Raw genomic sequence first — 57,671 nt, 5'->3', positions numbered from 1 at the left:
ACAATTGTACATTTGGCCTGCATTTGGTGACAAATCGCTTTAGCGATATCAATATCAAAGCCACTTAAAGAACCATCCGCTTCTGTTTTACTAAAAGGAGGATAGGCGCCCTCGATACCAAATCGTATCGTTTTCCACTCTTTAGCTTGAGCAATATTCGCAAATGTTGTCGTCAAAATCGTGATCAACAATAACCACTTCTTCATTTTTATTTTCCTTGAAATTAATGATTAGCCTAACACCGTTCAATGCCATGTAGACCTGATACAACTTTGAGAGTAAACGCAAATAAAACATAAGTAAATTTAAATAAATTGGCATAACTTTAATAATTCTAAAGATTAAATACCATCAATATAGACACATCGACACAGAAGACGCCAAAGCATTGAAATGCATAGTTATGCATTTCTGTATTTTAAAGAATAGACGACTGGGTATATCACCTGCCATTTCGAAAAACGAGCTTTATCACGACTTTCGTAGGGTGAAATTACAAGCAATAACGCTAAGCGGAGCTTTTTCATCATCGTTCATTAAAGTCATAATCAACATAGTGTACTAATCGATGACTCCCCCTTTCGGAGGAGACTTAAATCTTGCAAAACCCACCCTAACAACCCTGCCCTTCCACCCTTCATTGAATAAATCCGGTCTGAGCATTAGAGGTCCAATACGTCCGTCGCATTGACAGGTAAGAGTTCTAATCCTCTACAGGGGATCTTTTTCTAGACTCTATACTCGGTGGGCAACGCAATTATTCGTAATCTGTCGCGTAGGTTTCTTCATATGTGTGCGAGTAAAGTTCAAATAAGTTACCGAACGGGTCTTCTAAATAAACCATTTTGGCTGGTTTGCTGTCATCTTCAGGGTGGTAGCGCATAACGTCCATACGTACTTTGCCACCGAATTTTTCTACTTTTTCCATCACTCCTGTAAAATCGTCGGTCTGTAGACAAAAATGAAAAATGCCTAGACGAGAAAAATCAACTTGGTGACGTTGTTGGCGCTCTTTCATTTCGAACATTTCAACACCGATACCGTCCGAAGTCACTAAGTGTGCAATGTTGAAACCTTTGAAACCTTCACCAAAAACAGCGATACACATACGACCGATGGCAGATTCACGCTCTTCGATGACTTTAGTGTTGTTCATTACGATTTTTAGACCTAGAGCTTGAGTGTAAAACTCCACCGCTTTGTCCATATCGCCAACCATGATGCCTACGTGATTCATTTTCATAACTTGCTCCAAATTCGTTTTATCTGTATTTGTTTCGATGAAAGAAGTATATGAAGAGAACATAATTAAATGAAATTATCATGATTTATATTAATGATAATTTTTTGTTATTAATATAAGAAAGGAATAACTAGTGAGCAATAGCATATAGTGGCAAGGTTTATATAGGTAATGCCAAACGGTCCGCAACACAGATCTCAATGTCATTCTATTTTCCCCTTTAGCTAGGCCTATATGTTGCCATTAAAACAGCATAGAACATTTGAAATTCCAAGCTAAACAAATGTACATGTGTAGTGGCATCCTTGTGGCGCAGATGTGGCTAAGGTAATGACACGCTCAAATCCATAAGTACTGAAAAACTAACGAATTAGACCATTAGGCATTTATATCATTTATATGGACACCCACATTACCATTTATATGGACACCCATAATAAATGAATACATTCGGCATCAACCCATTACAAACCAAACCCATCAACGACTAACAGATAAAGACCCCCCTACTCTATTCAATCTTATTATTTACAATGGGTGGCCACATTTTTTCTCCACATTTTCCCTTTGTTTTTTTGACGAGAAGAGGGTGCCACTTTTGATAGTTAGCACCCTCTTCTACACCTAGAGCGAACACATGAATGAACACTTATCGATCATGTACATCATCTCCACAAAACGCTGTGAAATCATTCCTCGATGGCTTCATGTGGCATCCATGCTATAAATCTATGCAACAAAGACGGGGGCCTATGATGCACATGATTTTGTTCAGATAACGTTCGTGAACTCACACAGCTTCTACACCTCTTTTTGAGAATGTCGCTGATATTTTCTAAATATCTCGGTCTAATGGGCTTTGTGTTTTAATGCCTAGCTAAAGAAAAGCTAAAGCGTTAAAGAAAGATTCACGCCAACCGCTGCTTGAGTTTCATTAGCATACGATCCTGCGATATCAAGATGGACAACACCAAACGGGCTCAATCCAATACCGGCGGTAACACTATCTTCCAGATTGCCTTCAAGATCATGCTCATAGCCTAAGCGAAGTTGCGCCCAATCAAATAAGTTACCTTCAACCCCTGCTCGAACAAACTGTGTATCATCGCTTGATACGCTCGCAAATCGTGTTTGCTTGTTGAGATCTGCATCGGCTGCGAAGGTGAAGTATTTTAATTGATAGGCAAAGCCTACCCCTATATGTGGTTCTACTTTATAAGTATGTGTTTGCCCTAGTACTTCTACAGTTTCAATATCTTGGCTAATTAAATTGAGCGCACTGAGACCGACAGAAAGGTCACGCCATTGATATAAAAGCCCGAGATCAATATTAAATGTGTTTTCTGTTGTCGAAACATCATCATAATCACTAATTTTGTAGTCGTTTAGTGCACTTTTTGAGTAAAAGCTGTGTAATTGCTGAAACTTAGGTGAAACGCCTACAGAAACACTCTGCTCATCAAAAGTAAACTTCTTAGCAAATGTTACACCGACATCCATCACACCTATACCAACAATAGATGCAGTGGAATCATTATAGGCTTGTTCAATTGAAGCCCAATCATTTGAGTCAACATGTGCCACATCTGCCATCGAGATCAAGTTGAGATAACTTTGACTAAATAACGCTACTGAGACTGCATCAAAAGGAAGTGCGATGGCAAGCCCTGCACTTCCTTCAACCGATACAGGCTTAGCATCAGACAATGCATTGAGATTTTTCGCAAATTCATCTATATCGTCTTGGGTACTTTGGCCATGTAACCCATCATAACTGTCTTGCAGGTCATTAATGTGTGAAAGCGTCTCGTCTGAATCGACCGCTCTAATTCCAATAGAAGGAAGCAATAGACCAAAACCATCATCAGGTTGGCTATTTGCAAGAAGCGCTGGATTGATAAAGCTTGCGGCTAAATAATTACCAGAGGCGACACCAGTCCCTCCCATTCCAGTTGTTCGGCCATCGGCATAAAAATTATTGGCATAAGTAACATTAGAGCCAAGTAGTGCAACACCTAGACATAGGGCAACCTTAGTCGGTAGCTTGTTCATTTAAATCCCTTTTTAAAATACAAAGTAAGTGAAATTGTTTAGAAATAAAACTAGCTGTAAGATTTTATTATCATGCTATATAAAAATCTGTATGTATACGAGGTAAATCATATTCTTAGCTGTAGGTGTGTCAGACAAAAACATTCATTTCCAACGAATTACAACACCAGGTTCACTTACGACTAATAGAGAAAGCGCCCCTTTTACTCAATCTTAATATTTACGCCGTATAGCCTCATTTTGCTGCTGTCAGATAGTGCCTGGTTTTATACTGGGAAAATATTACCCCCTCAACTAGACCGTTAGCATTAAAGATTCAAAGCATAAGCCCCTTGTATTTAACGAGATGTATTTAACGAGATGTATTTAACGAGATGTATTTAACGAGACGTGCATCACAAAACACCAAACTATCTAGACAAAAATGGCATTTTAAAAAGTCAATTAATACAATGACTTATATTTAAAAAGTAGAAGAGGTCGAACAAGATTACAAATAAAGTGAAATACGAATGATAGTAATTATCAATTAGATCCCATATTATCTTTCACCGATACGATAATACTATGGAATTAAGGTAACTATCAGATGTATAAGCAATCCCTACTCTCTGCTTCAATCGTTTTGGCGCTTTCATCAACATCAGTCTTTGCTGAAGATTATGCCCTACTTGACGAGGTTGTTGTAACGGCAACTCGTACCAACCAAACACTAACCAATACGGCCGCCTCTGTTACTGTCATCTCTGATAAGCAAATTGAAGAGAACATGACCAAAGATGTGAATGAAATTTTCGAATACACACCTGGCGTAACAATGAACTCAACCTCTCGCCAAGGTGCACAGACAATCAATATTCGTGGCATGGAAGGTAAGCGAGTTAAGATTTTAGTGGATGGCTCCTCTCAGCCAGGATCCTTTGATGGTGGGCCTTACGGCTTTATCAACTCCAGTGGTATTACAATCGATCCTGACATGTTGAAAAGTGTTGAAATCATCAAAGGTGCTGCATCTAGTCTTCACGGTAGTGATGCTATTGGTGGTGTGGTGGCCTTTGAAACCAAAGACCCTTCTGATTTCTTAAAAGATGGTAACAATGTGGGTGGCCAAGCGAAGCTCTCTTATTCTTCAGAAGATAAATCTTTCAGTGAGCACGTTGCATTGGCAAATCGATGGGGTGATCTAGAAACCTTAGTGGCCTATACGCGACGTGACGGGCAAGAGGTTCAAAATTTCCGCGATTATAATAACTTAGAAAACTATGCTGTCGAAGACCAAGACACATCCGTAGACAACCTTTTAGTTAAATTACAATATCAACTAAATGAAAATCATCGAATCGAATTTCTCGCTGAACTGATAAAAGATACGTCAGATTCTGATATCTACCATTCAAGCTATGATAGCTACACTGGCGCAGATGACACTAAGCAAAATCGATTTGCTATTAAACACATCTGGTTCGCTGATGCTACCATTGCTGACACAGTAACCAGTAAAGTGTCGTACATTTCTAAAGAAGAAAATGGTGTGACGGAGCGCTTTAGACCTGCAGGTCCTGGCTTCCCCCCTTTCCTTCCACCTAACAACGATAATTTACAAACAAAAGATTACCAATACACAGAAGATAAGATTGAAGTAGAAACTCAGCTCGACAAAGAGATAAACAATCATTATTTAGTTTATGGCGCAACCTATACACACAGCGACATCAGTAACACCAATATGGAGTACAACTCAGATCCTGATACTGGTGATCAGCTTTATGTCTATACACCTGATGCAAAAGAACAAAAATTTGGCCTGTTTATACAAGACGAAATTAGCCTACTAAATAATAGGCTTGTTGTTACTCCGGGAGTGCGTTTTGACTACTTTTCAACAGATCCTGGGGAAAATACAGGGGAGAATTTGACAGATTTTTCCGATTCAGCAGTCACAGGCCGTTTGGGTACATCATACAAACTGACAGATACCAGCACCATTTTTGGCCAAGTAAGCCAAGGCTTTAGAGCCCCCTCTTTTGATGAATTGTACTATACATATGACAACCCAGGCCACGGCTACGTAAACGACCCAAACCCAGATTTAAAGTCAGAAACCAGTATTTCTTACGAGTTAGGTTACCGTCATAATACACATGCATCATCATATGAAATTGCAGCTTACTATAGTGATTACGATGACTTCATTGAAACAGTAATTACAAAACAAGAAGGCGGTACAACCCATTACTCTAACGTAAACTTAGACTCGGCTACAATTAAAGGGATTGAGTTCTCTAATATCTTGCTTTGGGATGCGTTAGTTGGTGCACCTGAAGGCATTTCCACTCATTTTGTCGCCTCATATACAGAGGGTGAAGATGGTAATGGGAATGCACTAAACAGTGTGAACCCTTGGAATGCCGTATTTGGGGTTAACTACGATGCTCCAAATAACCATTGGGGTGCCAGTTTTAAGCTGAATTACACAGCTAAAAAGTCCAGTTCAGACATCAACTTTGATGATAATAATGGGGGTAATTCTGGTCAAGTTGAACTTCCTAGTGCCACCGTAATGGACTTGACCGCTTACTACAAACCAATCACAGATCTGACTATTCGTGGTGGTGTATTTAACCTAACAAACGAAGAGTACTACCGTTGGAATGATGTCCGTGGCGATGACCAATTATACAAAGAAAACACGCAAGCCGAGCGAAACTACGGAATTTCAGCAACCTACGCCTTCTAATTATCTCTAACACTAAAACATAAAATTGAAATGGGAAAGTCAGCTTAAAGCTGGCTTTTCCCAATAGTTATGGTTTTCCAACATCGCTCGTTATTCTCCGACCCCCACATAATTTATGTGATTAATTTATATGGACACCCACATTAAAAGACATTCATTTAGCACCCGTCAATTGCAGGCCAAACCCACCTATGTCTCATGGATAAACGCTTTCACCTAGTGTGTTCAATCTGGTTATTTACATTGGGTGCCCACATTTATCTGAAGTATAAATTATCTGGACACCCATACTAAAACCTATGTATCAGCATCCATTGATTTATATGGACACCCACATTAAAGGTATTCATATAGCACCCATCAATTGCAGACCAAATCCACCTATGTCTCATGGACAAACGCTTCCACCTATTGTGTTCAATCTGATTATTTACAATGGGTGGCCACATTTTTTTGGCATATTTATTCTTAGGAAGAGTGGCAAAATAGCTAAAGGAAAACGCTAAGAAGCGATACAATGACTGTGTTGCTAGAGCCCAATATGGGTGACTTATTCACATACAACCTTGAAAAACGCCGGTAGCCTTATGCCTAAAGATTTTTGTTTCACCACAGAGTACACCTTAGACAAAGCTTTTTTTGCTGAGTGTTATGATCAAACTAGTCGCCCTACTCGGTTCCCAAAATCCTATTTAAAAGGGGCGTTTTTCCTTATTTTTGGTGTGGTTTTATTAAAATTTTCGCTACTTCCCAACAGCTATGTGGGTTGGTTCTTTATTGTGTTGAGTATTGTTGAAGCATGCAGTGTTTATTTTAAGAGGAGCTGGTGGTTATGGCGACAAACATTCAGTATGAGCAATGGCAACAAAGTGGTGTTTCAAGCGGACTGTAACGGTGTGAGCTATAAAAGCGGTAGCAACACCCGTAGCATCTCTTGGCATGACATAGACCAACTTGAGCAAAGCGATTTAGGCTTTATCCTGCATATAGGAAAACAGCGCCAATATATCAGTAAATCCTGCTTAAACGATGAAGCCATTACATTCATTGTAGAGCAACAGGCGGTAGCAAAAACTCACATTAATTGAGCACGGCTTAAAGTATCGCCGCACCCTAAAAAACCTCGTTCACATTAAAGTAGAATAAAGTTTCATCTTCACCAAACCCAAGATCGGCGCGCAGGTTAATCCGCCCTTTTAAACGATAGCGTAGCCCTAAACCATAACTGGTGAGCACATCATCACTCAGTTGGTTAAAATCTTGGCCGGTTGATCCCACGCCCCCCCAGAAAACACTGCCCCAGCGTCTATAAATGGGCAGACGGTACTCAATTTGCGCCATGGCCATTTGCTCATCACGGTGGCGTCCTAAGATATAACCTCGCATCGCATACGCTCCGCCTAAATCGGGTAATTGGTTCCATGGCACATCACCTGAAGTAAAATTACCCTGCCCTTGTAAAGCCAGCACGCCGGGGATGGGGGCTAAGTCAATAAAATGCGCTAATTCAATGTCATAAAGGGCAAAAGAATTTGAATTTAAATTACTATAATACGCGCCAAAATCGGCCTGAAATAATGTGCCGCTTTCCGTATTTTCAATATAGTTGCGGCTATCGTATAGCGCCAAAAGCAACATCCCTGCAGATGTATTGGATTGCAGATCGTTAAATAACAATGGATTACCGCCGCCACTGACCTCATCACCCACTTCGGGATCTTTGGTCTTCACGTAGGTCACATTAGCACCTAGACCCACAAACCAGTTTTGCGCCACTTGCTGGTACCATTTTGGGGTTAAGGTGAGTAACGTTTCAGTGTATACCACTTTGTTATTATTATTGCTGGTGGATTGATAACCAGTGCCATAATAGACCACTGGCTCATCATGAATCTCAGACTCCAAGACAAAGCGGTTTTTGCCAGAGTTTAGAAACGTTGTATTGTCAAACACCACCCCCATAGAGAGGTTGGTTGAGATATAGCCATTAATAACAAATGATGACGGTTGCTCAACATCCAATGCAGAGTCCATTTTATACAAGCCAAGAATTAATGCTCCACCACCAAACTCTTGCTCTGGATTATAAAACACCGAAGGGATATAACTCATATCGACCCCTTTTGCAGGGTCAAAACCTCCATCAGCCCCTACTAAATCAAACGCCTTATCGACAAAGGTTGGCTGGGCATCCGCAGGGGTATCAAATAACGGTTCTACCGCCCATACCGAGGCGCTACAGCACAGCATACTCATCGCTAAATAACACAATTGTTGCGGCTTGTTTATCATATAAAGTCCTTTTCTTATGAAAGCCATCACTGGGCACATGCCTTTTGCTGGACATTTTATCGCCACCCCATATATTCTACTAGATGAATATCCGGTGTGAATAACTATTTACGTACTTAACTTATTTGTCGAGGTGTACATGAAGTCACTTTTTTCGTTAGCGCTTGTTCTATTTTTATCAGCTTGCACTACAAGTCCGCAGCCAAGTAATAATTTTGCCATTGGCATCGTCAGCAGTGGTGACTACCAATTCATTTCAAGTAACGCCAAAACCTATGCTTGGCACCCTCGTTCTGGACAAACGTTCGTTGATGATCAAAATGATGGCGTCACCATTAAACACGTCTTTAATGACGCCATTAGCCAAAGTTTGGCCGAAAAAGGCTACATTCGCGTTCCACTTCAGCAACAACCAGATTTTTTAGTGGGTTATGGCGTGGCATTAGAATCCGCCCTCAATGATCGAGAACTTTTCGATAAAATTAAACTGAGCACAGGGATCCCTGCGGCCGACTTTGCTAATAGTGAGCAAAAAGGAAGCATCGTCATTGCCATGTATTCTTACCCACTCATGGAGCTTAAGTGGCACGCTTTAGCTCAAGGGGGCGCCAACGCTACCCCTCAGCCGGCATCCGAAGAGAGTAAGTTGAAAATAAAATCCTATGTGGACTCCATGTTAAGAGACTTACCCAAAACACAGTGACAAAAATAGCCGGTGATACACCGGCTATTTTATGCCTTTACCCTACTTGCAGATTGCCATATAACGTTTGATATAAGCCATCTGCCTCAATGAGATCGACGTGCGTACCCGATTGAATCACTTTTCCATCTTCTAACACATAGATAAGATCAGCCTGTTTTACTGCAGATAATCGATGCGCCACAATCAAGGTGGTTCTATTCTTTAAAAAGCGATTCAATGCATCGTGTAATTTGGCTTCAGTCGCCGTATCCAATGCTGAAGTAGCCTCATCTAAAATCACCAATTCAGGGTTACTTAATACCATCCGCGCAATGGCTAACCTCTGGCGTTGCCCTCCCGATAAACGAACCCCTTGACGACCTATATGAGAGTCTAAGCCATTGGGTAAAGTCTTGTTTAAATCGCTTAATTGCGCTACCTCAAGAGCATCCCACAGTTGACTTTCTTCATAATGCTGCCCTAGCGTCAGATTTTGACGCAATGTATCGTTAAATATCATCGGTTGTTGTAACACGACGGCTAACTCTTTGCGTAACGCTTCGTAGCTGACCGACTCAATGCTGTGCCCATTCACCAAGATATCACCGCTGTCCTTTTGATAAATCCCCAACAACAATTGAATCAAAGTGGATTTTCCGCCACCAGAGGCCCCCACCAGCGCAACCCGTTTTCCTTTAGGAATGGTCAATGAAAAGTTATCGAGAACCTTACGCTCATTATCATAGGAGAAACTAACCTTGTTAAACTCGATGTCAATGGCATGACCTTTAATGAAAGGATTCACCGTCGCCAACGGACGATGCTCTTCGGGCATTTCTAAAATGCCATTTAATCGTTTCATCGCCGCCGATGCGCTATACCAAGAGAATTGAATACTTAGCAATTCTTGTACTGGCGACAACATAAACCACAAATAGCCAAAAACAGCAAAGATCTGCCCAATGGTGAGATCACTAAACAGCACCATTAACATGGCCGCCGCACGGAAAATTTCAAAACCAATAAGAAACATTAAAAATGACAAGCGATTCGCCGCATCCGATTGCCACGCGTATTTATCCGCGTCGATACGAATGGATTCTGCATCTTGCTTTAAGCGCCCCAAATATTCATGCTCACGATTCGCGGCACGAAGCTGATAAATTCCATCTAAGGTTTCCACTAACCGTTGCTGAAATTTTTCAAACGCTTGATTCTCTTTTTTCTTTAAATGTTTGACTCTTTGTCCCAATTTCCGCGACAAATAAATCACCACTGGATTCATTAAAATAATGAACAAACCCAACTGCCAATTAAGCCACAGCAGAATGCTCCCCGTGCCAATGACGGTCAGTATGCTAATAACAAATCGGCTCAATGTAGAGCCAATAAATTTATCAATGGTTTCAATATCCGTCACTAAATGCGAAGTCAGGCCACCGCTACCTTTTTCTTCATATTGTTGCATGGATACTCTACCGAGTTTATCGAGGATCCACTGACGTAATTGGCAAGTCAGCTGCTTTGACACTAAGGTAAACTGCCGAGTTTGCAGGATATTTAATGCTTGGCTACCTATGCGCATAGCAATAATCAACAGCAACACAGAGACAATATAGCCCACCGCCGTCTGCGCTGATTGTGGTAAGACGGTATTCAAAAATGCCAATCCCTGCGCGGGTTTATCTAACAGAACCTCATCCACCATTAAAGGCAATAATAGCGGAATAGGCACGCTGATCAGCGTCGCTATAAAGGCGATAAAGTTAGCATATAAGAGTTTTCTCTTATGCTTCATCGCTTATTGGTATAACCATTGTTTATTGAGGGTGGGCATAACGTTAGCTTGTGGGTCGGTCACACAAAATCCTTGTTGGTTATCTCTTGTGTTAATAATATGCATTGCAATGAGAAGATGTTAAATAAATGAAGACGAATAAAAAGAAAGTAGAGAAGCTCCGGTAGGCAAAGGGGAGTTGTGACTGAACTAAACAATGGCCGTCACTAAGTGATAACGTGACGACCAATAGTTGCAGCAAAATTATCTGTATTTACGCTTTATTTAACCAGCGCTTGCGCATCGTTGTCTGTTTACCGCTCAATATTTAAAAAAGGCCGAACTTTTTAAGCAAAGTATGAAAGTTAGCCTCATCCATTCAATGGTTAAAAACAAATTACTGTGATGTGAGCTCTGAATGGCGCGACTTCTCGTCTTGTACATGACCTTCAGACAAGTGCAAGAAGTCCACTAAATCATTACCTGATACATTAAACGCTTGGCCAAAGCCTTTCACATAACGTCCATTGCTCGGGGTCAGTTTATAGAGATGAAAATCGCCCAACTGCGCCAAGTTTTTAACCATATCACCAAAGCGTGCAAATAACGCGGCGACACCCGCCGCCCCTTGGTCCGATTCTTTTGCAATGTGTTCGGCTGTGGTATCAAAGGTCAAACGTTTGCGCGCGTGAATACTCTTCGCATCCCCTTCATCTTCCACCATCATGATGGAGACATTCTTGTTCAGTTTCAGGTTCTGTCCATGCACGGCAAGATCACTGACCAAGATGTAATAACCCGCCTGGTCAAAAGCAAAAGGGGTATAACTTACATGAGGTAGTCCCTCTTTGGTTATAGTAGCCAGTTGCAAGCTTTGGCACGCATCACGAAACGCTTGAACCTCTGGCCCTAAGCGCCCCTGTAGACGCTGTTGCTTTACTTCTGCGCGGTTGTCATTGTCCATATTTTCAGCACTCATTATGCAAATTCCTTTTTAAGTTGTGCTAGTTTTTCAAGTTGTTCAGGGAAAAGCTGACGTTTTTTATCACGGCCTAAGTAAACTTTAAACACACACTCACCAGAGGCATCAAAAAAACCAACATAGTGGCTTTCCATTTTATGAAACGGTTTAGACACCACGGCAATGTGTTCAATTAGATCCAAACGTAAATGTCCATGAAGCTCACCTTCACGCCCCATTAAGTTGTAATAACCATGGGCGACTTTGCCCTTAGGAAACGGCGCTTTATATTCAAAGATTGAACCAAAAGAGTGAACTATTGTGGTCACTTTTCCCCATGTAGGTAAAGCTTCAAGTATCGATTGAGCTTGCTCTCCAGCAATAACCGTCACCATTGTAGATGGCAACACAAAAGTAATTTCACCTTCGGTTACATTCAGATCCACTGCCATTTGTGATACAGGAACAGAGCTATCACTTTCCATAATGTTTGCTACCGCTTCCAATACCTGCTGTTTCGTTAACTTTGTATACATGCTTTTCCTTAAATTATGCCGCTGTGTGGGTTTTATTATTGTGTATTACTACTTGTTCATCAGGTACATGATGCTCAGATACAAGGTTATTAGACATCAACCAAATGAGGTTTTGCGCTAACGTGACTGACCAAAACTGACCTGCGAGCGTTAAAGATAAATAGCCTTGTTGGACATCAACCAAGCCATTTCTTTGCCAAATATCAAACAGTGGACGCAATTGTTCAAACACCCCTTGAGGCAAGGCGGTAGCACTCAATACGCCACGATCAAAAGCGGCTTTAATTCCATTGATAAGAGCAGCATTCGGTGCACTGAAAAAGGCCATTGCTGCGGCAAATTGATTGTTGCTACCCGCTTCGATGTACTTATCCATATCACGATATTGCATAGTGCTAATGCCGTTCACCGTCCCCCCCGCTCCTGCCCCAAGAGGCAGTACTTGTGCGCAAGTTTTTGCCAAGCTGTTATAAATAGAGCGCTCACGGTTATCCGAACTCCAGTGGTTAACACTGAGGCGTCGTTGATGGTGCTGTGCCATAAATTCAACGCCCATTTTGTACATTTGAGCTTTAACTTGAGTATTGGCAGGAAAGGGTAATTTCCCTTGCTTGACTAAACGTTCCATTGGTAAGTTTTGCATCTCTATAAGCTGATAAAGATCCACGCCATGAGCGCCACTTTCCAGATACAAATTCAAATCTTCAGCCCAAACATCTAATGTTTGATGAGGTAATCCGTACAGTAGATCGATGACAATGGGGGCACTGTCATAACTCACAAAGTGCTGTAATCTTTGTAATACTTCGTCACCGTCATTCAAGCGTTTTGCGCTACGGCGCACTTTGCTATCAAAGCTTTGAACACCAAACGAAAAGCGATTAATTCCCCCGGCTAAGGCTGACTCAAATTTTTGGTCATCAAAACGATTGATACGCCCCTCTAAAGTAATTTCACAATCAGGAGTTAACGGGAAATGATCATGAATCATCTTACCTAGTTGCTGTATTTGCTTAGCGGTTAAATCTGTGGGTGTCCCACCACCGATATACACCGCTTGAAAAGGATATGCTTGTGTCCAAGGCAGAGAGGCTTTCCATAACAACTCTTTTTTCAGCGCATCAAAATAGCGGTCAATGAGTTGCGAACTAGAAGCGTACTGGAAAAAGTTACAATAAGTACAACGCACGCGGCAAAAGGGTATGTGTATATAAAGACAACGAGGACCTTTTTCCCCTTTCGCTGAGTATGCTGTGCTAAGGGTAGATTGAGTGTGTTCATGTGGCACTGGCTTTGCCATACCCCCTGCATGAGGCCCTTTTTTCTTGTTAAAAGCGAAGCGCAGTGGGTCTGGAGTATGCTTGCCCGTTATCTCTGTATTGTTTAATTCAAGGTTCATTTTCTTTTTGCTTGCAACATGTTCGATGAAGATGGGGCTATTTTTGCCATAAGATCAAATGCGAATAAATATCATTAACTCAATTTTGTGACTACTATATTGATCTTAAAATATAATGCAAATGATAATTGATATTATTCGCATTATCTGCATAATGACTTTCAGTAGACTTGATTGAGCATGGATTTAACCACAGTGAAACAGTATCGATATTTAGTCGCCGGTGGTATTTCTCTTCTGATCCACGGGGTCGCACTCTCTTTTACACCAGCAAAGCAATCCATTTCTATGGCGAGCAGTGAACAAGGACAAGCGGTAAGTATTACCTTTGTCTCACGACCTCAACCCGTCAAAACTGTGAGCGAGACGCCACCAACAAAGCAACCTAAAGCACTAACTGCGCCTGTGGTGCAAAAAGTCACACCTTTAAAGCAAACCAAGCCAGTTGTCACTAAGCCTGCTGTGTCACCCGTGGCCAAAGTAAAGAGTACCGTCACACCCAAAAAAGTGACTCCCATTAAAAAACCCGTTGCAAAACCTGTTGCAAAACCTGAACCAGTAACACCTACAGCAAAAAAAATAGAGACACCCAAGTTAACTCCGCACAAGGCTAAACAAAAATCCCAGCCACCGACAACTAAACCGGTGGAAACTAAACGGGTAGAAACAAAGCCAATGCAAACAACGCAGACAAAAGCGCCTTTAACGGCAGATAAACCCCAGCGTCACACAAGTGCCAATGCCGCCAGCGCCAGCAAACCTAAACTCGTCACCACGCCGACTTTTTCGGCCAAACCTACAGCAGTGGGCTACCCAAGGCTCGCGCAACGACGTGGCTTGCAGGGCAGTACATTAATTGAGATTTGGATAAATACAGAGGGCAAGCAAATCAAACAAAGCATTGTTTCATCGTCTGGACATAAGATTTTAGATGATGCCGCAATGAAATCCGTATCCGAATGGCAATTTCAACGCCACAACGAACAAGGACAACGCATCGCCTATCGGGTGCAAGTTCCCATTAACTTTAAACTTCAATAAACCTAAACGAGCCGATTATGCACACCTTGATTACGCTTCATAGCCAACTCGGAATGATGACCTTACCGCTAACTGTTCTTTCAGCGCTCACCGTTATGCTCATTATTGAACGCACCTTATATATGTTGATTAATGGACGCACACACACCAAGCAAATATTGTCGAAAGTGCACTACATCAATTTTTCTGATTCGGCTCAAGTTGAGCTCTTTATTGAACGCGATCTGCAAGGAAAAACCATCATCTATCAAGCGATGCGCATGCTGTTAGGCCATCGTAGTTTTACAAAAGAATTACGTGAAGAAGCGGTGAGTATTTGGTTGTTTAAAAAACGCCAACAATATAAATCCGGCATTCGAGTACTTGCCATTATCGGTGTTATCAGCCCGTTAATCGGCTTATTAGGCACGGTATTAGGCCTGATTGATATGTTTAAAGGTCTTGCCCACACCTCCGGTTCTATTTCTCCTGCGGTATTGGCCGATGGCCTTGGTTTAGCGATGTCCACTACCGCGGTCGGGTTGCTTATTGCCCTGCCAGCGATTACCGGAGCACAGTTGTTAAGTATGTGGGTAGAAAAGACATTAGCAAAAATTGAATACACGCTTAACCACAGCAACCTACACATAGAAGGGATCTCTATTGAGTGCCCAGAGGACTCCAAATCATGTAAAGACACCACTTTATTACCTGAGGAAGTCGCATGATCAAGTCCCAATCCAGTCTATTTGAAGAGGAGTTTACTCCTGATCTCACCCCTTTATTAGACATCATTTTTATCGTGATGGTATTCCTGTTATTGACCGCTAACATCACGATAAAAACGATGGATGTGGCGATTCCGCAAACAGAGGATACACAAGTATTAAACGAGCAAGACAGCGCTGTCATTACCATAAATATTCTTGCTGCAGAGCCTAAATGGGCCATAGATGGCAAGAGTTTTGAGCACTGGCAAGCCTTTACCGATGCCTTACTCACTCAAGTAAACACAGTACCTAAGCAAGAGATTATTATCGCAGCCGATAAATCCGCCGATGTAGAGTCCATGCTTAAAGTTCTAGCATGGCTACAACAACACAAAATAGAAGCGACGAATATCGTCATGGAAGAGAGCCAATCATGAAAAAACTACTCCTACTTATCAACTGTACCCTATTCGCCTTTTCAGCATTCGCGCAGCAAAACACTGAGCCCAATCGCATTATCAGTGTCGGTTCCAGTATCACTGAGTTGGTATACGCTCTTGGAGCAGAAGATCAACTTGTGGCCATTGATGTCACCAGTAAACACTTTGATCCTGCTAACGCCTTACCTCAAGTGGGTTATCACCGTCAATTGTCAGCGGAAGGCTTAATGGCGCAAAACCCGACTCATGTAATTGGTTCTCACGAAATGGGCCCTGACTCCACTTTGCAATTGCTAAAATCGGCGGGCATCCAAGTGGTCACCGTTTCATCAGGTGATAGTGAACAAGATTTAGCAGCAAGAATTGACACTATCGCCCAAATCACCGCAACACAGGCCAAGGCAACACAGCTAAAACAGCAGCTCCACCAGCAAATTGAGCACCTTACTCAACTCACAAATACCACGCATCCCAAAGCTATTTTTGCGATGCTAAGTAAAGGCCGCCCCGCAACAATTGCTGGCTCTAACACCACTATTGATAAAATCATTCAACTGGCAGGGGCACAAAACCCCGCCAATAAAGACTTTAGCTCCTATAAATCCATGTCGTTTGAAGCGATTGTAGATATTCAACCTCACTATATTTTAGTGGCCCAACGTACTTGGGATGCCCTTGGTGGTCAGCAAGGTATTATTAAGGCGTTCCCGTTATTAGCGGCCACGCCTGCGGCGGCACAAAATAACATCATCCCAATCCCTGGAAGTGCCATTATTGGTGGGTTTGGTATTGAAAGCGTGCAATTAAGCCAGTCACTTCATCAAACCTTTGAGAACCCGTAATTATGAATTTTGCGTCTTCTTTTAAGTTGCCCATACCGTTATTACTAGGCAGCTCGCTCGTGGTGGTCTATCTGGCCAGTATCTTGTCCATAAGTGTTGGACCTATGGATATCAGCTTTGGCCAAAGCATGAAAGCCCTGTTACCTAATTGGAACCTGTTTGGCTTAGATAACCACTCTCTGCCTGCACACGTACATATGATTGTGCAGCAAGTGCGTTTACCTCGAACTCTATTAGCCATTGCTATTGGTGGCATCTTAGCCATTTGCGGTGCTGTAATGCAGGGGCTGTTTCGTAATCCATTAGCGGATCCGGGCATCATTGGCGTCTCTGCCGGTGCCGCATTAGGCGCGGCATTAGCCATTGTGGTATTTGGTTCCCTTGCCAACAGTTATCCGCAGTTGCTCATGTTTGGCACTGTTCCTCTGTTCTCTTTTTTAGGGGGCGCCATAACCACATTGGTGGTGTATCAGTTAGGCACCTCTCCCACTGGCACCTCGGTCACTATGATGCTGTTGGCGGGCGTGGCCATTGGCGCGTTGTCCGGCGCTATGTTAGGGCTACTCAATTATTACGCCGATGACCAAGCACTAAGAGATCTCTCCCTTTGGACTATGGGTTCTCTAGCGGGAGCCAATTTTTCCGGTGTCACTTTCGCATGCGCAGTTTTACTGATTCTAGGGGTGTTATTTTATCGCGATGCCGCCAATTTAAACGCGCTGTTATTAGGGGAAGCGGAAGCCAGCCATTTGGGCATTGAGGTACAAAAACTAAAGCGTCGCTTAATTTTATTAACCGCAGCTGGCGTTGGTGTCACCGTATCCCTAGCTGGCATGATAGGTTTTATCGGTCTCATCGTGCCACACCTAGGGCGAATGATAGCAGGCCCTAATCACAAAGTGTTGCTCCCCCTTTCTACTGTGTTAGGGGCATTACTGCTGCTTATCTCTGACATGCTTTCTCGAGTGTTAGTGGCTCCACTAGAAATACCCGTAGGTATTATCACCGCCGTACTTGGAGCACCTTTCTTCCTTTGGCTACTTATTTCTCAAAAAGGTCGTATCTAATGGTCAACCCTGTAGTTAAATGCCGTAATATTTGCGTCAAGATTGGGCATAAGTCCATTTTAGATCAGGTCAACATTGAATTTAATGCGGGTGAATTTACCGTATTACTCGGCCCTAATGGCACCGGAAAAAGCACTTTACTTAAAACACTAAGTAACGAAATCCCTCACACTGGCCAGCACTTTTTGTTTGGAAAACCTATCCAAGAGTGGGATAAAAAAACACTGGCTAAGCAATTTGGCGTATTGCCCCAATCCAGTACGCTCACCTTTAACTTTACCGCTCAAGAAGTAGTAGAGTTAGGAGGGATCACCCTCTCTGGTGGGCAAAAACACATAGCAGAGGTCGCGCAACAAAATATGGTCAAAACTGGGGTGTGGCATCTGGCTGATCGGCTCTACCCCACTTTATCTGGTGGTGAAAAGCAACGAGTGCATTTTGCAAGAGTGTTAACCCAGCTTAGTGCCAGCCAACACCATAACGTCCTTTTTCTGGATGAACCCACTTCCGCTCTGGATTTAAGCCACCAGCACAACACATTAAAGTTAGCCAAACAGCAAGCAGAGCAAGGGGCTTGTGTGGTCGCAGTACTGCACGATTTAAACCTCGCTTCACAATATGCCGATAGAGTGCTGGTATTAAATAAAGGCAATATCGTAGCCGATGGTACTCCTTGGCAAGTGCTTACTGCGCAAACCATTGAAGACATTTATCATTGGAAAACTCAAATATTGCCACACCCAACACAACAACACCCTATTGTGTTGTCCGCAAGCTAATCCCCCGCTTTGTTGCGCACTAGGGGCTCAATCTTTGTGCCCCTAGTGCGCTTGCTGTGTATCGCTTCGCGCATTTATTTTTCATAAACTCTGCCACCATTGTTACGCTAACCTTATATCTCTTTTGGTTATAAGTATTATCTTTTTATACTTATAACCAACTAAAGGCTACCTATGGCCTGCACTACAATAAGATATTTAAATAACATATTGATATATAAGGATTTATTGCGATTGACAAGAAAGGCTTATTCCTGCTTAGTCTTTCCATGCCTAACTTAGACTGTTTGATTATGAGCCAAAGACATCGATTGTTGTTAGCTTCGTGACATACCGAAACAACAGGGATAGACATCGATTATGGACACGGCTCGACTTACCCACTTAAAAACTCTAGAAGCTGAATCAATTCAGATCATCCGAGAAGTTACTGCTGAGTTTGAAAACCCAGTCATGCTTTACTCTATTGGCAAGGATTCGTCCGTTTTGCTTCATCTTGCGCGCAAAGCCTTTTACCCTGCGCGCGTGCCATTTCCACTTTTGCATGTTGATACCAACTGGAAATTTAAGCAGATGATAGAGTTCCGTGACCAACTAGCGGAAAAATATGATCTTGACCTTATTGTGCATAAAAACCAGCGCGGATTAGACATGGACATCAGTCCGTTTACCCATGGCAGTGCCAAACATACTGACATAATGAAAACGGAAGGGTTGAAACAAGCATTAAACCAACACGGCTTTGATGCTGCATTTGGTGGAGCACGTCGCGATGAAGAAAAATCACGCGCCAAAGAACGTGTGTACTCTTTTAGAGATCAAAACCATCGCTGGGACCCAAAAAATCAACGCCCAGAATTGTGGCAAGTGTATAACGCGCGTGTCGATAAAGGAGAAAGCATTCGCGTATTCCCTCTTTCTAATTGGACTGAACTGGATATCTGGCAATACATCTACTTAGAAAATATCGATATGGTGCCACTGTATTTTGCCAAAGAGCGCCCTGTAGTGGAACGTGATGGCACTTTGATCATGGTCGATGATGAACGTATGCCATTACAACCTGGTGAAACACCGCAAATGAAAAAAGTACGTTTCCGTACCCTTGGTTGCTACCCATTAACAGGCGCCATTGAATCTAAAGCCGAAACCCTCCCAGAAATTATCCAAGAAATGCTGTTAACGGCCACCTCGGAACGGCAAGGCCGCGTCATAGACAACGACTCTTCCGGCTCGATGGAGAAAAAGAAAATGGAAGGTTACTTCTAATCATTCATCACAACGCCAAAGAATAACGGATAAATTTGACAAGGAATCACCATGAACACTATTTCAAATCTACTTTCATACGATGTCGAAGCGTATTTAAAACAGCATGAAAACAAAGATCTATTACGCTTTATTACCTGTGGTAGCGTCGATGATGGCAAATCCACTTTAATCGGTCGTCTGTTATACGATAATCAAATGATTTTTGAAGACCAGTTATCGGCCATCCAAAAAGACTCTAAAAAGTACAACACCACCGATCAAGAATTCGATTTGGCTTTGCTGGTTGATGGACTTCAATCTGAGCGCGAACAAGGCATCACCATTGATGTAGCCTATCGCTACTTCACCACAGATCAACGTAAATTCATCATTGCCGATACTCCTGGACACGAGCAGTACACGCGTAACATGGCCACCGGCGCATCGACTTCCGATCTTGCGATTATCTTGATTGATGCTCGCCACGGGGTACAAACTCAAACCCGTCGTCACTCTTATATTTGTTCCTTGCTCGGTATTAAACACGCCATTATTGCGGTCAATAAAATGGATACGGTGCAATACAGCCAGCAACGCTACCAATCCATCAAAAAAGAGTACCGCGAGTTTGCCCAAGATCTCGGTTTTGACAGCATTCAGTTTGTGCCTGTGTCTGCCTTACATGGGGACAATGTGGTATACCCAAGTAAAAATATGGGCTGGTACCCAGGCTCCACACTGATGCGCTTACTCAACTCAGCGCAAACAAGCAAAAGCAAAGTGGCGGCGGAATTTCGTTTCCCTGTGCAATACGTCAATCGACCAAACCTCGATTTTAGAGGCTTTTGTGGCACCATAGTATCTGGGCAAATTAGAGTGGGCGATCGCATTCAAGTGCTGCCTTCTGGTAAAGAGAGCAAGGTAAAATCCATAGTCACTTTTGATGGCGACCTTACCTCAGCCTTTGCAGGGCAAGCCATCACTCTGACATTAGATGATGAAGTGGATATCAGCCGTGGCGATGTACTGGTGCGCCCAGATCAGCAGCCTCTGCACTCCAACGCTCTGGCGTGTAATGTGGTTTGGATGAATGAGGATGCGCTGCAATTAGATAGAGAGTACCTGATCAAAATAGGCACAAAAACCGTCACCGGACAAGTATCGAAAATTGCCCATCGCGTTGACGTAAACACCATGCAAAAGCTGGATGCCCATCAGCTCAATCTCAATGAAATTGGCCTGTGTCATCTAAAACTCAATGAAAAAGTGGTGTTTGATTCATACAAAAACAACCGCATAACTGGCGCGTTCATCATTATTGATAGACTGAGCAATGCCACTGTGGGTGCAGGTATGATTGAAGATGCACTACAACATCACCAGCAAGCTAAAGCGGCCAGCCATTCTCAATTTGAACTAGAGCTTAACCAATTGGTTCGTAAGCATTTCCCTCATTGGGAAGCGAAAGACCTGCTTGGTAAGGAGTGATCAATGAACATGAGCATACAAAGTGGCATTGTTTTACTCGTATTTATCACCACCATTGCCGCTTTGATTCGCTTTCAAAAACACCCTGCACGGGTGTTTGGCCTTGCCTTACTCACTTTGTTCTCTCTTAATCTTGTCTCTAGTGAACAGGTAATTAATGCAGGGTCGAATCAGGGCTTACTTACTCTGATATTGCTCATGCTCTGCTCTATAGCTCTGGAGAAAACTCGCGTATTGCGCATTATGGCGCAGTTTGTGATTCGCCCCAGTTACGGCGAAACTTTTGCCCGTTTGTTTGGTTTTACCGTGGTATTTTCAGCATTTTTGAATAATACCGCGGTGGTATCAAGCTTGCTGTCGCCCATTCGAAACAATCCTCACCATAGTGCGACTAAGTTATTACTGCCACTCTCTTACGCGGCTATTTTGGGGGGAACACTCACCTTAATTGGAACTTCCACCAACTTAATTGTCAATAGTCTGCTCATTGACACGCATTTGCCCCCCCTCTCCTTCTTCGATTTTACGGCAGTCGGTTTATGTGTGGTGATCGCCTGTGGTTTAATGCTCACCCTTTTGGTTCGTTTTCTTCCAGCTAATGAGACCGATACACCTCAAGGTGATAGCTACTTTATTGAAGCGAGTGTCATCGCAGGTTCTAGTCTTATTGGCAAAAACATCAATCAAAACGGTTTACGTCACATGGAATCGTTATTCCTCATTGAAATGGAACGCAATGGCACCATTATTAGTCCAGTCTCTCCAACGGAGATTTTACAGGCGAACGACCGTTTGTTTTTTAATGGTGATGTGTCAAAAGTCTCTCAATTAACCCACTACAATGGATTAGAAATCTTTGCGGAAAAAGAGGGCCTTGCATCGCAAAGCTTTGTAGAAGCCATATTACTGCCCCAAAGTAACATGGTGGGTCGCTCACTCAAGCAGTGCAATTTCCGCCAAACATTTAATGCTGGGGTCGTGGCGATTAAGCGCAATGGGGTTCGCTTATCAGGAAAACTCGGTGAAGTGACCTTAAAAGCGGGAGACTATTTAGTGCTTACCGCGGGAGAGCCTCCGGCGCTGAGTGCAAGCTTCAAAAAACACTTTATCTTGCTCAGTGATATTGAAGTGGATAATAAGCTAAAAGGCATTAGAGAAAAGGCCACACTATTAAGCTTTGTGCTGGCCTTACTGTGTGCTTCTATTGGCCTAGTCTCTCTTTTTAAAGCCATGCTATTGTTGTTTGGGGCACTGTTGTGTTTTGGTATGTTGACGCTCAACGACGTCACGCAACGCTTCCCGTATCACATTTGGTTGATTATTACCTCGGCCATTGTTATGTCGTTTGCTATACAAAACAGTGGCTTATTTCAAAGTCTTGACCACTTATTAACCCAAAACAACCTAACATTGAGTCCCCACTTGGCCTTGATTATTGTGTTTCTTTCCACATTAACTTTAACCGAGTTGGTCACCAATAATGCAGCAGCGGCGGTGACGTTCCCCATCGCCTATTCACTGGCTTTAAGCCTAGACGCGAATCCCATTGCGTTTGTCATGGCGGTGGCGTTTGGTGCCAGTGCTAGCTTTATCAGCCCTTATGGTTATCAAACAAATCTGATGGTGTTCAATGCAGGGCAATACAAATTATCTGACTTTGTTAAAATTGGCGCCCCTATCAGTATCATTTATAGCTTTACCGCCATTATTGCTATTGAACACTTTTTTGGCTTATAGCCGCACCAATTAAAGCCAACACGACAAGCTCTATCAACGACAACGGATAGTATTTTACAAGGAATGACTGTTACCGATGACCACTAAAAATTTGACCACACCCAAACCGGCCCAGCAAAATATTGTCTGGCACCAAGCCTTAGTGACCCCCGCTCAAAGGCAGCACCTTAAAGGGCATAAACCCGCTGTGCTTTGGTTTACCGGGCTCAGCGGTTCAGGAAAATCCACTATCGCCAACGCGGTAGAGGTGAAGTTGAATCAGTTATCTGTTCACAGTTATCTGCTCGATGGCGATAATGTTCGTCACGGCTTAAATGGCGATCTTGGTTTTTCTGATACCGATCGAGTTGAGAATATTCGCCGCATTGGTGAGGTGGCGAAATTGTTTGTCGATTCAGGCAGTGTGGTGTTAACCGCTTTCATTTCTCCATTTATCGCGGACCGACAGCAAGTGCGATCCCTATTACCTGATGGGGATTTTATTGAAGTGTTTGTGGATACTCCTTTTGCTGTGTGTGAATCACGAGATCCAAAAGGCTTATATAAAAAAGCACGCAATGGTGAAATTGCCCATTTCACTGGATTAACCTCTGACTATGAAGCCCCATTGAGCCCTGAAATACATTTAAAAACCGCTCAATATACCATTGAACAAAGCGCGCAACATGTGGTGCAATATCTAAGAGACAACGGTTATGTCTAATACCCACTTTGATGTTTTCAATGGTGATGCCGATGGCATTTGCGCTTTACTTCAACTTAGGCTCACAACACCGCAACCGAGTACACTGATCACAGGCGTAAAACGAGATATTGAATTATTACAACAAGTGACTCAACAAAGCACAGCGCAATGGGTCACTGTACTGGATATTTCTATGCAGAAAAATCAGCAGCCATTAACAGCGTTGTTACAAAGTGAAGTACATGTCTTTTATTGTGACCATCACCGCACGGGCGATATTCCATACAGTGACTATTTACACGCCCATATTGATACGGCAGCCGAGACCTGTACCAGCCTACTGATCAATCAGCACTTGCAAGGGGCACAGTACCTATGGGCATGCACAGGGGCATTTGGGGATAACTTAATAGAACAAGGCCAAGCCCTAGCCCAGAGCTATCACACGGCCAATGATGATATTGATTTTCTAAAAGAGTTGGGGACATTAATTAATTACAATAGTTATGGTTACACCATTGATGATCTCCATATCGCCCCTGACACCTTATACCGCATACTCTCAAGCTACGCCTCCCCTCTCGAATTGAAAGACGATGTCACCAGTGTCTTTTATCAGTTGCAAAATGGCTTTAGCCAAGATTGGCAGCAAGCCGAACAAAGCAAGGCGTACTTTAGCAATGCCCATTTAGACGTATATTTACTGGCTGACGCCCCTTGGGCAAGACGTATCAGTGGTACTTTAGGCAATTGGCTGGCAAACCAAAATCCAAGTAAAGCCATTGCGGTATTAACCCCCAACCCAAACCAGTCGTCATACACTGTGAGTGTTCGCAGTCCACTGCAACGACGAGAAGGTGCCGATGAGGTGTGCAGTCAATTTCCAAGTGGCGGCGGACGCAAAGGAGCGGCGGGAATAAATGCACTGCCCAAACAGCAGTTGTCTCTATTTATTCAAACCATGACAGAGCAGTTTTCCCACTAAGTTCATTAAGCACTTCACTCCTCTATCACCTAAAGCCTATCGAGCCTTTACGCACCAGCGGTGAAGGCTCATCTCGTGATTTGTCAAAAACGGATCATTACTTCTCGACAACTCTCCTATAAATAACACACAGACGTTGTTAAATTCGCTGCCATCAATTGCACTCAATCATCATTGCCCGCCGCGGCAAGGCAGTATGTTGTGCAAAGCATAATGTTTGGGGCATCAGAAACGTTGTATTAAGAAGGTTCATCGCTAGATAGCTCTTTTTGGTTTCTTGTTGCTCACTAAGCATGACTTAAAGTAATGAGGTATCTATACAATGACGACTCCCAATCCTGCTATGCCGAGTAGAAACATTAACCTTATGTATTCTTCCTCAGATAAAAGTGCGAAACGCATTTGGTTGAAGGCTCGATTCTTTGTATTAAGCAAAATATATGCAGATACATTTTCACGCACCGAAGCATTACTTAATAATGATGTGTTTCATTACGCCATTAACCAAAAGCCTCGCTTACTAGAAAAAGCATTAAAGCCGTATTTATTCGTTGATCTGCCTGTTGCAGAGCGTATGTCACTTATTGAGCAGCACTTTAACTTGCTCAATAGCACCTTTAACGCCTCCATTAAGCAAGTATTTGTTCACGGTGGATTGCCATTATTGGATTTAGATGATTCGAAAGGGAATACCTTTACGGTCATTTTGTTTGATGGTGAAATGCGTGAAGGTTCACTGGGGTTACGTCTGATTAACCATTTAGGTCAGACGATTTATTCCATTACCTTCAACCTGTCTAACCCTTCACACCTCACCATGCACATTGGCGCTCTAAAAGGGCCAAGTGATAGTGTGGAAGATCGCAACCAAGTGATAAAAACGCTGACCCGCTCTTTCCATGGCCTACGACCTAAAGCTTTGATGGTTGAATTGGCTTTGATCTTCGGGAACGCTTTAGGCGTTGCAGAATTTATAGGTGTCTCTAATAAAGGGCATATCTATCAAGCTCTACGCTATAAAGGCTCTAAGAATAAATCGGTGACCTTTAATTATGATGAGTTATGGCAAGAATATTCGGCGCAACGTTCAGACAAATACCGTTATTCCATTCCTGCGGTGCCCGAACGTAAAGACCCATCAACACTGAAAAAGAATAAGCGACGTTTGTACACCAAACGTTATGCATGGTTAGATGAATTACAAAGCAACTTAACCGCGAGCATAGATACCATTCGCAATACAAACTAAGCGCTTATGTTACGATTTAGCTAAGTGATACAAAGGAGGTACGTTTATAAACGGCCTCCTTTTTTGCTTTCGCTCGCTTGCATAAAGTCCGTGCTGTACCACCATCCACTAACTATTAAATTTGTTGCTCATCATGCTTGAACCGAAGAATTTTAGTGCACTTCTAAAAGTTCTAGGCGTACAATGCCAAACGGCGTAAACTATAGTGTTTGTTACCCATGGTAAATGCTATGAGGGCCGTAATAAATCAACTTATTTAGTGACTTATATGCTAGAAATTCACTCCACTTCATAGTCCCTATATCTGTAATCTAAATGACCATAAAAACAATTGGTTATGGAAAATTATAAAATCAACCGTTACATTTATAAATGTACTCTTATTTAGGTTTGTTGAAGCTACCTACGCAGGAATGAAATCTCAATGAAGAATATGTTACATAGCCAAACATCCAAGAAGATAACAATGTTGCGAGTGTTGCCCTCGTCTTTACTCATCAATCTTTTGTCATTGGTCATACCACTAGTGATGCTGCAGATTTACGATCGCATTCTACCCAACCAAAGTTACGGCACCGCTTTTTTATTGCTTGGCGGTTCGACCATTGCTATTTTGATCGATGCTTTCCTGCGCTATGTTCGCAGTTGGATGTTAGGTGCGGCAGCAGTCAATACCGAACACTCCACTTATAACTTGATTATCGATCACTTAAATAAAGCCAGTACTGAACAAATCCGACGTCTCAAGCCCGGTATTTTGCAAGAGAGCCTAAAAGGCATCGGCTTAATCAAAGACTTCTATTCTGGCGGTTTTATTGCGGGTCTTATCGATGTTCCTTTTGCCGTTATCTTTTTAGCGCTCATTTGCTACATTGGTGGCAACTTAGTGTTCATTCCTATTGTTGTTTGGACCATTACCTTTGCTTTTGTTTGGTTATTTACCCAAAAATCTAGCGAGCATTCCAAAATAGCAGCCTACTCAGAACAAGATAGAATGAACTTTCTTATCTTAGTGTTTGCCTTCTTTGATGGGGTCAAAAAGCACGCTTTTGAATCGAAGACTTACCGCTATTTCCGCCAACTGAATCAAACACGTTACCTATCCGTCGCAGAATCTGAACGCCAAGTATCTGTGGCGCAAGAGCTGATCCAAATTGCGGCAATGGGCACATCTGTAGCCGTTGTACTCATTGGGAGTTTAAATGTATTAGCGGGCGATCTGACCTCAGGGGGTTTAGCCGCTTGTTCGATATTATCTGGACGTGCTGTGGCACCTTTAAGTGCCCTCATGGGGCTACGCCTACGTTACAGTTCTTTTATAGTGGCCAATGAATCGGTATCGGATTTATTATCACAGCTGCAAACAGATCAATCCACCGCTGTAGAGTTTACTGATCTAAACACTTTACAAGCAAACGAGGTGAGATTTAATCGTTTCAATGAACAATATAGCTACTCTTTTACTCTAACCAAAGGTCAAGCGGTTGTTTTATCTCATGACGATGAAGACCTGTGTAGTAGTGCCGTTGCCGCATTTGCGGGCTTAGATACTTTAACTTCTGGTGACTTTTTATGGAACGAAGAGCGCTTTATAAGTGACCAATTTGCCTGGCGACGTAAAGTCAGCTTTGTGCCGATTGGCCCTAGCCTAGTCTCAGGTTCATTAATGGATAATATTTGTGGTTTTAATAGCCAACGTCTTGATGAAGCCAACTTACTAGTAAACGCATTAGGTCTAAATAAAGTGGTATCCGATCTCTCAGATGGTATGGAAACAAAAGTGGGATTTAATATTGGAACTAAACTCAGCCGTGGAGGCATAAAGCTTGTGGCTCTTGTGGCTCAACTATCCCAAGACACCCCCATAGTGGTACTGGATCGCCCAGAAAAAGACTTGGATATTGAATCCCTTCAACGACTAAGCGAAGTACTTAAATACTACCTATCATTAGGTCGCTCATTTATTATGAATACTGAAAACGACATATTACTGGGACTGACATCTCAGCATATTCAAATAAATAACATTGGAGAGGCACAATGAAACACGACTATGCCACTCCACTTTTAGATATACTTTCCATTCTCAATGTAGAAGCGGGAGTACATAACTTTACCAAAGAGTGGATCCAAGCGAACCCTGTGCAAAGTGCAGGCGATATTCTAGATGTTCTCGATCGCCTGATGATTCCATACAGTGTGCATCCTGTAAATCGCAAAATTAAATCTATTAATCATGAAGCTGCAATCCACATTAATTCACATAAATGTGTCCCGTGTTATTACGATATTAAAAAAGGCTATTTAGAATTTACCGATGGTGCATTTACTCCTGCAAAAATGAGCCCTACAGTGGGTGGCCTAATCATCCTAATCCATGGTCAACCCCATGAAAGAAATGAGGTTGACTGGCTAGCAAGCAAGTTAGCTAGCTTTAAGCCCATTATTCCAAACCTGCTTATCATTAGCTTTATAGCGAACCTTTTTGCGCTCACCATTCCTTTTATAACCATGTCAGTTTATGACCACGTTATAGGGGGGGATGCAGGTCATGAAGTGGTTGGGATAGCCATTGGTGCAACATTGCTGTTTTCTATGATGCTATTACTCAAGGTATTCAGAAGCCAATTATTGACGACTATTGCCAATCGTATTAGCCGTGAAGTCTCCGAATCTATCATGCGTAAGATTCTTTATGGACAGCTTGCCATTACTCGCCAAGCTGGCATTTCAACATTAATGAGTCGGCTAACTACAGCTGAGGGTTTAAAAGGCGTTGTTCAAGGCCCTCTAGGAGGTGCCTTATTTGATCTGCCTTTTATCATTATTTTCATCATCGCTATTGGTGTGTTAGGCGGTATGTTAGTTATTGTGCCAATAATTGCATTATTGCTTTTCTTTGTTCTTGCCCTGCGCAACCAACGTCAACAACGGTTACTCAATAATCAACTCACTATTTCAGGTACCTCGCGTTTTTCGTTACTGTATGAGCTCAATAGTAAATTAAACTTTCTACGTTCTAGTGATATTTTGCCGTATTGGATTACACGCTTTGAAAAAGCAAATACCTTAGCATCGAAGAACAGTTTTGCTCACCTGAGTCATCAAGCTAAATTCACCTCCATCTACTATGCTATTAGTTTACTTAGTACTTTGGCCGTTATCGGCCTAGGTATCGGACTGATCTTTAGCCAGCAACTCACCGCAGGTGGTATGATTGCTACCATGATGCTAATTTCTCGTGTAACAAGCCCTGCTCAAATGCTGGCTAATAGCTACACTCGGGTCAATCAAATTCTGCAAGCGAAACAACAGATCAATCAGACCATTAACCAAAAAGTTGAAGGGGATTTCTCCTATCAGCATCATCATCTTGATGATAAAGCGCCATCCATTGAATTAGAGTTGGTTACTCTACGCTTTACCAACCAGCTAAAACCAGCGCTTTCTGGTGTGACCTTCAAGGCGGAACCGGGGCAAGTAATCGCAATAACAGGGCCTATGGCCTCAGGGAAAACGACTCTACTAGAAGTGATTGCGGGATTATTACCAGCACAAAATGGCGTGATTAAGGTCAATGGTATCAACCTGTCACAATACGATCCGCAATTATTCCGTCAATGGTTAGGCTATTATTCTGACCACCCAGAGATGACCCCAATTACAATCCAAGATTTTATTACTGACAACCACGAAATTTCAGATGAAGAGATCCATTCGGTACTGGAGCAAGTGGGAGCTTTAGATTGGGTAGCAAGCTTACCCGATGGGCTACAAACCCATTTGAATCAAGTGGAATCACTCGCACATCCCTTCTCAAATCATGAAGAAACCATGCTATCTAAAGCAAAATTATTATGTAGCCACCACCCACTGGTATTGCTCGACAATCCAGTAAGTAGCAACAAAAATAAACAGCTATTTTTACAGTGGTTAGAGGCTAATCGAGGTAAAAGCACTATCATTTTCACCTCTCACGATGCTGAGTTGATCAAACTTTCTGATCAAGTCGTCGTGCTAAATAGTGGCAGTGTTGGCTATGCCGGCCCTATCCCTGACGGTTCAGAACAAATAGCACAACCTGAAATCACTATTTCTCAAGCAGGGGACGAACATGCATAAATCCACCATTGAAGTCATTGAGTCAGATATAACGCGTCGCTTACTCACCATCAGTAGCCTACTCATTGGTGCGTGTATCATCTTATTTATTGGGTGGACGGTGTTAACTAAAGTCGATGAAATAGCCAAAGCTAAAGGCGCTGTTATTCCCCAAGGCGAACGTCAAGTTATCCAAAGTGAACTAGGTGGAAAATTAAAAAAAATCTTTGTTAAGCGTGGACAACTAGTAAACATCGGTGATCCTATTGTTGAATTTGATGCCACTTTTCAAACAACAGCCTTAGAAGAGTTGCACTCTAAAGAGGCGTCATTGCGTTTAAGAATTGAAAGGATGACTGCCTTAATTGATGAGAGGGAACCAGATTTTTCATTATACGAAGAGCGCTATCCTAAAGTTGTTGCAGAGCAGCGAGCTCAATTGGCCGCAAACAAATCTCTGTATCTGAAAAAACGAGTTGTATTAGAAAAAGAAAGCGAACGTATTGCCGAAGAATTAAAAGGTATAATTCGTCAAATCCCCGCACAAGAACGCCAATTAAACTCTACAAAAAAAGAGTTACGGATCCTCAAAAAAGGCCAACGATCAGGCAATGTGTCTGAAGTGCAAGTATTGGAAATGAATCAAAAAATATCTTCTTTAGAAAGTGACCTCGAAGAAGCGAAATCTAAAAAATCCGTTTTAATTAAACAAGCTGAGTCCAGCCAAAGCAAAGTAGAGCAACTACTGGCGGAAGTAAAACGTGATACGAGTAAAAATAGAGCAGAGGCTATGTCTGATTTATCAGCCCTTAATGCCAGGATACGTTCAGGACAAGCCAAGCTCACGAATACTTTAGTCAAGTCCCCTGTAAAAGGATTAGTACAAAGTTTGCCTACCACACGTAATGGCGGGGTTATCAAACCGGGTGGTACAGTGGTAGAAATCGTGCCTGTTGATGGAACGTCTTCATTTAAAGCTAAGCTTTCCCCTAGAGATATCGGTTTTGTTTCAATTGGTCAGGCGGCACGAGTTAAAGTGGATGCCTTTGATTACAGCCGCTTTGGTGCACTAAAAGGCAAGGTGACTGAAATTTCACCGACTACAAGCCAAACACAAAGAGGTGAAATCTATTACGATGTCATCATAGAATTAAATAAAGGGTATTTTGGTGACAATCCAGATCGATTTAATATTATACCTGGGATGACTGGTGAAGTAGATATCACCACTGGTGAGAAAACCGTATTCCAATATTTATGGAAACCAATTTATACCAATGTCAGTCATGCCTTCGGTGAAAGATAGACAACAAGATAATACCTTCACCTATATATAAAAAAGCCAAAGCATATTTGTTTTGGCTTTTTTATATTCTTATACCAATCACACTAAGTAAGTGATCAGAAATAGCGCAGGAAAAATTCTAACGCAGTTATCGAGTATTTTAACAAGCTGGAATGACCAGTTATTTAGTGCGATTGGTATTATCTATCCTCAAAAAACACTACGGATAACAAGCGTATAATACCACCGTAGTACGTCTCTGAACCATCTAACTTCTAGATCTATTAATCATATTTAAAATTAAACAATCCGTATCATCTATACTTAATTCAAGAGCCATTATTAAAAATGCCCGCTATAATTAGCAGGCATTTTAATTAGTGCCCCATTAAGTTAATGATGCGTATCACCCCAATCGTTATGAATTAAATGATGATGCTCATTAACGGAGTCATTATCTGCATGATCACTATGTCCTCCCTGATCTGAATGGGTATCAACTGGCATACCATTATCATCAAGTTTGACCTCTGTACCATGAGCAAGCACTACATCAATATCACTCGGTACATTCTGTGCATGATCGCTGTGTTGTGCGTCCAAACCTAATTGCTCAAGATAAACATTAGCACCCGAACTATGCTGAGCATTGTCATTGCCAAGTGACGATAACGTTATTGATGGAATGTCATGCATAGGTTCATCATTGCTTGAACTATGATTTTCAACATGATCAATTTTACCCATATGATCACCCTGTTGAACATCAAAATGCCAGGTTAGCCCTTGCCCAACTTGATGCCCATGGTTATCTTCCAGATGAGCTTCAAAGTGCAGCGTTATTTGACTATCTTTAGGTATTTGAATATGTAATCCAGGTAAGTCATGTTCTTGAATATGGATATTCTTACCACCATTAGAGTCGTTATTAGACCCAATTAATTTACCTGCCCCATTAAATATTTTGAACGGCGTTCCCTCTCCGTTCTCTACCATAGTTATAACTCTATGTGTTCCTGATGTTTGGGTCGTTGGATGGAGAAAAGTATCCATATTCATCATAAATGTTTCATAGTTAGTCAACATATCTTGATGTTGTACAGAACCATTAGATGCCAAGTATGTTTCGCCTGTACCAAAAATAATACCTTTCAAGCCATGTATTGGTCCCACTTCAAAATGACTACCAGTAGTACTTGATATCCCACCGTCTATAGTGAAACCACCCTTACCATCACCTGTTATTGTTTGTCCTAGATTATAATCAGACGGTCGACCATCTAAATATATATACATGCCAGATCCGTTTATAGACTGTATTTTGTGATCTACCCCATTTAGCGACACTATTTCACCTATTCTAGATTGAATATTTGTGCTATTAGAAGAATGTTGTACGTCAATCACTTTTATCTGATGATCTGTTGTAGATATATGTCGATTTTCATCAATAATAACATCGTGCCCATCAATCCTTAGATGCACATCATGATCATTAGATTTAACCTGTGAAAATGAACCATGAATAATTCTTTTATCATCACTCGAGCCTAAATTAGAGTTTACTCCCGGTGGCGCATAAACAAGTTTAAGAGCTTCTACATGGGCGCTAACACTATTATCTGAGCCATGTGAATTTCCGGCCTTATCAGTAACTATTGCTGTAAATTTATGATCACCCTCCGATAGTTTGTGATGTTCCGAGCCCATATTAAATGTAAATAAACCATTTTTATCAGCAGTAACATGACCAATTTCTTTTCCAGATTCCAAAATTTGTACCGAGGCATTAGGATCTGTTTGACCTTTAATAATCGGAGTTGAACTATGCTCATTATCTATAGATAAATGAGGGACTTTGATCTTAGTATCTAATGTAAATTCAAAAGACGTTGAATCGGAGTGGTTACCTACAGCATCCACTTGCCTAACATGAACGATATTGCTCCCTTGTTTAGGTGTAAAATGATTATGCCATTGATGATTATTTCCAACGGCATATTGCACTGTTGCATGAGGCTCATGACCTACATTAAGGCTTCCATCTTTTGTAATATGGTCTGTATGTGAATGACCAGTATCATTTTTCAAACCCACTGTAGGCTTATTAGGGGCAAGAGTATCAATATTAGTTGGTATTGTTGTTGGGGCGGATTCATTACCACTTGCATCTGTTGCAGTTGCGGTAATGTGACTACCATCGGTTAACGGCGTTTTTAATTGATAACTAAATTCCCCATTTTTACCTACAGTTACATAATCTAAATTTTTATGCCCACTACTTATGGTAATAGTACTGCCTGGCTCTCCGCTACCTTTAATAATTGGCATTGTATTATTACTTGGATCAATTGATTTCAAATGTGGGGCATCTGGGGCAACTCTATCAAGGGTTGCACTTCCCGTACCTGTACTCGTATTTCCCGCACCATCAGTGACAACGGCATGCACAGTCAATGGACCATCTACAAAACCACTATTAGATAAATCCACATTATGTATACTGAAACCACCCGTAGCAGGGTCAACCTTAACCCCTTTTAGATCCACAGCCACCAAATGATCCTTTTGATCCGTCACATAAAGGCTCGTTAGTTTTTCACTGCCATCAGTATGATCAATATTACCTATGATAATGGCATGATCTTGCTCATTATTATTAATCAAGTTTGACGTAGAGCGGCTACTATTAATTAGGTGTACTGTAGGCTGAGCTATGCTTGTGTCTAATACAGCCCGACCATCTCCAGCCAAAGAGTTACCCGCAGCATCAGTAGCCGTTACTGTCACTTTAAGATCGCCATCATGTAATTTTGATACGTCAATTCCGCGTAAACTAAAATGACCAAGAGGACTATGTTTTAACGACTGATTAAGAGCTGCTACCTGAGACGCTTGTAAATGTATTACCGTGCCCTTAGAGTCAGAGATATCCACCTTGCTAATATGTGTCGTGCTGTCAATATCATAATCAGAAAGAAAACCTTTAATGACCACAGCCGTACTTTCACCCTTACTGATAGACGTATCAGTAAACGCCACACTTGGCGCTTTAATGCTAGTGTCTACGTTGATGTCAATAGCATGACTTTGCGCCGAGCTATTCCCTGCCACATCGACCGCTGTAGCAGTGATGTGATGGTCACCATCCTTCAACTTGGCCGTTGCTGGTACTGAGAACTTGAACTCTCCGTGTGCGTTAGCCACTACAGTACCTAAAATGCTGCTGCCATCTTTAATTGTCACTCTCGCACCAGCCTCAGCATGCCCGCTGATCACTGGCGTCCCTGTTGGGTAGTGCTGAGCATGATCCAGAGGGTTTAAGGTTGGCGTCATTGTGCTTGTGTCCACATGCATTGTATGTGGCTGTGCTGAAGCAGGGTTACCCGCCTTATCACTCACGTTAGCCGTAATATCCAAATCTTGACCATCGGTCATGGCACTCGACGGAACGTTCACACTCCATGTTCCGTTTTGCTCAACAGTGCCGTGTACCGTGTGGCCATTAAACGCCACCGCAACCTGTTGACCCGCTTCAATGCCCGTTGTCGTGCCCGACACCGTTAAATCCTGCCCGGACTCGGTACCGTTAATGACGTTATCGCCACTGATTGGATCGGTAATGCTGATGGTGCCGGCCGTGACATCGGCTGTGGCCAGTGTCGCACTCACCTCATGTGACGTATTACCAGCTTGGTCTGTCAACGTCACTTTAATGTCATGACCCGGCAACACTTCGTGAGACACTGATTGAGTGGCAATGTCTTGTTGACTAAGAGTATGCTTAGCTCCATCTATGGTCAACGTATCACCTGCTACCGCATCAGTCGGTAACGTAATGGCCACCGTAATCTTGCCATCAGGCCCCACTTCATTCGCATTGTACTCATGACCTGATTGCGCCTGTGGCACACTTAATGTCGGCTCAGTGACCTTAGTATCAAGCGTAAAACTGATTGAAGTCGAGGCTGAACTATTCCCCGCCACGTCCGTTTGACGCACTTCAACGTTATTCGTCCCTTCCGCTGCTGTGAAGGTGCTCGACCATGAATGTCCACCATCGGTTGAATACTCAATTAACGCATTAGGCTCCGTATCGGTCACTTCGAGCGTGCCAATATTCGTCAATCCATCCGTTGCTGAACTGCCACTGTCTGTGGTTAACGTCACGGTCGGCGCGCTCGCCGCATTATCTAACGTAAATTTTAGATCGGTAGAGGCTAATGACGGATTACCCGCCGCATCCACTTGTCTTACGCTGACCGTATTCTCTCCCGCCTTAGGAACAAAACTGTTTGTCCACGTTTTACCATTATCGATGGAGTACTCTAATGTTGAGCCCGCTTCTTGACCCTCAATGTGCAGTTGCCCATCTTGCGTAATAAGATCTGTATCAGAACGGCCGGTATCCTGCTCTAGGCCTACCTTCAGCGTATCTGGCACCGTGGTATCAACAACAGTAGTTAGCGGTGTACTGGCCGGAGAGCTATTGCCCGCCGCATCCGTCGCGGTCGCGGTCACCTCATGGGGCCCCTCACCTAAGATAGCTGGCGTATAAGAGAACGCGCCATGCACATCGGCCTTCACCGTCGTCACTACCGAACCATCAATGGATATCGCTACTTGCGCATTTGGCTCAGCATGACCCAATATCTCTGGGGTATTATCTGAGTTATGAACTGGATTTAAGGCGTTTGGCCAATGCAGTGTCGGCGCATCTGGAATGGCCGTATCGGCTGTGGCCAGTGTCGCACTCACCTCTTTTGACGTGTTACCCGCTTGGTCTATCAACGTCACTTTAATGTCATGACCCGGCAACACTTCGTGAGACACTGATTGAGTGGCAATGTCTTGTTGACTAAGAGTATGCTTAGCTCCATCTATGGTCAACGTATCACCTGCTACCGCATCAGTCGGTAACGTAATGGCCACCGTAATCTTGCCATCAGACCCCACTTCATTCGCATTGTACTCATGACCTGATTGCGCCTGTGGCACACTTAATGTCGGCTCAGTGACCTTAGTATCAAGCGTAAAACTGAACAACGTGACTGCTGACTTATTCCCCGCCACATCCGTTTGTCGCACTTCAACATGATTCACCCCTTCTGTTGCTGTAAAGGTCTTCAACCATGTTTGACCTGCGTCCGTTGAGTATTCAACTAAGGCTCCACCCTCAATACCTTGAACATCCAACGTGCTCGTATTCGTCAGACCATCCGTTGATGAACGGCCACTGTCTGTAACTAACTGAACTATCGGTGCGCTCACCGCATTGTCTAACGTAAATTTAAGATCGGTAGAGGCTAATGACGGATTACCCGCCGCATCCACTTGTCTTACGCTGACCGTATTCTCTCCCGCCTTAGGAACAAAACTGTTTGTCCACGTTTTACCATTATCGATGGAGTACTCTAATGTTGAGCCCGACTCTTGACCCTCTATGTGCAGTTGCCCATCTTGCGTAATAAGATCTGTATCAGAACGGCCGGTATCCTGCTCTAGGCCTACCTTCAGCGTATCTGGCACCGTGGTATCAACAACAGTAGTTAGCGGTGTACTGGCCGGAGAGCTATTGCCCGCCGCATCCGTCGCGGTCGCGGTCACCTCATGGGGCCCCTCACCTAAGATAGCTGGCGTATAAGAGAACGCGCCATGCACATCGGCCTTCACCGTCGTCACTACCGAACCATCAATGGATATCGCTACTTGCGCATTTGGCTCAGCATGACCCAATATCTCTGGGGTATTATCTGAGTTATGAACTGGATTTAAGGCGTTTGGCCAATGCAGTGTCGGCGCATCTGGAATGGCCGTATCGGCTGTGGCCAGTGTCGCACTCACCTCTTTTGACGTGTTACCCGCTTGGTCTATCAACGTCACTTTAATGTCATGACCCGGCAACACTTCGTGAGACACTGATTGAGTGGCAATGTCTTGTTGACTAAGAGTATGCTTAGCTCCATCTATGGTCAACGTATCACCTGCTACCGCATCAGTCGGTAACGTAATGGCCACCGTAATCTTGCCATCAGACCCCACTTCATTCGCATTGTACTCATGACCTGATTGCGCCTGTGGCACACTTAATGTCGGCTCAGTGACCTTAGTATCAAGCGTAAAACTGAACAACGTGACTGCTGACTTATTCCCCGCCACATCCGTTTGTCGCACTTCAACATGATTCACCCCTTCTGTTGCTGTAAAGGTCTTCAACCATGTTTGACCTGCGTCCGTTGAGTATTCAACTAAGGCTCCACCCTCAATACCTTGAACATCCAACGTGCTCGTATTCGTCAGACCATCCGTTGATGAACGGCCACTGTCTGTAACTAACTGAACTATCGGTGCGCTCACCGCATTGTCTAACGTAAATTTAAGATCGGTAGAGGCTAATGACGGATTACCCGCCGCATCCACTTGTCTTACGCTGACCGTATTCTCTCCCGCCTTAGGAACAAAACTGTTTGTCCACGTTTTACCATTATCGATGGAGTACTCTAATGTTGAGCCCGACTCTTGACCCTCTATGTGCAGTTGCCCATCTTGCGTAATAAGATCTGTATCAGAACGGCCGGTATCCTGCTCTAGGCCTACCTTCAGCGTATCTGGCACCGTGGTATCAACAACAGTAGTTAGCGGTGTACTGGCCGGAGAGCTATTGCCCGCCGCATCCGTCGCGGTCGCGGTCACCTCATGGGGCCCCTCACCTAAGATAGCTGGCGTATAAGAGAACGCGCCATGCACATCGGCCTTCACCGTCGTCACTACCGAACCATCAATGGATATCGCTACTTGCGCATTTGGCTCAGCATGACCCAATATCTCTGGGGTATTATCTGAGTTATGAACTGGATTTAAGGCGTTTGGCCAATGCAGTGTCGGCGCATCTGGAATGGCCGTATCGGCTGTGGCCAGTGTCGCACTCACCTCTTTTGACGTGTTACCCGCTTGGTCTATCAACGTCACTTTAATGTCATGACCCGGCAACACTTCGTGAGACACTGATTGAGTGGCAATGTCTTGTTGACTAAGAGTATGCTTAGCTCCATCTATGGTCAACGTATCACCTGCTACCGCATCAGTCGGTAACGTAATGGCCACCGTAATCTTGCCATCAGACCCCACTTCATTCGCATTGTACTCATGACCTGATTGCGCCTGTGGCACACTTAATGTCGGCTCAGTGACCTTAGTATCAAGCGTAAAACTGAACAACGTGACTGCTGACTTATTCCCCGCCACATCCGTTTGTCGCACTTCAACATGATTCACCCCTTCTGTTGCTGTAAAGGTCTTCAACCATGTTTGACCTGCGTCCGTTGAGTATTCAACTAAGGCTCCACCCTCAATACCTTGAACATCCAACGTGCTCGTATTCGTCAGACCATCCGTTGATGAACGGCCACTGTCTGTAACTAACTGAACTATCGGTGCGCTCACCGCATTGTCTAACGTAAATTTAAGATCGGTAGAGGCTAATGACGGATTACCCGCCGCATCCACTTGTCTTACGCTGACCGTATTCTCTCCCGCCTTAGGAACAAAACTGTTTGTCCACGTTTTACCATTATCGATGGAGTACTCTAATGTTGAGCCCGCTTCTTGACCCTCAATGTGCAGTTGCCCATCTTGCGTAATAAGATCTGTATCAGAACGGCCGGTATCCTGCTCTAGGCCTACCTTCAGCGTATCTGGCACCGTGGTATCAACAACAGTAGTTAGCGGTGTACTGGCCGGGGAGCTATTGCCCGCCGCATCCGTCGCGGTCGCGGTCACCTCATGGGGCCCCTCACCTAAGATAGCTGGCGTATAAGAGAACGCGCCATGCACATCGGCCTTCACCGTCGTCACTACCGAACCATCAATGGATATCGCTACTTGCGCATTTGGCTCAGCATGACCCAATATCTCTGGGGTATTATCTGAGTTATGAACTGGATTTAAGGCGTTTGGCCAATGCAGTGTCGGCGCATCTGGAATGGCCGTATCGGCTGTGGCCAGTGTCGCACTCACCTCTTTTGACGTGTTACCCGCTTGGTCTATCAACGTCACTTTAATGTCATGACCCGGCAACACTTCGTGAGACACTGATTGAGTGGCAATGTCTTGTTGACTAAGAGTATGCTTAGCTCCATCTATGGTCAACGTATCACCTGCTACCGCATCAGTCGGTAACGTAATGGCCACCGTAATCTTGCCATCAGACCCCACTTCATTCGCATTGTACTCATGACCTGATTGCGCCTGTGGCACACTTAATGTCGGCTCAGTGACCTTAGTATCAAGCGTAAAACTGAACAACGTGACTGCTGACTTATTCCCCGCCACATCCGTTTGTCGCACTTCAACATGATTCACCCCTTCTGTTGCTGTAAAGGTCTTCAACCATGTTTGACCTGCGTCCGTTGAGTATTCAACTAAGGCTCCACCCTCAATACCTTGAACATCCAACGTGCTCGTATTCGTCAGACCATCCGTTGATGAACGGCCACTGTCTGTAACTAACTGAACTATCGGTGCGCTCACCGCATTGTCTAACGTAAATTTAAGATCGGTAGAGGCTAATGACGGATTACCCGCCGCATCCACTTGTCTTACGCTGACCGTATTCTCTCCCGCCTTAGGAACAAAACTGTTTGTCCACGTTTTACCATTATCGATGGAGTACTCTAATGTTGAGCCCGCTTCTTGACCCTCAATGTGCAGTTGCCCATCTTGCGTAATAAGATCTGTATCAGAACGGCCGGTATCCTGCTCTAGGCCTACCTTCAGCGTATCTGGCACCGTGGTATCAACAACAGTAGTTAGCGGTGTACTGGCCGGGGAGCTATTGCCCGCCGCATCCGTCGCGGTCGCGGTCACCTCATGGGGCCCCTCACCTAAGATAGCTGGCGTATAAGAGAACGCGCCATGCACATCGGCCTTCACCGTCGTCACTACCGAACCATCAATGGATATCGCTACTTGCGCATTTGGCTCAGCATGACCCAATATCTCTGGGGTATTATCTGAGTTATGAACTGGATTTAAGGCGTTTGGCCAATGCAGTGTCGGCGCATCTGGAATGGCCGTATCGGCTGTGGCCAGTGTCGCACTCACCTCTTTTGACGTGTTACCCGCTTGGTCTATCAACGTCACTTTAATGTCATGACCCGGCAACACTTCGTGAGACACTGATTGAGTGGCAATGTCTTGTTGACTAAGAGTATGCTTAGCTCCATCTATGGTCAACGTATCACCTGCTACCGCATCAGTCGGTAACGTAATGGCCACCGTAATCTTGCCATCAGACCCCACTTCATTCGCATTGTACTCATGACCTGATTGCGCCTGTGGCACACTTAATGTCGGCTCAGTGACCTTAGTATCAAGCGTAAAACTGAACAACGTGACTGCTGACTTATTCCCCGCCACATCCGTTTGTCGCACTTCAACATGATTCACCCCTTCTGTTGCTGTAAAGGTCTTCAACCATGTTTGACCTGCGTCCGTTGAGTATTCAACTAAGGCTCCACCCTCAATACCTTGAACATCCAACGTGCTCGTATTCGTCAGACCATCCGTTGATGAACGGCCACTGTCTGTAACTAACTGAACTATCGGTGCGCTCACCGCATTGTCTAACGTAAATTTAAGATCGGTAGAGGCTAATGACGGATTACCCGCCGCATCCACTTGTCTTACGCTGACCGTATTCTCTCCCGCCTTAGGAACAAAACTGTTTGTCCACGTTTTACCATTATCGATGGAGTACTCTAATGTTGAGCCCGACTCTTGACCCTCTATGTGCAGTTGCCCATCTTGCGTAATAAGATCTGTATCAGAACGGCCGGTATCCTGCTCTAGGCCTACCTTCAGCGTATCTGGCACCGTGGTATCAACAACAGTAGTTAGCGGTGTACTGGCCGGAGAGCTATTGCCCGCCGCATCCGTCGCGGTCGCGGTCACCTCATGGGGCCCCTCACCTAAGATAGCTGGCGTATAAGAGAACGCGCCATGCACATCGGCCTTCACCGTCGTCACTACCGAACCATCAATGGATATCGCTACTTGCGCATTTGGCTCAGCATGACCCAATATCTCTGGGGTATTATCTGAGTTATGAACTGGATTTAAGGCGTTTGGCCAATGCAGTGTCGGCGCATCTGGAATGGCCGTATCGGCTGTGGCCAGTGTCGCACTCACCTCTTTTGACGTGTTACCCGCTTGGTCTATCAACGTCACTTTAATGTCATGACCCGGCAACACTTCGTGAGACACTGATTGAGTGGCAATGTCTTGTTGACTAAGAGTATGCTTAGCTCCATCTATGGTCAACGTATCACCTGCTACCGCATCAGTCGGTAACGTAATGGCCACCGTAATCTTGCCATCAGACCCCACTTCATTCGCATTGTACTCATGACCTGATTGCGCCTGTGGCACACTTAATGTCGGCTCAGTGACCTTAGTATCAAGCGTAAAACTGAACAACGTGACTGCTGACTTATTCCCCGCCACATCCGTTTGTCGCACTTCAACATGATTCACCCCTTCTGTTGCTGTAAAGGTCTTCAACCATGTTTGACCTGCGTCCGTTGAGTATTCAACTAAGGCTCCACCCTCAATACCTTGAACATCCAACGTGCTCGTATTCGTCAGACCATCCGTTGATGAACGGCCACTGTCTGTAACTAACTGAACTATCGGTGCGCTCACCGCATTGTCTAACGTAAATTTAAGATCGGTAGAGGCTAATGACGGATTACCCGCCGCATCCACTTGTCTTACGCTGACCGTATTCTCTCCCGCCTTAGGAACAAAACTGTTTGTCCACGTTTTACCATTATCGATGGAGTACTCTAATGTTGAGCCCGACTCTTGACCCTCTATGTGCAGTTGCCCATCTTGCGTAATAAGATCTGTATCAGAACGGCCGGTATCCTGCTCTAGGCCTACCTTCAGCGTATCTGGCACCGTGGTATCAACAACAGTAGTTAGCGGTGTACTGGCCGGAGAGCTATTGCCCGCCGCATCCGTCGCGGTCGCGGTCACCTCATGGGGCCCCTCACCTAAGATAGCTGGCGTATAAGAGAACGCGCCATGCACATCGGCCTTCACCGTCGTCACTACCGAACCATCAATGGATATCGCTACTTGCGCATTTGGCTCAGCATGACCCAATATCTCTGGGGTATTATCTGAGTTATGAACTGGATTTAAGGCGTTTGGCCAATGCAGTGTCGGCGCATCTGGAATGGCCGTATCGGCTGTGGCCAGTGTCGCACTCACCTCTTTTGACGTGTTACCCGCTTGGTCTATCAACGTCACTTTAATGTCATGACCCGGCAACACTTCGTGAGACACTGATTGAGTGGCAATGTCTTGTTGACTAAGAGTATGCTTAGCTCCATCTATGGTCAACGTATCACCTGCTACCGCATCAGTCGGTAACGTAATGGCCACCGTAATCTTGCCATCAGACCCCACTTCATTCGCATTGTACTCATGACCTGATTGCGCCTGTGGCACACTTAATGTCGGCTCAGTGACCTTAGTATCAAGCGTAAAACTGAACAACGTGACTGCTGACTTATTCCCCGCCACATCCGTTTGTCGCACTTCAACATGATTCACCCCTTCTGTTGCTGTAAAGGTCTTCAACCATGTTTGACCTGCGTCCGTTGAGTATTCAACTAAGGCTCCACCCTCAATACCTTGAACATCCAACGTGCTCGTATTCGTCAGACCATCCGTTGATGAACGGCCACTGTCTGTAACTAACTGAACTATCGGTGCGCTCACCGCATTGTCTAACGTAAATTTAAGATCGGTAGAGGCTAATGACGGATTACCCGCCGCATCCACTTGTCTTACGCTGACCGTATTCTCTCCCGCCTTAGGAACAAAACTGTTTGTCCACGTTTTACCATTATCGATGGAGTACTCTAATGTTGAGCCCGACTCTTGACCCTCTATGTGCAGTTGCCCATCTTGCGTAATAAGATCTGTATCAGAACGGCCGGTATCCTGCTCTAGGCCTACCTTCAGCGTATCTGGCACCGTGGTATCAACAACAGTAGTTAGCGGTGTACTGGCCGGGGAGCTATTGCCCGCCGCATCCGTCGCGGTCGCGGTCACCTCATGGGGCCCCTCACCTAAGATAGCTGGCGTATAAGAGAACGCGCCATGCACATCGGCCTTCACCGTCGTCACTACCGAACCATCAATGGATATCGCTACTTGCGCATTTGGCTCAGCATGACCCAATATCTCTGGGGTATTATCTGAGTTATGAACTGGATTTAAGGCGTTTGGCCAATGCAGTGTCGGCGCATCTGGAATGGCCGTATCGGCTGTGGCCAGTGTCGCACTCACCTCTTTTGACGTGTTACCCGCTTGGTCTATCAACGTCACTTTAATGTCATGACCCGGCAACACTTCGTGAGACACTGATTGAGTGGCAATGTCTTGTTGACTAAGAGTATGCTTAGCTCCATCTATGGTCAACGTATCACCTGCTACCGCATCAGTCGGTAACGTAATGGCCACCGTAATCTTGCCATCAGACCCCACTTCATTCGCATTGTACTCATGACCTGATTGCGCCTGTGGCACACTTAATGTCGGCTCAGTGACCTTAGTATCAAGCGTAAAACTGAACAACGTGACTGCTGACTTATTCCCCGCCACATCCGTTTGTCGCACTTCAACATGATTCACCCCTTCTGTTGCTGTAAAGGTCTTCAACCATGTTTGACCTGCGTCCGTTGAGTATTCAACTAAGGCTCCACCCTCAATACCTTGAACATCCAACGTGCTCGTATTCGTCAGACCATCCGTTGATGAACGGCCACTGTCTGTAACTAACTGAACTATCGGTGCGCTCACCGCATTGTCTAACGTAAATTTAAGATCGGTAGAGGCTAATGACGGATTACCCGCCGCATCCACTTGTCTTACGCTGACCGTATTCTCTCCCGCCTTAGGAACAAAACTGTTTGTCCACGTTTTACCATTATCGATGGAGTACTCTAATGTTGAGCCCGACTCTTGACCCTCTATGTGCAGTTGCCCATCTTGCGTAATAAGATCTGTATCAGAACGGCCGGTATCCTGCTCTAGGCCTACCTTCAGCGTATCTGGCACCGTGGTATCAACAACAGTAGTTAGCGGTGTACTGGCCGGGGAGCTATTGCCCGCCGCATCCGTCGCGGTCGCGGTCACCTCATGGGGCCCCTCACCTAAGATAGCTGGCGTATAAGAGAACGCGCCATGCACATCAGCCTTCACCGTCGTCACTACCGAACCATCAATGGATATCGCTACTTGCGCATTTGGCTCAGCATGACCCAATATCTCTGGGGTATTATCTGAGTTATGAACTGGATTTAAGGCGTTTGGCCAATGCAGTGTCGGCGCATCTGGAATGGCCGTATCGGCTGTGGCCAGTGTCGCACTCACCTCTTTTGACGTGTTACCCGCTTGGTCTATCAACGTCACTTTAATGTCATGACCCGGCAACACTTCGTGAGACACTGATTGAGTGGCAATGTCTTGTTGACTAAGAGTATGCTTAGCTCCATCTATGGTCAACGTATCACCTGCTACCGCATCAGTCGGTAACGTAATGGCCACCGTAATCTTGCCATCAGACCCCACTTCATTCGCATTGTACTCATGACCTGAATGTGGAGTCGGTACTTGTAGTATCGGATCCTGTATTGACGTGTCAATTGTCATTACCAATGGCGAAGATTTCACCGCCTGGGAAGCGTCCATTGATGGTGCAACCGCTTCTGCTGTTAACGTGTGCTCTATACCCGCACCTGAGCCATCTAACTTCGATAGTTGAACGCTGTAGATACCCTGAGCATCCGAAGTCGCCGTACCCAGGACCTGACCATTTTCGCTGATGGTCACTACAGAGAATGGAATGTCCGTCGTACCTGACATGGTAGGCGTTTGTGATGACGTTAAATCATCACTGTGACTGCGGCCGGTATCACTGCCGTCGGTTAAATCTAACGTCACTGCGTTAGTTGGCACTGGGGCAAGTGGTGTCAATATTGGCGGCGTATCGGTTACTTGAAGTAATGCCGCTTGAGTGGCTGGGTTCGTTGGCGCAACCACCGTAGTGGTGATCGGACCGGGCTGACCACTGGTTGTCGGTGCCGCGACTGTACCCTGTACTTCAAAAGTGATGTATTTATCGTCCACACCACCGTGATTATCTGACACTTGAACATGGAACGACTCTTGTCCACGGTATTGCTGTGTCTGAGCGTCATACCCCATGCCTTGCACGCCAGCGTGCGCGCTGTAGGTATAAGCACCTGTATTCTCATCCAGTACTAAGTCACCAAATTGACCCTGCACGCTTTGGCTGCCTTGCTGACCATCCAGTATCTGGAAGGTGTGCGTGTCACCCGTATCGACATCCGTTTCAGTTAAGCTACCTGCTTCAACTGACGCGGTGTTCACACTCAAAATTGGATTATCGTTAGTACCGCTAATAGTAATAACCAAATTCGCTGTCTGCGTATGGCCTGCCGCATCCACCACTTCATACGTGAGGGTGTCTGTGGCCGTTTGGCCACTTTCAGCCAATTGCTGAATCTCTTTATGAGAACTGTCTAAATCGTAGGTGTAACTGCCATCTGCGCTAAAGTGAACGGTACCGAACATCCCTTTGACGTCCGTAGTGGTGACTTGTGCGCCCGCTTCATAGTGGCTCGATATTGAACCTGTGGTTGCCCCTGCCAATTGGTCTTCAGTTGCACTGCCATCCGCATTCGTTGGCGCAACACGGGTATCAATGGTGACCGTCACATCATGACTGGCTGTCGTAGCACTGCTTGCCCCCGGCGCCGTCACTTGCGCGGTTAAGGTATGCGCAACACCCGTTTCTGAGCCAGTTAAGGTCGAGGTATCCACGCTGTAATGGCCGTCTTTGTCTGAGTAGGTTGTACCCACAACCTTACCGTTATCTATTAACTCAACTTTAGAGAACGGTTGTGTGGTCGTGCCTTCTATGGTCGGCGTCGTATCAGAAGTAATGCCATCATGATCGGTGCCTTGTGCCCCAAACGTATCACTGCTGTGCGCTAACGTTAACGTCGCATTGCCCATTAATGCTGGCGCAGCCGTCGATGTGGAGGGGGTTGGCGCGCTTTGGCTGAACGTTGGTGTTTGGCTTACTGTGGTGGTGATCGTCGGTTGCCCACCCGTTGTGGACTGACTTAACGTCGCCTCAACCTGCATTGTCATGTATTGCGTGGTAACTGCGCCATGTAAATCTGTGGCGGTGACCGCAAACACTTCTGTGCCGTGATACACACCCGTTGACGCATCTAAAGTCATGCCAGAAACACTTGGCGTACTTTGTGCGTATTGGTAGTGTCCCGTGGTGGCGTCTACCGTGAGATCACCAAACAGACCGTGACTATTGATTGTCGCGTACGTCGCTTTATCGCCAGTATCAACATCTGTTGAGATCACAGTACCTTGACTATTATCGCCTTTTGTATCTGGTGTAATCGTCACTACTGGCGCGTCATTGGTACCCGTAATGGTGATGACTAAGTTCGCTGTCTGCGTATGGCCTGCCGCATCCACCACTTCATACGTGAGGGTGTCTATGGCCGTTTGACCACTTTCAGCCAGAGCTTGTACATCGGTATTGGCATTATCTAACTTGTAAGTGTAACTGCCATCAGCCTCTAAATGATACATGCCATACTGACTGGCAATATCGCCCGTTGTCGTCACTACCGCATCACCGCCAGTATCACTAGATAGCGTTAGCTGACCGTGCACTAATGAGGTTTGGTCTTCAGTTGCACTGTTTGTCGCATCGGTTGCCGTCACTGCGGTATCCACAGTCACTGCCAAAGGCGAAGACTGCACGGCGTGCGAAGCGTCCGTTGACGGCGCAACCGCTTGTGCTGTTAACGTGTGCGCAATACCCGCATCTGAGCCCGTTAATGTCGCTAATTGTACGCTGTAGATACCCTGAGCATCCGAAGTCGCCGTACCTAAGACCTGACCATTTTCGCTGATGGTCACCACCGAGAATGGAATGTGCGTCGTACCTGACATGATAGGCGTTTGTGATGACGTTAAATCATCACTGTGACTGCTGCCGGTATCACTGCCGTCGGTTAAATCTAACGTCACTGCGTTAGTTGGCACTGGGGCCAGTGGTGTTAATATTGGCGGCGTATCGGTTACTTGAGGTAATGCCGCTTGAGTGGTTGGGTTCGTTGGTGCAACCACCGTGGTGGTGATCGGACCGGGCTGACCACTGGTTGTCGGTGCCGCTACTGTACCCTGTACTTCAAAAGTGATGTATTTATCATCCACACCACCGTGATTATCTGACACTTGAACATGGAACGACTCTTGTCCACGGTATTGCTGTGTCTGAGCGTCATACCCCATGCCTTGTACGCCAGCGTGTGCGCTGTAGGTATAAGCACCTGTGCTCTCATCCAGTACTAAGTCACCAAATTGACCCTGCACGCTTTGGCTGCCTTGCTGACCATCCAAAATCTGGAAGGTGTGCGTGTCACCCGTATCGACATCCGTTTCAGTTAAGCTACCTGCTTCAACTGACGCGGTGTTCACACTCAAAATTGGATTATCGTTAGTACCGCTAATAGTAATAACCAAATTCGCTGTCTGCATGTTGCCTGCCGCATCCACCACTTCATACGTGAGGGTGTCTATGGCCGTTTGACCACTTTCAGCCAGAGCTTGTACATCGGTATTGGCATTATCTAACTTGTAAGTGTAACTGCCATCAGCCTCTAAATGATATGTGCCATACTGACCGGCAATATCACCCGTTGTCGTCACTACCGCGTCACCGCCAGTATCACTAGATAGCGTTAGCTGACCATTCACCAATGTGGTTTGGTCTTCAGTCGCACTGTTTGTCGCATCGGTTGCCGTCACTGCGTTATCCACAGTCACTGCCAAAGGCGAAGATTTCACCGCCTGGGAAGCGTCCATTGATGGTGCAACCGCTTCTGCTGTTAACGTGTGCTCTATACCCGCACCTGAGCCATCTAACTTCGATAGTTGAACGCTGTAGATACCCTGAGCATCCGAAGTCGCCGTACCCAGGACCTGACCATTTTCGCTGATGGTCACCACCGAGAATGGAATGTCCGTCGTACCTGACATGGTAGGCGTTTGTGATGACGTTAAATCATCACTGTGACTGCTGCCGGTATCACTGCCGTCGGTTAAATCTAACGTCACTGCGTTAGTTGGTACTGGGGCAAGTGGTGTTAATGTTGGCGGCGTATCGGTTACTTGAGGTAATGCCGCTTGAGTGGTTGGGTTCGTTGGTGCAACCACCGTGGTGGTGATCGGACCGGGCTGACCACTGGTTGTCGGTGCCGCGACTGTACCCTGCACTTCAAAAGTGATGTATTTATCGTCCACACCACCGTGATTATCTGACACTTGAACATGGAACGACTCTTGACCACGGTATTGCTGTGTCTGAGCATCATACCCCATGCCTTGTACGCCAGCGTGTGCGCTGTACGTATAAGCACCTGTGCTCTCATCCAGAACTAAGTCACCAAATTGACCGTGCACGCTTTGACTGCCTTGCTGACCATCCAGTATCTGGAAGGTGTGCGTGTCACCCGTATCGACATCCGTTTCAGTTAAGCTGCCTGCTTCAACTGACGCAGTGTTCACGCTCAATATTGGCTTATCGTTAGTGCCCTCAACTTTTATAATGAGGTTCTGAGGCTGACTCACTCCACCATGGTTATCCGTCGCAACCACTGGGATGATTAACGTTTCATACTCACCCACCGCTAAATGCTCAAAACTCGCATCCGTCGGATCTAGGCTGTACGAGCCATCTTGATTTAACGTAAATCCTGAATGTTTAAAGCTCGTACCGTAAGTAGCGGTATCACCGTGGTCAATATCGGTCGAAGTCACTTGACCCGTTATTGCCTTGTCGCCTTCGTTCACTGTCTGTGAAGTAATATGGCTGACAACAGGATTATCGTTAGTGCCATCCACTCGAATAATGAGATTCTGAGGCTGACTCACTCCACCGTGGTTATCCGTCGCAATCACAGGGATGATTAACGTTTCATGCTCACCCACTGCCAGATGTTCAAAACTCGCATCGGTCGGATCTAATGTATACGAGCCATCTGGATTTAAAGTAAATCCAGAATGTTTAAAGCTAGTGCTATAAGTGGCCAAATCACCATGATCAATATCTGTTGAGGTAATATGCCCTGTAATAACAGGTTCGCCTTCATCCACTATTTGAGATGTGATGTGGTTCAGTACTGGTTGGTCATTTGTTCCTACAACGGTCACCGTAACTTGTTGAGTCGCGGTCGCACCTTTATCATCAGTGACTGTCACTAACATAACCTCAGTATGAGACTCGCCTTGTGCCAATGACTGGTGTGTTTGATTATCTAATCTATACGTCCACTTACCTGTGTCTTTTTCTAAGGTAAACGAACCGTAGTTACCTTGCTCGCTATCTGGGGTATAGGTTAATACTGCACCATTATCTACGTCCGTTGCAGAAATCTGACCATCGGCAACTAAAGTACCATCTTCAGTCGTTGAGCCATGCTGTTCTTGGCTTATAATTACAGGGGTATCGTTAGTTCCCTGTACTGTCACTGTCACGTCTTGATGAGTAGCAACACCCGCAACATTAGTAATAGTGACATGTAATACTTCAGTGTGTGTTTCCCCTAACGCTAGGTTTTGATGATGAGAATTGTCTAACGTGTAAACCCACTCCCCACTCTTAGAATTTAAAGTAAATTCACCGTACTGACCATGGATATGATCGGCAGTATAAGTTAATGCTTGGCCCACTTGACTATTAGTAGCTTCAACAGTGCCATGAGTTTCAATCTGACTGTCTTCTTTAACTGTGCCCGTTGATGGAACTCCATTTACTGGGGGCGTTAAATAGGCATAACTGGTGTGACTATTATCCGTTGCTGTCACATTATGAAGCAGGGTGAAACTAACTTGACCTTGATGTTGATTTTGAGTAAACGAACTCATTACTACCGGGCTAATTTGGTGAGCTATGTAAGTTCCATGTTGATAATGATCAAAACCAGAATTTCCACCTACATGATGAAGCTTAAACCCTTCATGCGTCGGCTTACTGTCTGTTTTAGAAGATACATATTTATGAGATGCTTTTAATGGTTCAGCGATGTAGTCATGCGGCTGAGACGTAGAATTGTATTCAGTAGTATGTAATAGAACGGGTTCTACTGGATGAGCATTCTCAGTTGGAACATTTACCGCACTATAAGAAGGTAGCACAATGTGTATTGTAGCATCGCGGGATGAATAGAAGCTTGGAAGCATAAAGCGGCGCGTTTTTCTAGAGCGTGATAACTTGGTCTCTTTCTTATTCACTCTTGCACCTTTATTATTTTTATTTTCATTTGCCATTGATGCACTAACTCCTAGCTATACTGTTACAAAAATCGTATCTATTGGTGTTTGGTAGGCATAGACACACTTCATATGCGTTAGTAAGTAATCTATATAATAGTATTTACATGCATAAATTCATGTACTTCTTACCGCTACATTCATAGGTATAACGTCAATAACAACCACTTCAATAAAAAAATTCATTTTCATGAATTAATACTCGGTTACATTAAACCTATCTCAATGTACTAATGTATAAAATTAATTGCATTTATACATTCTCGTTTTTTACAAACTAATTTTTACAATTACAACTTTTCTACACGCAAATCATTGATTCAAATAATACATACAGGTCAATTGCATAACCTTGGATTATGGCTTTCTTTTTCTTCAAGGTTTCAATCTGTGTCATTTAAAATCGTTTGTTCATAAACATCCAAGGAACAATAGATAGATATTTAGTCAATTTCATAATGAGATAGCCCGAGAATTCCGCTTTGGGACAGCGTGTGATGTTGCCAATTACATCGTATGCCTATTGTCACAAAAAGCTAACTGGGTAACGGGTGCAGTATGGGATGTTGATAGTGCAGTAATGGCAGTGTTTGCTTTATAAGTAATGCGAGTTGTTAATGTATTCAGTGAAAGGTTTTGAGTCATAAAAAAGTACTGCCATAGCTTTTGTTAGCTTGGCAGCACCTAGAACCCATATTTTGTTATTTATCGGTCAACACCAATGAATCTAAGATCCCCTTCCCGCTGTGGATTCCACCTTCATTTTCACTCGCAGGTTTGCTACGAATAAGGTATCCCGCATAACCATTTTGCTCAGTGACTGCCTCGCCTTGGTAATGCGCGGTAAATAAGCCTATTTCACTGACAAGATCTTTAACTAAGGTTTGTTTACCGTCACGTACGGCGATGGTTGGCGTGTCGCGTTCGTGCGGGTATAAACGCTGCATTAATGCCCATGCATCGTATTCTTCGGCTTTCAAGTTGGCGATGGTTTCAGTAATATCTTCACCAAAAACGCAGTGACCGCCGCCTTCTCCTTGGTTTTTTAGAACCCACTCTTGCTTGTCAGCAGAGTGATTAAACCATTCGATAGTCTGCATCGATACTGGTTTCATATCCGCTAACACGCTTTTCACTCGTTGCGCTTCTTCTAACGTTAATCCCCAGCGCGTGTAGTCTTGCGCTGGCATCATAGTCAGTAGCATCTGCATTGATTTGCTTGTTGCAAGTTGCTGGCTGATTGTCGCGTTCATCGCCACATAATGCTGTTCAATAAAAAGTCGAGTTTGGCTTAATGTATGACAACAAATATCTTCATTGAGCTCCGGTACCCAGTAATCGGTATATTGATAACCGGCGCGCAAATACACTGTATCTATTGCCCCAACACCTTCAAGTATCAGACGTTGATTATCACCGCTAGATAGCTGAGTGCTTAACTGCTCGAATGTGCGTCTTAATGTGCGAATGCCCTGCTTTTGTAATTCCACTTCCAAAAGATGCTGATCATAAACGTTGTCTTCATCTTTTTGAACCACCATCAAGAACGTAGGTTTTTGCGTATCATTTTGCTCGCCCAAATCGGAAAAGTGAACTTTAACCTTATGGGTTGCAGTTGCAATGCCTAAAGCCAGTTGCTGCATACCAAAATTATCAGCTGCGATGGCTAAATCATCTTCTAACCAATGTTGATACACTTCATTCCACTGCTCTTTTACAAAGTGATGCAGCTGTGTTGCCCGCTGACCAAATGGCCCCATCCCCGCAGCAATGCCATTAAATTCAATGACTTTTGCACCATGCTTACGATCGTCCATAAAGTCAGTACGCATCAACAATAATGGCTGTCTGGCTGCTTGTTTACGTTGCAATGCATCGCCATGAGCTTGCAGGTGCAACTCCATTAATCGGCCAAAAAATGGATCCGCTTTTGCCATGTCGCGCAGTGAATCTTGCAGAAAGTCATGGTCTTCTGACACATTGCTAATGAGCTTTGCAATCAAAGGGGTGACCGAAAGCAAGTGTTCATACACTGGGCGCTCTATTGTCATCGGCGCGATGCTAAAAGGCACATGTCTTGCGCTATTATCCGCCTGACGAAATGCCACCCCGTGCATGATTTCCCATTCAATAATGTCTTCAATCACTTGTTGAGAGACAAATTGTGTCTGATCCATATTAGCCGCTTGGTGACTGGCAACTTGGTTATTAGCAACCCAGTTATTAATAGTTTCGTTTGTCATGATGAATAACTCTTTATTATATTTAGACTGCGCTCATAGCGGTTAAGCCCAGCGTGCTATTTTGATGTTCGTTTTCTTCTTGCGCTTTTTGCGCAATATATAAATCGCGATAATCGCCATCTTGTTCAATCAACTGCTCATGGGTACCGCTTTGTACCAATCTGCCACTGTTCATGACTAAGATTTGATCGGCATTGCGAATCGTCGATAAACGGTGTGCGACCGTAATTACGGTTCGCCCATCTTGGATATTCTCTAATGCTTGCTTAACGGTTTCTTCCGATTCACTGTCAATGTTCGCGGTAGCTTCATCGAGCAAGAATATTTTAGGATCATGAGATATTGCGCGCGCCAGACCCAACAACTGCCTCTCTCCCACAGAAAGTGATGCGCCGCCATTACTTGAATTATGATCAAAACCATTAGGCAGACGATGAATAAAGCGATCCGCTTTTACTATTTGCGCCGCTTTTATGGCTTTATCTCGGTTAGTCTCAGGTTCACTGGTACTTTCACTCGAGTTAGCGTCATTCGATAAGCTGATGTTATCAACAATCGAGCCACTAAAGATCGTTGGATCTTGCGCGACCAAACCAAACAGCTTATGCAGTTGCGATTGTGAAAGATCTTTAAGTGGTTGTCCGCCAACCAAAATTTCACCTTGTTGCTGCTGGTAATAACGCATCAATAAATTGATCACCGAACTTTTGCCACTGCCGGTATGCCCCACAATTGCGGTAAACTCACCCCCTTTAGCGGTAAAGCTAATCTCTTTCAGTACCGGTTTACCCACTTCATAGCCCATAGTGACATTGCGAAATTCAATATCATGGCTTTGATTGAGCTTCACATCTGGCATCGTGTTATGAAAGGTTTCTACCTCATCATCTAGCAATTCAAAAATACGTTTTGATGATGCTGTAGCCACTTGCAGTTTGTGTAGCTCCATTGATAACTGTCTGAACGGGTCAAAAAAGCGTTCAATGTAGTTCAAAAATGCGTAGAGAGTACCCACTTCCACAACCGTCGACATTGATGCTCCCGCAAACCACGCCACGATACCTGCGGCGGTCAGTGTTGAAATTAAACGGGTTAATGGCAGTAACATTAAACTGTCAATCGCCACCGACTTCGTGCGGAAATTAAACCAACTTTGGTTCTCTTTCTCAAACTTTGCTTGAAACGCCTTTTGCTGACGAAATGCTTGAATCAACGCCATGCCTTGTAACGATTCGTTTATTTGCCCGTTAATATTGCTGACTTGAACGCGAATGCCATCAAACACAGAAATGGAAACCTTGCGATACAGATGCATGGTGACCAGCAAAATGGGAATAAGCACTAAGCTCAGCAACATCAAATGCCAATCCAGCAACGCAATCGCAATAAAAATAGCTATGATGCGTAATGCACCTTGAATGACGGTTGGAATCGTCGACACATACATATTGCGTAGCGACTCGGTATCGTTAGTAATGTACGACACCAACTTACCCGTTGATAACTTGTCAAACGTGGCAATAGGAAAGCTCAATACATGACGAAACAGTTGCTCACGTACATCTTTCACCACCAGCAACGCACCGTGTTTAAAGGTGACGGCTTGTATGTAGCCAAAGACGGCTGCAAGTACATAAAACAGCATCACTAACCCAATTAAAGTGATCAGCTGTGACCACTCAAACTGCTGAGCGACAGTGACTTCATCGATCACAATTTTTGCCAGCCACGGGATCGCCATCTCAGCACTGACAGCAAGCGCCAGCATTAAGAAAGCAAAAGCAAAACGCGCTTTGTGCGGTAATGAAAAGTTCAGTAAGCGGCGGTAAAGCCCGTTACTTTTTAACGCTTGTGATTTAGCGGTTGAGTGTAATTCAGTCATGGTTTACCTCCTCTTTATTCGTCTCATTAGCGGGTAATTGACTGTTAATGCCAAGCTGACTTTGGCGCTGATACACCATGGAATACCAACCTTTATTGGCCACCAATTGATGGTGAGAGCCGCGCTCTTCTACTAAGCCATCGTTTAATACTAAAATGTGGTCAGCTTCAATTAGATTGGTGAGTCGCTGTGTGACAAGCAACATCGTTTTATGCGAATAGTGAGCCTTTAAGTTTCGACGAACTTGCACCTCTGTTTTCATGTCTAACGCACTAAATGGGTCATCCAATAGCAATATATCGGCATCGGATAGCAATGCTCTGGCCAGGGTCAAACGCTGTTTTTGACCGCCAGATAAGTTAGTACCGCCTTCGCGTAATTGGGTGTTAAATCCATCTGGCATTACCTCAATTTCAGCTCGAATACCAGCCATTTCAGCAACATGCTCAATGTCATTTAATGATGCATTGGGTTTTGCTAACGCGATATTTTCGGCAATGGTGCCCGAAAACAAGTGTGGTTTTTGCGGAACCCACGCTAGTTTATCGCGTAAGGAATCAAACGTTAGGCTGTCCGTTGGCATGCCTGCAATATGAATAGTGGATGGCTTCTCAAGTTTAAATTGGCGTAAAGCTAGATGCAGTAGCGTACTTTTACCGCTACCTGTTGGCCCAGTAATCCCAACCAAACCACCCGATGGCAGTTCAAAACTGATATTTTCAAGGGCCCTATGCTTGGCATCCTGATAGGTAAATTCATGGATATTAAATGACATACTCGCATCCGCATCTTTTGCCAATGTTTTGTCACCTTCAATCACATCAATACTTTCAGAGAATAGTTGCTCAAGGCGACGCCACGATGTCGTGCCACGTTGCAGTACATTGAACTGCCAACCAAACTGCATAAATGGCCCAAGCAACTGCGCAAGGTAAAGTGTGAACGTGGTGAATAGCCCTACCGTCAGGCTGCCTTGTTCAATTAACCATGCGCCGTAACCAAGAGAAACCGCAAACGACAGTCCGTACACCAATTGTATGGTTGGCCCAAACGCCGCATCGACTTTGGCAACGGCAAGGTTGGCATCTACCGTATCATTTAATGCTTTGCCAAATCGCTGTTGCTGGCGATCTGACATACCGTGTGAGCGAACGGCTCGAATACCCGATACGGTTTCACGGGTTTCTTCGGTCAAATCAGAAAACGCAGCTTGCGCTTTACCAAACGTTTTATGCAGCTTCACCCCATAACGACGAGTGATCAGCACAAGTAAAGGAAAAGGAAGTAGCGCAACGGCGGTAAGCTGGCCACTGACGACAAAGATCATCCCTAAAATAACCGTCATACCCGCAATTAACGAGTCAACCAGAGTCATAATGCCCATGCCCATGGTTTCTTCTACTGCGTTAAGGTCATTAGTGGCATGCGCCATCAGATCGCCAGTACTACGGCGCGCATAGAAGGCCGGAGACAACTGTGAGAATTTTTGAAAGAGCTCGCTGCGAATCACGCGAGTAATCGCAATCGATGCGCCATATAGCTGACTTTGCCAAACAAAACGCAGGCCGTACATTGCCGCGCCCGAGACAACAATTCCCACAACATGAATAATCATGGTTTGAGAGTCTAATGTGCCTTGGCTTATCTCATCAACAATGCGACCAATTAGCCATGACGGTACCAAGTTAATCAAGGCAACCACCTGCAACGCCATAAAGGCAATCAGATAATGGCGACCAAACATTTTTAGGTAACGTTTTAATTTCCAAAGAATATTCATAATTATTAAGCGGGTTCTTATTCTGATATTAAAGACAGTAGTGCCATTTGCGACTCATTAACAGAAGTCTTTTTATCAAAGCAGCTGGCGTCGTTTTTCAATTGTCTTATTCGATAAAAATGTTAATTACTCAGTTAAGACGCAAGAAGTGAGAAAAAGACGCAACTTTTCTAATTTATTTTTAAAAGAGAGTATTGAGAGGGGGGTAAACAACAAAATAGTGACCTACAAGCAAATGTCACCTCACGGTGAACACTCTTGATATGTAACGGTTCTCGGTCCGCTGAGCCCATAGAAGGCTCTCACCTCCTAGAACAGTGCCATGCTCGGCGCACCTAAAAAAAGGGCCGATACTCATATCGGCCCTTTCGTGAAAAAATGTGTAGACTCCGTTCTGCTAACGTTGAAAACACGCACAAACTGATGCTTGTTATTACTTATCCGCCTTACCTGCAGGACCGGCCAATTTTGCTAACAACTTATCGATAATTAATGGCTTACGTCGCTGATCTTCTGCCGATTCTTTACGGCGTACCGCATCACGTACCATCATGGCACCGACCCAACGGAAAGGTTCTGGCGGGAAGTATCCTCGCGGACCGCCAGTGAGTGCACAGCTCGAGTATTCATTATCAATACCTAATGCCATGGCAGCTAAAATCTTACCGCCAATACGTGTTTGTGCAACACCATTACCTGAATAACCTAGGCCATAAAATACGTTGGCTTGCTTCTTAATGTTGCCAAAGAAAGGGAAACCTGTAGTAGAGCGATCCGAGCCACCCGTCCAGTTAAACTCAATTTGCTCACTGCCCACTTTAGGGAATAAACGGTTAAACGCACTATCTAACAGTTCATAATATCGCGTTTTCTCGTTAAACATAGATTCAACATCATTGTTAAATGAGAAACGGTTGCCCCCTTTACCAAGCATTAAACGTCCATCTACCGTATCACGGTAGTAATGCACAAAAATACGAG

Annotated in this window: 31 protein-coding genes (2 of these 31 cut by a window edge); 18 read left to right on the top strand and 13 right to left on the bottom strand. The window is 44.4% G+C overall.

Features of this window, described 5'->3' with window-relative positions:
- The 3 genes from OCU56_RS17215 to OCU56_RS17205 form a co-directional block, all read right to left on the bottom strand.
- On the bottom strand, nt 1-206 hold the 5' portion of the coding sequence (locus tag OCU56_RS17215) for a lysine/arginine/ornithine ABC transporter substrate-binding protein (RefSeq protein WP_261875158.1). It extends 562 nt beyond the left edge of the window; only the first 206 of its 768 coding nucleotides appear in the window; the start codon lies at nt 204-206; the stop codon falls past the left edge of the window.
- Nucleotides 207-757: 551 nt separating this feature from the next.
- Nucleotides 758-1,243: a VOC family protein gene (locus OCU56_RS17210; RefSeq protein WP_261875157.1), complete on the bottom strand. Its 486-nt coding sequence runs from the start codon at nt 1,241-1,243 to the stop codon at nt 758-760.
- An 888-nt stretch (nt 1,244-2,131) separates the two neighbouring features.
- Nucleotides 2,132-3,295, bottom strand: a complete 1,164-nt coding sequence (locus OCU56_RS17205; RefSeq protein ID WP_261875156.1) for a conjugal transfer protein TraF — start codon at nt 3,293-3,295, stop codon at nt 2,132-2,134.
- A 589-nt stretch (nt 3,296-3,884) separates the two neighbouring features.
- Here OCU56_RS17205 and OCU56_RS17200 point away from each other — a divergent pair.
- A complete protein-coding gene (locus tag OCU56_RS17200) occupies nt 3,885-6,032 on the top strand; it encodes a TonB-dependent hemoglobin/transferrin/lactoferrin family receptor (RefSeq protein ID WP_261875155.1) in 2,148 nt (715 codons plus the stop codon).
- Between the two features lie 587 nt (nt 6,033-6,619).
- Entirely contained in the window at nt 6,620-7,120 is a 501-nt protein-coding gene (locus OCU56_RS17195) for a YcxB family protein (protein WP_261875154.1), read from the top strand.
- Nucleotides 7,121-7,145: 25 nt separating this feature from the next.
- Here the strand turns inward: OCU56_RS17195 and OCU56_RS17190 are convergent, their stop codons facing one another.
- Nucleotides 7,146-8,324 (bottom strand): BamA/TamA family outer membrane protein, encoded by a 1,179-nt coding sequence (locus OCU56_RS17190; protein WP_261875153.1) that lies wholly within the window; start codon nt 8,322-8,324, stop codon nt 7,146-7,148.
- Between the two features lie 139 nt (nt 8,325-8,463).
- Between OCU56_RS17190 and OCU56_RS17185 the strand changes: the two genes are divergently transcribed.
- The gene (locus OCU56_RS17185; RefSeq protein ID WP_261875152.1) at nt 8,464-9,027 is read left to right on the top strand and encodes a DUF4136 domain-containing protein; all 564 of its coding nucleotides are present in this window, start codon (nt 8,464-8,466) and stop codon (nt 9,025-9,027) included.
- 37 nt (nt 9,028-9,064) lie between these two features.
- Here the strand turns inward: OCU56_RS17185 and OCU56_RS17180 are convergent, their stop codons facing one another.
- From OCU56_RS17180 to hutW, 4 genes are all read right to left on the bottom strand, one after another.
- Nucleotides 9,065-10,807: an ABC transporter ATP-binding protein gene (locus OCU56_RS17180; RefSeq protein WP_261875151.1), complete on the bottom strand. Its 1,743-nt coding sequence runs from the start codon at nt 10,805-10,807 to the stop codon at nt 9,065-9,067.
- A 376-nt stretch (nt 10,808-11,183) separates the two neighbouring features.
- Nucleotides 11,184-11,765 (bottom strand): heme utilization protein HutZ, encoded by a 582-nt coding sequence (gene hutZ / locus OCU56_RS17175; RefSeq protein ID WP_261875150.1) that lies wholly within the window; start codon nt 11,763-11,765, stop codon nt 11,184-11,186.
- On the bottom strand, nt 11,765-12,283 hold the full coding sequence (hutX, locus tag OCU56_RS17170; protein WP_261875149.1) for a heme utilization cystosolic carrier protein HutX: 519 nt from the start codon (nt 12,281-12,283) through the stop codon (nt 11,765-11,767). The genes hutZ and hutX overlap by 1 nt, the downstream gene beginning before the upstream one ends.
- A gap of 13 nt (nt 12,284-12,296) precedes the next feature.
- Nucleotides 12,297-13,682, bottom strand: a complete 1,386-nt coding sequence (hutW, locus tag OCU56_RS17165) for a heme anaerobic degradation radical SAM methyltransferase ChuW/HutW (RefSeq protein WP_261875148.1) — start codon at nt 13,680-13,682, stop codon at nt 12,297-12,299.
- Between the two features lie 180 nt (nt 13,683-13,862).
- Here hutW and OCU56_RS17160 point away from each other — a divergent pair, with 180 nt between their 5' ends.
- The 15 genes from OCU56_RS17160 to OCU56_RS17090 all read left to right on the top strand — a co-directional run bounded on the left by OCU56_RS17160 (nt 13,863) and on the right by OCU56_RS17090 (nt 31,342).
- The gene (locus OCU56_RS17160; RefSeq protein ID WP_261875147.1) at nt 13,863-14,723 is read left to right on the top strand and encodes an energy transducer TonB; all 861 of its coding nucleotides are present in this window, start codon (nt 13,863-13,865) and stop codon (nt 14,721-14,723) included.
- A gap of 17 nt (nt 14,724-14,740) precedes the next feature.
- Entirely contained in the window at nt 14,741-15,430 is a 690-nt protein-coding gene (locus OCU56_RS17155; protein ID WP_261875146.1) for a MotA/TolQ/ExbB proton channel family protein, read from the top strand.
- Nucleotides 15,427-15,849: an ExbD/TolR family protein gene (locus OCU56_RS17150; protein WP_261875145.1), complete on the top strand. Its 423-nt coding sequence runs from the start codon at nt 15,427-15,429 to the stop codon at nt 15,847-15,849. Before OCU56_RS17155 ends, OCU56_RS17150 begins: the two co-directional genes overlap by 4 nt.
- Complete coding sequence (locus tag OCU56_RS17145; RefSeq protein ID WP_261875144.1) at nt 15,846-16,694, top strand: heme/hemin ABC transporter substrate-binding protein; 849 nt, start codon at nt 15,846-15,848, stop codon at nt 16,692-16,694. Before OCU56_RS17150 ends, OCU56_RS17145 begins: the two co-directional genes overlap by 4 nt.
- Before the next feature lie 2 nt (nt 16,695-16,696).
- Entirely contained in the window at nt 16,697-17,761 is a 1,065-nt protein-coding gene (locus OCU56_RS17140) for a FecCD family ABC transporter permease (protein WP_261875143.1), read from the top strand.
- Nucleotides 17,761-18,540 (top strand): heme ABC transporter ATP-binding protein, encoded by a 780-nt coding sequence (locus OCU56_RS17135; RefSeq protein ID WP_261875142.1) that lies wholly within the window; start codon nt 17,761-17,763, stop codon nt 18,538-18,540. Before OCU56_RS17140 ends, OCU56_RS17135 begins: the two co-directional genes overlap by 1 nt.
- Before the next feature lie 360 nt (nt 18,541-18,900).
- Complete coding sequence (cysD, locus tag OCU56_RS17130) at nt 18,901-19,809, top strand: sulfate adenylyltransferase subunit CysD (protein ID WP_261875141.1); 909 nt, start codon at nt 18,901-18,903, stop codon at nt 19,807-19,809.
- A gap of 51 nt (nt 19,810-19,860) precedes the next feature.
- Entirely contained in the window at nt 19,861-21,279 is a 1,419-nt protein-coding gene (gene cysN, locus OCU56_RS17125) for a sulfate adenylyltransferase subunit CysN (RefSeq protein WP_261875140.1), read from the top strand.
- A gap of 3 nt (nt 21,280-21,282) precedes the next feature.
- Entirely contained in the window at nt 21,283-23,016 is a 1,734-nt protein-coding gene (locus OCU56_RS17120) for an SLC13 family permease (protein ID WP_261875139.1), read from the top strand.
- A 76-nt stretch (nt 23,017-23,092) separates the two neighbouring features.
- On the top strand, nt 23,093-23,719 hold the full coding sequence (gene cysC, locus OCU56_RS17115; protein WP_261875138.1) for an adenylyl-sulfate kinase: 627 nt from the start codon (nt 23,093-23,095) through the stop codon (nt 23,717-23,719).
- Complete coding sequence (locus OCU56_RS17110) at nt 23,712-24,686, top strand: DHH family phosphoesterase (protein WP_261875137.1); 975 nt, start codon at nt 23,712-23,714, stop codon at nt 24,684-24,686. The genes cysC and OCU56_RS17110 overlap by 8 nt, the downstream gene beginning before the upstream one ends.
- Before the next feature lie 367 nt (nt 24,687-25,053).
- A complete protein-coding gene (locus OCU56_RS17105) occupies nt 25,054-25,935 on the top strand; it encodes a VirK/YbjX family protein (protein ID WP_261875136.1) in 882 nt (293 codons plus the stop codon).
- 424 nt (nt 25,936-26,359) lie between these two features.
- Nucleotides 26,360-27,979, top strand: a complete 1,620-nt coding sequence (locus OCU56_RS17100; RefSeq protein ID WP_261875135.1) for an ABC transporter transmembrane domain-containing protein — start codon at nt 26,360-26,362, stop codon at nt 27,977-27,979.
- Nucleotides 27,976-30,057: an ATP-binding cassette domain-containing protein gene (locus OCU56_RS17095; RefSeq protein WP_261875134.1), complete on the top strand. Its 2,082-nt coding sequence runs from the start codon at nt 27,976-27,978 to the stop codon at nt 30,055-30,057. Before OCU56_RS17100 ends, OCU56_RS17095 begins: the two co-directional genes overlap by 4 nt.
- Nucleotides 30,050-31,342, top strand: a complete 1,293-nt coding sequence (locus tag OCU56_RS17090) for an HlyD family type I secretion periplasmic adaptor subunit (protein ID WP_261875133.1) — start codon at nt 30,050-30,052, stop codon at nt 31,340-31,342. The genes OCU56_RS17095 and OCU56_RS17090 overlap by 8 nt, the downstream gene beginning before the upstream one ends.
- Nucleotides 31,343-31,714: 372 nt before the next feature.
- Here the strand turns inward: OCU56_RS17090 and OCU56_RS17085 are convergent, their stop codons facing one another.
- From OCU56_RS17085 to OCU56_RS17060, 5 genes are all read right to left on the bottom strand, one after another.
- Nucleotides 31,715-50,746: an Ig-like domain-containing protein gene (locus OCU56_RS17085; protein ID WP_261875132.1), complete on the bottom strand. Its 19,032-nt coding sequence runs from the start codon at nt 50,744-50,746 to the stop codon at nt 31,715-31,717.
- A gap of 740 nt (nt 50,747-51,486) precedes the next feature.
- On the bottom strand, nt 51,487-52,962 hold the full coding sequence (locus tag OCU56_RS17075) for a glutathione synthetase (protein WP_261875601.1): 1,476 nt from the start codon (nt 52,960-52,962) through the stop codon (nt 51,487-51,489).
- An 88-nt stretch (nt 52,963-53,050) separates the two neighbouring features.
- The gene (locus tag OCU56_RS17070; RefSeq protein ID WP_261875131.1) at nt 53,051-54,910 is read right to left on the bottom strand and encodes an ABC transporter ATP-binding protein; all 1,860 of its coding nucleotides are present in this window, start codon (nt 54,908-54,910) and stop codon (nt 53,051-53,053) included.
- Complete coding sequence (locus tag OCU56_RS17065; protein WP_261875130.1) at nt 54,903-56,690, bottom strand: ABC transporter ATP-binding protein; 1,788 nt, start codon at nt 56,688-56,690, stop codon at nt 54,903-54,905. Before OCU56_RS17065 ends, OCU56_RS17070 begins: the two co-directional genes overlap by 8 nt.
- A 433-nt stretch (nt 56,691-57,123) precedes the next feature.
- A protein-coding gene (locus OCU56_RS17060) for an FAD-dependent oxidoreductase (protein ID WP_261875129.1) crosses the window boundary here: on the bottom strand, nt 57,124-57,671 show its 3' portion. 856 nt of this gene lie beyond the right edge of the window; only the last 548 of its 1,404 coding nucleotides appear in the window; the start codon falls outside the window, past its right edge; its stop codon occupies nt 57,124-57,126.

Source organism: Vibrio rarus, from assembly GCF_024347075.1.
Taxonomy (GTDB): domain Bacteria; phylum Pseudomonadota; class Gammaproteobacteria; order Enterobacterales; family Vibrionaceae; genus Vibrio; species Vibrio rarus.
This window is presented reverse-complemented; position numbering and strand designations above follow the sequence as displayed.

Excerpts from the sequence above, each read along its gene's own strand:
- OCU56_RS17140 (WP_261875143.1), top strand. The coding sequence starts at position 16,697 with ATGAATTTTGCGTCTTCTTTTAAGTTGCCCATACCGTTATTACTAGGC.
- OCU56_RS17070 (WP_261875131.1), bottom strand. The coding sequence starts at position 54,910 with ATGACTGAATTACACTCAACCGCTAAATCACAAGCGTTAAAAAGTAAC.
- OCU56_RS17210 (WP_261875157.1), bottom strand. The coding sequence starts at position 1,243 with ATGAAAATGAATCACGTAGGCATCATGGTTGGCGATATGGACAAAGCG.
- cysC (WP_261875138.1), top strand. The coding sequence starts at position 23,093 with ATGACCACTAAAAATTTGACCACACCCAAACCGGCCCAGCAAAATATT.
- OCU56_RS17120 (WP_261875139.1), top strand. The coding sequence starts at position 21,283 with ATGAACATGAGCATACAAAGTGGCATTGTTTTACTCGTATTTATCACC.
- cysD (WP_261875141.1), top strand. The coding sequence starts at position 18,901 with ATGGACACGGCTCGACTTACCCACTTAAAAACTCTAGAAGCTGAATCA.
- OCU56_RS17100 (WP_261875135.1), top strand. The coding sequence starts at position 26,360 with ATGAAGAATATGTTACATAGCCAAACATCCAAGAAGATAACAATGTTG.
- OCU56_RS17205 (WP_261875156.1), bottom strand. The coding sequence starts at position 3,295 with ATGAACAAGCTACCGACTAAGGTTGCCCTATGTCTAGGTGTTGCACTA.
- hutW (WP_261875148.1), bottom strand. The coding sequence starts at position 13,682 with ATGAACCTTGAATTAAACAATACAGAGATAACGGGCAAGCATACTCCA.
- hutZ (WP_261875150.1), bottom strand. The coding sequence starts at position 11,765 with ATGAGTGCTGAAAATATGGACAATGACAACCGCGCAGAAGTAAAGCAA.
- hutX (WP_261875149.1), bottom strand. The coding sequence starts at position 12,283 with ATGTATACAAAGTTAACGAAACAGCAGGTATTGGAAGCGGTAGCAAAC.
- OCU56_RS17145 (WP_261875144.1), top strand. The coding sequence starts at position 15,846 with ATGAAAAAACTACTCCTACTTATCAACTGTACCCTATTCGCCTTTTCA.
- OCU56_RS17155 (WP_261875146.1), top strand. The coding sequence starts at position 14,741 with ATGCACACCTTGATTACGCTTCATAGCCAACTCGGAATGATGACCTTA.
- OCU56_RS17110 (WP_261875137.1), top strand. The coding sequence starts at position 23,712 with ATGTCTAATACCCACTTTGATGTTTTCAATGGTGATGCCGATGGCATT.
- OCU56_RS17105 (WP_261875136.1), top strand. The coding sequence starts at position 25,054 with ATGTATTCTTCCTCAGATAAAAGTGCGAAACGCATTTGGTTGAAGGCT.
- OCU56_RS17190 (WP_261875153.1), bottom strand. The coding sequence starts at position 8,324 with ATGATAAACAAGCCGCAACAATTGTGTTATTTAGCGATGAGTATGCTG.
- cysN (WP_261875140.1), top strand. The coding sequence starts at position 19,861 with ATGAACACTATTTCAAATCTACTTTCATACGATGTCGAAGCGTATTTA.
- OCU56_RS17180 (WP_261875151.1), bottom strand. The coding sequence starts at position 10,807 with ATGAAGCATAAGAGAAAACTCTTATATGCTAACTTTATCGCCTTTATA.
- OCU56_RS17150 (WP_261875145.1), top strand. The coding sequence starts at position 15,427 with ATGATCAAGTCCCAATCCAGTCTATTTGAAGAGGAGTTTACTCCTGAT.
- OCU56_RS17075 (WP_261875601.1), bottom strand. The coding sequence starts at position 52,962 with ATGGATCAGACACAATTTGTCTCTCAACAAGTGATTGAAGACATTATT.
- OCU56_RS17195 (WP_261875154.1), top strand. The coding sequence starts at position 6,620 with ATGCCTAAAGATTTTTGTTTCACCACAGAGTACACCTTAGACAAAGCT.
- OCU56_RS17090 (WP_261875133.1), top strand. The coding sequence starts at position 30,050 with ATGCATAAATCCACCATTGAAGTCATTGAGTCAGATATAACGCGTCGC.
- OCU56_RS17160 (WP_261875147.1), top strand. The coding sequence starts at position 13,863 with ATGGATTTAACCACAGTGAAACAGTATCGATATTTAGTCGCCGGTGGT.
- OCU56_RS17185 (WP_261875152.1), top strand. The coding sequence starts at position 8,464 with ATGAAGTCACTTTTTTCGTTAGCGCTTGTTCTATTTTTATCAGCTTGC.
- OCU56_RS17065 (WP_261875130.1), bottom strand. The coding sequence starts at position 56,690 with ATGAATATTCTTTGGAAATTAAAACGTTACCTAAAAATGTTTGGTCGC.
- OCU56_RS17095 (WP_261875134.1), top strand. The coding sequence starts at position 27,976 with ATGAAACACGACTATGCCACTCCACTTTTAGATATACTTTCCATTCTC.
- OCU56_RS17200 (WP_261875155.1), top strand. The coding sequence starts at position 3,885 with ATGTATAAGCAATCCCTACTCTCTGCTTCAATCGTTTTGGCGCTTTCA.
- OCU56_RS17135 (WP_261875142.1), top strand. The coding sequence starts at position 17,761 with ATGGTCAACCCTGTAGTTAAATGCCGTAATATTTGCGTCAAGATTGGG.